50 protein-coding genes, 1 rRNA gene and 1 pseudogene (1 of these 52 running past the window's edge) are annotated in these 57,470 nt (G+C 73.6%); 36 read left to right on the forward strand and 16 right to left on the reverse strand.

The window, feature by feature from the left end; translation table 11 throughout:
* Window positions 1–92, forward strand: a 5S ribosomal RNA gene (gene rrf / locus ABZ659_RS30855); the annotation flags it as partial.
* Between the two features lie 1,002 nt (window positions 93–1,094).
* The gene (locus tag ABZ659_RS30860) at window positions 1,095–1,823 is read left to right on the forward strand and encodes a hypothetical protein (protein WP_360226589.1); all 729 of its coding nucleotides are present in this window, start codon (window positions 1,095–1,097) and stop codon (window positions 1,821–1,823) included.
* 78 nt (window positions 1,824–1,901) lie between these two features.
* On the opposite strand, the gene ABZ659_RS30865 is transcribed toward ABZ659_RS30860, so the two are convergent.
* Complete coding sequence (locus tag ABZ659_RS30865; protein ID WP_360226451.1) at window positions 1,902–3,194, reverse strand: DUF1015 domain-containing protein; 1,293 nt, start codon at window positions 3,192–3,194, stop codon at window positions 1,902–1,904.
* 85 nt (window positions 3,195–3,279) lie between these two features.
* Here ABZ659_RS30865 and ABZ659_RS30870 point away from each other — a divergent pair, with 85 nt between their 5' ends.
* The 4 genes from ABZ659_RS30870 to ABZ659_RS30885 are packed head-to-tail and all read left to right on the forward strand — an operon-like array spanning window position 3,280 to window position 7,416.
* A complete protein-coding gene (locus tag ABZ659_RS30870) occupies window positions 3,280–4,308 on the forward strand; it encodes an HAD hydrolase-like protein (RefSeq protein ID WP_360226454.1) in 1,029 nt (342 codons plus the stop codon).
* 59 nt (window positions 4,309–4,367) lie between these two features.
* The gene (locus tag ABZ659_RS30875) at window positions 4,368–5,414 is read left to right on the forward strand and encodes an iron chelate uptake ABC transporter family permease subunit (protein ID WP_360226457.1); all 1,047 of its coding nucleotides are present in this window, start codon (window positions 4,368–4,370) and stop codon (window positions 5,412–5,414) included.
* A complete protein-coding gene (locus ABZ659_RS30880; RefSeq protein WP_360226460.1) occupies window positions 5,411–6,493 on the forward strand; it encodes an iron chelate uptake ABC transporter family permease subunit in 1,083 nt (360 codons plus the stop codon). The genes ABZ659_RS30875 and ABZ659_RS30880 overlap by 4 nt, the downstream gene beginning before the upstream one ends.
* A complete protein-coding gene (locus ABZ659_RS30885; RefSeq protein WP_360226463.1) occupies window positions 6,454–7,416 on the forward strand; it encodes an ABC transporter ATP-binding protein in 963 nt (320 codons plus the stop codon). Before ABZ659_RS30880 ends, ABZ659_RS30885 begins: the two co-directional genes overlap by 40 nt.
* Here ABZ659_RS30885 and ABZ659_RS30890 read toward each other — a convergent pair.
* Window positions 7,400–7,747: a sterol-binding protein gene (locus tag ABZ659_RS30890; RefSeq protein ID WP_360226466.1), complete on the reverse strand. Its 348-nt coding sequence runs from the start codon at window positions 7,745–7,747 to the stop codon at window positions 7,400–7,402. The two genes, ABZ659_RS30885 and ABZ659_RS30890, sit on opposite strands and share 17 nt — an antisense overlap.
* A gap of 42 nt (window positions 7,748–7,789) precedes the next feature.
* Between ABZ659_RS30890 and ABZ659_RS30895 the strand changes: the two genes are divergently transcribed.
* The 5 genes from ABZ659_RS30895 to ABZ659_RS30915 all read left to right on the forward strand — a co-directional run bounded on the left by ABZ659_RS30895 (window position 7,790) and on the right by ABZ659_RS30915 (window position 13,052).
* Window positions 7,790–8,050: a hypothetical protein gene (locus tag ABZ659_RS30895; protein WP_360226469.1), complete on the forward strand. Its 261-nt coding sequence runs from the start codon at window positions 7,790–7,792 to the stop codon at window positions 8,048–8,050.
* Between the two features lie 36 nt (window positions 8,051–8,086).
* Window positions 8,087–8,902, forward strand: coding sequence for a TlyA family RNA methyltransferase (locus ABZ659_RS30900; protein ID WP_360226472.1), 816 nt, complete (start codon window positions 8,087–8,089; stop codon window positions 8,900–8,902).
* A complete protein-coding gene (locus ABZ659_RS30905; RefSeq protein ID WP_360226475.1) occupies window positions 8,899–9,804 on the forward strand; it encodes an NAD kinase in 906 nt (301 codons plus the stop codon). Before ABZ659_RS30900 ends, ABZ659_RS30905 begins: the two co-directional genes overlap by 4 nt.
* Window positions 9,805–9,966: 162 nt before the next feature.
* The gene (gene recN / locus ABZ659_RS30910; RefSeq protein WP_360226592.1) at window positions 9,967–11,691 is read left to right on the forward strand and encodes a DNA repair protein RecN; all 1,725 of its coding nucleotides are present in this window, start codon (window positions 9,967–9,969) and stop codon (window positions 11,689–11,691) included.
* Between the two features lie 227 nt (window positions 11,692–11,918).
* On the forward strand, window positions 11,919–13,052 hold the full coding sequence (locus tag ABZ659_RS30915) for a glycosyltransferase family 4 protein (protein WP_360226478.1): 1,134 nt from the start codon (window positions 11,919–11,921) through the stop codon (window positions 13,050–13,052).
* A 7-nt stretch (window positions 13,053–13,059) separates the two neighbouring features.
* On the opposite strand, the gene ABZ659_RS30920 is transcribed toward ABZ659_RS30915, so the two are convergent.
* The 3 genes from ABZ659_RS30920 to ABZ659_RS30930 form a co-directional block, all read right to left on the reverse strand.
* Window positions 13,060–14,718 carry a PucR family transcriptional regulator gene (locus ABZ659_RS30920; protein WP_360226481.1) on the reverse strand — a complete coding sequence of 553 codons (1,659 nt, stop codon included), beginning with the start codon at window positions 14,716–14,718 and terminating at the stop codon, window positions 13,060–13,062.
* Between the two features lie 46 nt (window positions 14,719–14,764).
* Complete coding sequence (locus tag ABZ659_RS30925) at window positions 14,765–16,147, reverse strand: FAD-binding oxidoreductase (RefSeq protein ID WP_360226484.1); 1,383 nt, start codon at window positions 16,145–16,147, stop codon at window positions 14,765–14,767.
* A gap of 74 nt (window positions 16,148–16,221) precedes the next feature.
* Window positions 16,222–18,024: a glycoside hydrolase family 15 protein gene (locus ABZ659_RS30930; protein ID WP_360226595.1), complete on the reverse strand. Its 1,803-nt coding sequence runs from the start codon at window positions 18,022–18,024 to the stop codon at window positions 16,222–16,224.
* 492 nt (window positions 18,025–18,516) lie between these two features.
* Here ABZ659_RS30930 and ABZ659_RS30935 point away from each other — a divergent pair, with 492 nt between their 5' ends.
* The 11 genes from ABZ659_RS30935 to ABZ659_RS30985 all read left to right on the forward strand — a co-directional run bounded on the left by ABZ659_RS30935 (window position 18,517) and on the right by ABZ659_RS30985 (window position 31,715).
* Window positions 18,517–20,166 (forward strand): CTP synthase, encoded by a 1,650-nt coding sequence (locus ABZ659_RS30935; RefSeq protein ID WP_360226487.1) that lies wholly within the window; start codon window positions 18,517–18,519, stop codon window positions 20,164–20,166.
* An 87-nt stretch (window positions 20,167–20,253) separates the two neighbouring features.
* Window positions 20,254–20,880, forward strand: a complete 627-nt coding sequence (locus tag ABZ659_RS30940) for an NUDIX hydrolase (protein WP_360226490.1) — start codon at window positions 20,254–20,256, stop codon at window positions 20,878–20,880.
* Window positions 20,881–21,754: 874 nt separating this feature from the next.
* Window positions 21,755–23,821 (forward strand): tetratricopeptide repeat protein, encoded by a 2,067-nt coding sequence (locus tag ABZ659_RS30945; RefSeq protein ID WP_360226493.1) that lies wholly within the window; start codon window positions 21,755–21,757, stop codon window positions 23,819–23,821.
* Window positions 23,822–23,959: 138 nt separating this feature from the next.
* On the forward strand, window positions 23,960–25,075 hold the full coding sequence (gene ald / locus ABZ659_RS30950; protein ID WP_360226598.1) for an alanine dehydrogenase: 1,116 nt from the start codon (window positions 23,960–23,962) through the stop codon (window positions 25,073–25,075).
* Between the two features lie 370 nt (window positions 25,076–25,445).
* On the forward strand, window positions 25,446–26,624 hold the full coding sequence (locus tag ABZ659_RS30955) for a ParA family protein (protein ID WP_360226496.1): 1,179 nt from the start codon (window positions 25,446–25,448) through the stop codon (window positions 26,622–26,624).
* On the forward strand, window positions 26,609–27,178 hold the full coding sequence (locus ABZ659_RS30960; protein ID WP_360226499.1) for a hypothetical protein: 570 nt from the start codon (window positions 26,609–26,611) through the stop codon (window positions 27,176–27,178). The genes ABZ659_RS30955 and ABZ659_RS30960 overlap by 16 nt, the downstream gene beginning before the upstream one ends.
* An 18-nt stretch (window positions 27,179–27,196) precedes the next feature.
* The gene (locus tag ABZ659_RS30965; RefSeq protein ID WP_360226502.1) at window positions 27,197–28,192 is read left to right on the forward strand and encodes a segregation/condensation protein A; all 996 of its coding nucleotides are present in this window, start codon (window positions 27,197–27,199) and stop codon (window positions 28,190–28,192) included.
* Complete coding sequence (gene scpB / locus ABZ659_RS30970) at window positions 28,189–28,821, forward strand: SMC-Scp complex subunit ScpB (RefSeq protein ID WP_360226506.1); 633 nt, start codon at window positions 28,189–28,191, stop codon at window positions 28,819–28,821. The genes ABZ659_RS30965 and scpB overlap by 4 nt, the downstream gene beginning before the upstream one ends.
* A complete protein-coding gene (locus tag ABZ659_RS30975; protein WP_360226509.1) occupies window positions 28,821–29,900 on the forward strand; it encodes a pseudouridine synthase in 1,080 nt (359 codons plus the stop codon). The genes scpB and ABZ659_RS30975 overlap by 1 nt, the downstream gene beginning before the upstream one ends.
* A gap of 76 nt (window positions 29,901–29,976) precedes the next feature.
* Window positions 29,977–30,696, forward strand: a complete 720-nt coding sequence (locus tag ABZ659_RS30980) for an NUDIX domain-containing protein (protein WP_360226512.1) — start codon at window positions 29,977–29,979, stop codon at window positions 30,694–30,696.
* Window positions 30,693–31,715 (forward strand): ADP-ribosylglycohydrolase family protein, encoded by a 1,023-nt coding sequence (locus tag ABZ659_RS30985; protein WP_360226515.1) that lies wholly within the window; start codon window positions 30,693–30,695, stop codon window positions 31,713–31,715. The genes ABZ659_RS30980 and ABZ659_RS30985 overlap by 4 nt, the downstream gene beginning before the upstream one ends.
* 2 nt (window positions 31,716–31,717) lie before the next feature.
* On the opposite strand, the pseudogene ABZ659_RS30990 reads toward ABZ659_RS30985, so the two are convergent.
* Window positions 31,718–31,906, reverse strand: a pseudogene (locus tag ABZ659_RS30990) (nucleotidyltransferase); the annotation flags it as partial.
* Window positions 31,907–32,022: 116 nt separating this feature from the next.
* A complete protein-coding gene (locus tag ABZ659_RS30995; RefSeq protein WP_360226518.1) occupies window positions 32,023–32,421 on the reverse strand; it encodes a Rieske (2Fe-2S) protein in 399 nt (132 codons plus the stop codon).
* Window positions 32,422–32,621: 200 nt separating this feature from the next.
* On the opposite strand from ABZ659_RS30995, the gene aroH reads away from it, so the two are divergent.
* From aroH to der, 5 genes are all read left to right on the forward strand, one after another.
* Entirely contained in the window at window positions 32,622–32,984 is a 363-nt protein-coding gene (gene aroH, locus ABZ659_RS31000) for a chorismate mutase (RefSeq protein WP_360226521.1), read from the forward strand.
* Window positions 32,981–34,066, forward strand: a complete 1,086-nt coding sequence (locus ABZ659_RS31005; protein WP_360226524.1) for a prephenate dehydrogenase — start codon at window positions 32,981–32,983, stop codon at window positions 34,064–34,066. Before aroH ends, ABZ659_RS31005 begins: the two co-directional genes overlap by 4 nt.
* A gap of 184 nt (window positions 34,067–34,250) precedes the next feature.
* Window positions 34,251–34,928 (forward strand): (d)CMP kinase, encoded by a 678-nt coding sequence (cmk, locus tag ABZ659_RS31010; RefSeq protein ID WP_360226528.1) that lies wholly within the window; start codon window positions 34,251–34,253, stop codon window positions 34,926–34,928.
* Window positions 34,925–35,572 carry a lysophospholipid acyltransferase family protein gene (locus ABZ659_RS31015; protein ID WP_360226531.1) on the forward strand — a complete coding sequence of 216 codons (648 nt, stop codon included), beginning with the start codon at window positions 34,925–34,927 and terminating at the stop codon, window positions 35,570–35,572. Before cmk ends, ABZ659_RS31015 begins: the two co-directional genes overlap by 4 nt.
* Before the next feature lie 84 nt (window positions 35,573–35,656).
* Complete coding sequence (gene der / locus ABZ659_RS31020; RefSeq protein WP_360226534.1) at window positions 35,657–37,138, forward strand: ribosome biogenesis GTPase Der; 1,482 nt, start codon at window positions 35,657–35,659, stop codon at window positions 37,136–37,138.
* Between the two features lie 49 nt (window positions 37,139–37,187).
* Here der and ABZ659_RS31025 read toward each other — a convergent pair whose 3' ends face one another.
* Complete coding sequence (locus ABZ659_RS31025) at window positions 37,188–37,556, reverse strand: hypothetical protein (RefSeq protein WP_360226537.1); 369 nt, start codon at window positions 37,554–37,556, stop codon at window positions 37,188–37,190.
* A gap of 76 nt (window positions 37,557–37,632) precedes the next feature.
* Entirely contained in the window at window positions 37,633–38,415 is a 783-nt protein-coding gene (locus ABZ659_RS31030) for a hypothetical protein (protein WP_360226540.1), read from the reverse strand.
* Window positions 38,416–38,962: 547 nt separating this feature from the next.
* On the opposite strand from ABZ659_RS31030, the gene ABZ659_RS31035 reads away from it, so the two are divergent.
* Window positions 38,963–39,616, forward strand: a complete 654-nt coding sequence (locus tag ABZ659_RS31035; RefSeq protein ID WP_360226543.1) for a transglycosylase family protein — start codon at window positions 38,963–38,965, stop codon at window positions 39,614–39,616.
* 107 nt (window positions 39,617–39,723) lie between these two features.
* Complete coding sequence (locus ABZ659_RS31040) at window positions 39,724–40,326, forward strand: transglycosylase family protein (RefSeq protein ID WP_360226546.1); 603 nt, start codon at window positions 39,724–39,726, stop codon at window positions 40,324–40,326.
* On the opposite strand, the gene ABZ659_RS31045 is transcribed toward ABZ659_RS31040, so the two are convergent.
* From ABZ659_RS31045 to ABZ659_RS31055, 3 genes are read right to left on the reverse strand one after another with little or no spacing between them, the layout of a single operon-like run.
* Entirely contained in the window at window positions 40,304–40,954 is a 651-nt protein-coding gene (locus ABZ659_RS31045; RefSeq protein WP_360226549.1) for an ATP-binding cassette domain-containing protein, read from the reverse strand. The genes ABZ659_RS31040 and ABZ659_RS31045 overlap by 23 nt on opposite strands.
* A complete protein-coding gene (locus ABZ659_RS31050) occupies window positions 40,951–43,656 on the reverse strand; it encodes an ATP-binding cassette domain-containing protein (RefSeq protein WP_360226552.1) in 2,706 nt (901 codons plus the stop codon). The genes ABZ659_RS31045 and ABZ659_RS31050 overlap by 4 nt, the downstream gene beginning before the upstream one ends.
* Complete coding sequence (locus ABZ659_RS31055) at window positions 43,656–44,135, reverse strand: hypothetical protein (RefSeq protein ID WP_360226555.1); 480 nt, start codon at window positions 44,133–44,135, stop codon at window positions 43,656–43,658. The genes ABZ659_RS31050 and ABZ659_RS31055 overlap by 1 nt, the downstream gene beginning before the upstream one ends.
* A gap of 127 nt (window positions 44,136–44,262) precedes the next feature.
* On the opposite strand from ABZ659_RS31055, the gene ABZ659_RS31060 reads away from it, so the two are divergent.
* Entirely contained in the window at window positions 44,263–44,811 is a 549-nt protein-coding gene (locus ABZ659_RS31060; protein ID WP_360226601.1) for a hypothetical protein, read from the forward strand.
* The gene (locus ABZ659_RS31065; RefSeq protein WP_360226558.1) at window positions 44,780–46,078 is read left to right on the forward strand and encodes an ABC transporter substrate-binding protein; all 1,299 of its coding nucleotides are present in this window, start codon (window positions 44,780–44,782) and stop codon (window positions 46,076–46,078) included. The genes ABZ659_RS31060 and ABZ659_RS31065 overlap by 32 nt, the downstream gene beginning before the upstream one ends.
* Here ABZ659_RS31065 and ctaD read toward each other — a convergent pair.
* Complete coding sequence (gene ctaD, locus ABZ659_RS31070; protein ID WP_360226561.1) at window positions 46,066–47,745, reverse strand: cytochrome c oxidase subunit I; 1,680 nt, start codon at window positions 47,743–47,745, stop codon at window positions 46,066–46,068. The two genes, ABZ659_RS31065 and ctaD, sit on opposite strands and share 13 nt — an antisense overlap.
* A 437-nt stretch (window positions 47,746–48,182) precedes the next feature.
* On the opposite strand from ctaD, the gene ABZ659_RS31075 reads away from it, so the two are divergent.
* Complete coding sequence (locus ABZ659_RS31075) at window positions 48,183–48,398, forward strand: I78 family peptidase inhibitor (protein WP_360226564.1); 216 nt, start codon at window positions 48,183–48,185, stop codon at window positions 48,396–48,398.
* A gap of 18 nt (window positions 48,399–48,416) precedes the next feature.
* On the opposite strand, the gene ABZ659_RS31080 is transcribed toward ABZ659_RS31075, so the two are convergent.
* Together ABZ659_RS31080 and ABZ659_RS31085 are read right to left on the reverse strand one after the other, a co-directional pair.
* Complete coding sequence (locus ABZ659_RS31080; protein ID WP_360226567.1) at window positions 48,417–49,556, reverse strand: phosphatase PAP2 family protein; 1,140 nt, start codon at window positions 49,554–49,556, stop codon at window positions 48,417–48,419.
* A gap of 240 nt (window positions 49,557–49,796) precedes the next feature.
* Window positions 49,797–51,056, reverse strand: a complete 1,260-nt coding sequence (locus ABZ659_RS31085; RefSeq protein ID WP_360226570.1) for a hypothetical protein — start codon at window positions 51,054–51,056, stop codon at window positions 49,797–49,799.
* A 261-nt stretch (window positions 51,057–51,317) separates the two neighbouring features.
* Between ABZ659_RS31085 and ABZ659_RS31090 the strand changes: the two genes are divergently transcribed.
* Window positions 51,318–52,922: an MFS transporter gene (locus ABZ659_RS31090; RefSeq protein WP_360226574.1), complete on the forward strand. Its 1,605-nt coding sequence runs from the start codon at window positions 51,318–51,320 to the stop codon at window positions 52,920–52,922.
* 134 nt (window positions 52,923–53,056) lie between these two features.
* Window positions 53,057–54,241, forward strand: coding sequence for an acyl-CoA dehydrogenase family protein (locus ABZ659_RS31095; RefSeq protein WP_360226577.1), 1,185 nt, complete (start codon window positions 53,057–53,059; stop codon window positions 54,239–54,241).
* Between the two features lie 40 nt (window positions 54,242–54,281).
* Here ABZ659_RS31095 and ABZ659_RS31100 read toward each other — a convergent pair whose 3' ends face one another.
* Window positions 54,282–54,719 (reverse strand): cell division protein SepF, encoded by a 438-nt coding sequence (locus ABZ659_RS31100; RefSeq protein WP_360226580.1) that lies wholly within the window; start codon window positions 54,717–54,719, stop codon window positions 54,282–54,284.
* 360 nt (window positions 54,720–55,079) lie between these two features.
* Between ABZ659_RS31100 and ABZ659_RS31105 the strand changes: the two genes are divergently transcribed.
* Together ABZ659_RS31105 and ABZ659_RS31110 are read left to right on the forward strand one after the other, a co-directional pair.
* Window positions 55,080–56,249 (forward strand): DUF5685 family protein, encoded by a 1,170-nt coding sequence (locus ABZ659_RS31105; RefSeq protein WP_360226583.1) that lies wholly within the window; start codon window positions 55,080–55,082, stop codon window positions 56,247–56,249.
* A 371-nt stretch (window positions 56,250–56,620) separates the two neighbouring features.
* On the forward strand, window positions 56,621–57,470 hold the 5' portion of the coding sequence (locus ABZ659_RS31110; protein ID WP_360226586.1) for a S1 family peptidase. Its footprint extends 56 nt past the window's final position; 850 of the gene's 906 nt are visible here — the first part of the coding sequence; its start codon is at window positions 56,621–56,623; its stop codon lies beyond the right edge, outside the window.

Genomic DNA, 57,470 nt, shown 5'->3' on the forward strand with positions numbered 1-57,470 from the left:
CGCCCGGTTACATTCCGAACCCGGAAGCTAAGCCTTACAGCGCCGATGGTACTGCAGGGGGGACCCTGTGGGAGAGTAGGACGCCGCCGAACAATCTTTGGGGAGGACCCCTGGTCACCAGCGTTCAGCTGGGGCCAGGGGTCCTTTCGTTGTTTAATGAATAGCGGTACCGAAGACAGGAGTCACCGATGTCCACCAACTCTCCCGACGACCGACCGGAGCGCGACCCGCGGCGACGGGACGGTGGGGACCGGGGCGGCTTCCGTGGCGGGCCTCGGCGCAGTGGCGGCAGTGGCGACCGGGACCGCGATCGGGGCGGTGACCGTGGTCAGCGTGGTGGGTTCCGGCGCGACGACCGGCCCAGCGCACCGCGGCGTGACGACCGTGACCGGGACCGCGATCGGGGCGGTGACCGCGGGTTCCGGCGTGACGGGGAGCGTCCCCCGTACCGTCGGGACGACCGTCGCGATGACCGCCGTGACGATCGCCGCGATGACCGGCGTGACGACCGCCGTGACGATCGGGGCGGCTTCCGTCGGGACGACCGCGGTGGCTTCCGTCGTGACGATCGAGGCCGGGACGATCGAAGCCGAGATGACCGAGGGCGTGACCGTGGTTTCCGGCGCGACGACCGGGGAGACCGGCCCGAGCGGTCCGACCGTGGCGGCTTCCGGCGTGACGGGGAGCGTCCCACGTACCGCCGAGATGACCGGCGTGACGACCGTCGCGATGATCGGGGCGGCTTCCGTCGGGACGACCGCGGTGGCTTCCGTCGGGACGACCGGCGCGACGACCGCCGTGACAGCGACCGCTCTGGGTTCCGGCGTGATGACGACCGTGGGCCCGCGCGTCGTCCCGAGCGGCGGGGTGACGAGCGTCCCGTGCGAGGCGGGGAGCGTGGCGGGGAACGCGGTGGGTTCCGGCGTGATGACCGCGGGCGTGGGCCTCGGCGCGACGACCGTCCCGGTCGGCCCGGTGGGTTCCGTGGACGGGACGACCGGCGTGACGACCGCCGCGACGACCGGCGTGACGACCGCCGTGGCGGTGGGCGGTTCCGGGACGAGCGGGACCGTGACCGGGAGCCGATCAAGCGGCTGCCGATCCCCGAGGACGTGACCGGGGACGAGATCGACAAGGACGTGCGGCAGGAGCTGCAGAGCCTGCCCAAGACCCTGGCCGAGGACGTCGCGAAGAACCTGGTGATGGTCGCCAGGCTCATCGACGACGACCCCGAGGGCGCCTACGGGTACTCCAGGGTGGCGCTGCGGCTGGCGTCGCGGGTCGCCGCCGTGCGGGAGGCGGCCGGGTTCGCGGCGTACGCCAACCAGAAGTACGCGGAGGCGCTGGCCGAGTTCCGGGCGGCGCGGCGGATGACCGGTGGTGTGGAGCTGTGGCCCCTCATGGCCGACTGCGAGCGTGGGCTCGGGCGGCCGGAGAAGGCGCTCGACATGGCCGGGGCGCCCGAGGTGCACAAGCTGGACAAGGCCGGCCAGGTCGAGATGCGGCTCGTCGCGGCCGGTGCCCGGCGTGACATGGGGCAGCTGGACGCGGCCATCGTGACGCTCCAGAGCCCCGAGCTGGCGTCGAACGCCGTCCAGCCGTGGACCGCGCGGCTGCGGTACGCGTACGCCGACGCGCTGCTTGCGGCCGGGCGGCGTGGTGAGGCGCGGGAGTGGTTCGCGAAGGCCGTGGAGGCCGACCGGGACGGCAGCACGGACGCCTCGGACCGGCTGGCCGAGCTGGACGGCGTGGAGTTCATGGACGCGCTGGACGAGGAGCGGGACGGCCCCTCGGAGGACGGCGGCGCGGCCGACCGGGACTGACCGAGGAGGAAGAAGAGGGGGCGGGGCTCCGGGTGACCGGAACTCCGCCCCCTCTTTAGTTGTGCGCGGTGGGTTCGTTCAACGATCCAACGTGCGCAGCACCAGCCCTGACGCCGGTTTCGGGCCGAACGAGGTCGACTTGCGGGGCATGGTGACGCCCTGGCGGGCGAGGTCGCGTACGACGTCCTCGTGGACGGGGTGCATCAGGACCGCCGTACCGCCGTCGTGTTCGGCCTTGGCGACCGTGGCGGCGGCGTCGTGGATGTAGGCGATGTGGGCGGGGGAGTCCTCGGGGACGTGCCAGACGTGGGCGAGGAGGGTGGCGTGCAGGACCGTGGCGTCCAGGGTGCGCCAGGCGAGGGGGTGGTCGGCGGGGACCGTGCGGGCCAGGAGGTCCGGGTCGGGGCGGTCCACGAGGTGGTAGGCGCCGTCCCCCGCGAGGAGGAAGGCGTTGCCCGCGCGGGTGGCCTCCTCCAGCGCCGTCAGGGCCTCGGGGAGAGAGGTCCGCAGGTGCCGTACGCGGAACAGGGCGTCCAGGGCGGTCAGGGCGTCCCTCACCGGGAGGCCGTGCAGGAGCCGGTGGATGGCGCGCACGCGCAACGGGTAGCGGGCGGTGTCGACGAGGAGGACCAGGCCGTAGTCCCAGGGGCTGGGAGAGGGGTGCTCCGCGCGGAGGCTGCGGTAGGTGGCCCAGCGGTGGTGGCCGTCGGCGATGAGGGCCTGGTGGCGGACGAGGTCGGACTGGACGTCCGTCAGGTCCGCGGCGTCGGTGAGGGCCCACAGGCGGTGGTGGACGCCGTCCTCGGTGGTGGTGGCGAGGAGCGGGGGTTTCTCGGCCGTGCGCTCGATGATCTCGGCGGTGGTGGCCGTCGTATCGTCGCCCCGGTAGGTCAGGAGCAGGGGCTCCAGGTTGGCGGAGGTGGCGCGCATCAGGTCGGCGCGTTCGGCGACGATGTGCGGCATGACGTCCTCGTGGGGGAGGACGAGGCCGTCGGCGGGGTCCGTGACGCGCAGGGCGCCGATGACGCCGCGCTGGAGGGTGCCGTCGGGGGCGCGCTGTTCGTAGACGTAGAGACCGGGTTCGGGGTCGGCGGTCAGGACTCCCTCGGCGACCCAGCGGCGCAGGGTGCTCGCGGCCTGTTCGTCGCGGGCGCCGGGCGTGGTGGCCTGGGGGAGGATCAGGCGGACGATGTTGTGCGGGTCGGCGGACTCCAGGTGGTGCAGACCGTCCGGGCGTACGACGACGTCGTACGGCGGGGACGTCACAGCGGCCAGGCTGCCGACCCGGTCGGGGTCGTAACGCAGACCTCGGAACGGGGTGAGTTCGAGGCCACGGCGCTCCGTTGCTTCCGGGTGACCTGCTGCGTTCATCCCGGCATCGTACGTGTGTCAGTGGGATGCGCGATGATCGGGGGAAAGCGCGAACGGACCGGGATCAGCGAGGAGCGATGTGGTGATGAGCCGGAGCGTCAGGACGAGGCCCGAGGGCAGTGGGCAGGCCCTGAGCGAGGCGTACGACACGGCGCTGCTCGATCTGGACGGGGTGGTGTACGCGGGCGGTCACGCGATTCGGCACGCCGTCGAGTCGCTCGGTGTGGCCCGTGAGGGTGGGATGCACCTGGCGTACGTCACGAACAACGCGCTGCGGACGCCGGACGCGGTGGCCACGCATCTGACCGCGCTCGGGATACCGACGGCGGCGGACGACGTGATCACCTCGGCGCAGGCGGTGGCGCGGCTGATCAGTGAGCAGGTGCCCGCGGGGGCGCGGGTACTGGTGATCGGCGGCGAAGGGCTGCGGGTGGCGCTGCGGGAGCGGGGGCTGGTGCCCGTCGAGTCGGCGGACGACGAACCGGTGGCCGTGGTGCAGGGCTTCGGCGGTCCGGAGCTGCCCTGGGGGCGGTTCGCCGAGGCCTGTTACGCGATCGCGCGCGGGGTGCCGTGGTTCGCGTCCAACACCGACCTGACGATCCCGGGGGCGCGCGGGATCGCGCCGGGGAACGGGGCGGCGGTGGAGGTGGTGCGGATCGCGACCGGCGCCGAGCCGCAGGTCGCGGGGAAGCCGCTGCCGCCGATGCACCGGGAGACGGTCCTGCGCACGGGCGCGGAGCGTCCGCTGGTGGTGGGGGACCGGCTGGACACGGACATCGAGGGGGCGTTCAACGGGGACGTCGACTCGCTGCTGGTGCTGACGGGGGTGACCGACGGGGCGCAGCTCCTCAGGGCAGCGCCGAAGTACCGGCCCACCTATGTCGACGCCGATCTGCGGGGGCTGCTGACCGGGCAGCCGGAGGTGGAACCGGTGGACGGGGGGTTCCGGTGCGGTGGGTGGACCGCCAGGGCGGGTGCCGAGCGGTTGGAGGTCGACGGGGACGGCGGCGCGCTGGACGGGCTGCGGGCGCTCTGCGCGGCGGCGTGGACGGCGGCCGGGGACGGGGTGTGCGAGCTGGACGGGGAGAAGGCGCTGGCGCGGCTGGGGTTCTAGGGCGGGTGCGTGGAGGCTCAGGATCTTGATCAAATGGGAGGGTAGGCTAACCTAACCGCGTGTTGGTTGACAGTCCTTCCGTACAGCGCGTGGAAACCGCCCCCGCGCCCCCGCGCCGCCGGGCGGCGATACGTTCCCTCGGGTTGCTCGTCTCCCTGGCGGTCGTGACGCTCGTCGCGGTGGCCAGCATCGCCATCGGCGCCAAGGAGCTGTCCCTGGAGCAGGTCTGGCACGGCCTGTTCGAGAACTCGGGGACGTACGGCGACGTCGTCGTCGACGAGCGGCTGTCGCGGACCGGGCTCGGGCTGCTCGCCGGTGCGGCGTTCGGGCTGGCGGGGGCGGTGCTCCAGGCGCTGACCCGCAATCCGCTGGCCGACCCGGGACTGCTCGGCATCAACGCGGGCGCGTCCGCCGCCGTCGTCACCGCCATCACCTTCTTCGGCGTCACCAGCCTCAGCGGCTATGTGTGGTTCGCCTTCGTCGGCGCGGCGGCGGTGGGGGCGCTGGTGTGGTTCCTCGGCGGCAGCCGGGGCGCGACGCCGGTACGGCTGGTGCTCGCGGGTACGGCGATCAGCGCCGCGCTCTACGGCTATCTCCAGGCCGTGATGATCATGGACTCGGCGGCGCTCGGCAAGATGCGCTTCTGGACGGTCGGTTCGCTCAGCTCGGCGACCGACCACACCATCCGGCAGGTGCTGCCGTTCCTGCTGGTGGGGGTGGTGCTGGCGCTGGCGCTGGCCCGGCCGCTGAACGCCATGGCCATGGGTGACGACACCGCGCGGGCCCTCGGCGCCAACCTCAACCGCACCCGGGCGCTGGCCATGCTGGCGGCCACCGTGCTGTGCGGGGCGGCCACCGCGGCCTGTGGTCCGATCGTCTTCGTCGGTCTGATGGTCCCGCACGTCGTCCGCTCCTTCACCGGGCCCGACCTGCGCTGGATCCTGCCGTACGCCACGATCCTGTCGCCCGTGCTGCTGCTCGGCGCCGATGTGCTCGGGCGGATCGTGGCGCGGCCCGCGGAGCTCCAGGTCGGCATCGTCACCGCGATCCTCGGCGGGCCGGTCTTCATTCTTCTCGTACGACGGCGGAGGACGGCCCAGCTGTGAAGATCCCACGCGACAGCCGGACCGCACGCGCCAGCCGGACCCCGCGTGCCACCCGTGCCCTGCGCACCCCCGGCGGGCTCTCCGTGCGGGTGGACGCGCGGGTCGTCACCGTCGTCCTCCTGCTGCTCGTCGCCGCGTTCGCCGCGAGTGTGGTGCTCATCGGGACCGGGGACTTCGAGATGTCCGCCGGGGACGTGGTCAGGACGCTGTTCGGCGGCGGCGACACGATGCAGGAGTTCGTCGTCCGGGAGCTGCGGCTGCCCCGGGTCCTGGTCGGGCTGCTGGTCGGGGCCGCGCTCGGGCTCGGCGGGGCGCTGTTCCAGGCCATCTCCCGCAACCCGCTGGGCAGTCCGGACGTACTCGGGCTCGGGCAGGGCGCCACGGCCGGCGCGCTCACCGTGATCGTGCTGATGTCCGGGGACGCCGCCGAGGTCACCGCCGGTGCGCTGATCGGCGGTCTGGTGACCGGTCTCGCCATCTACCTGCTCGCCTGGAAGCGGGGCGTGCACGGGTACCGGCTGGTCCTGGTCGGTATCGGGGTCTCCGCGATCGTCACGGCGGTCAACGGCTATCTCCTCACCAAGGCCGACCTCGTCGACGCCTCCCGCGCGGTGGTGTGGATGACCGGCTCCCTCAACGGCCGGGGCTGGGACCAGGTCCGGCCGTTGCTGGTCCTGTGCGCCGTCCTCGTGCCGCTGGTGCTCGCGGGCGGGCGCGGGCTGCGGATGACGGAGATGGGCGACGACGTCGCATACGCCCTCGGGGTGCGGGTGGAGCGGCTGCGGATGATGCTGCTGCTGGCCGCCGTGCTGCTCGTCGCGACCGCCACCGCCGCCGCCGGACCCGTCGCCTTCGTGGCGCTCACCGCGCCGCAGCTCGCCCGGCGGCTGACCCGCTCGCCGGGGCCCAACCTGGTGGCCTCCCTGTGCATGGGCGCCACCCTCCTGGTCACCGCCGACTGGGCCTCGCAGCGGCTGTTCGGCGCCGACCAGCTGCCCGTGGGCGTGGTCACCGGAGTGCTCGGCGGCGGCTACCTGCTGTGGCTCCTCGTCACCGAGCGCCGGGCGGGGCGGATATGAGCACCCGGCCGCAGACGAGCACCGGGCCGCAGACGAGCACCGGGCCGCGCCGCGGCGCCGACCGTGAGCCGAACAACCCCAGGAGCACCGTGAACCGCCTGTCCGCACAGAACGTCACCCTCGCCTACGACCAGCGGGTCATCGCCGAGCGGCTGTCGGTGGAGATACCCGACCACTCCTTCACGGTGATCGTCGGCCCGAACGCGTGCGGCAAGTCGACCCTGCTGCGGGCGCTGTCGCGGATGCTCAAGCCGAACGAGGGCCGGGTGCTGCTCGACGGGCAGGCCATCCAGTCGCTGCCCGCCAAGAAGGTCGCCCGCACCCTCGGCCTGCTGCCGCAGTCGTCCGTCGCGCCCGACGGCATCACCGTCGCCGACCTGGTGGGCCGCGGCCGGTACCCGCACCAGGGCATCCTGCGCCAGTGGTCCGCCGAGGACGAGCGGGTCGTCCAGGAGTCCATGCGGCAGACCGGCGTCGCGGAACTGGCGGACCGGTACGTCGACGAGCTGTCCGGCGGGCAGCGGCAGCGCGTGTGGATCGCCATGGCGCTCGCCCAGCAGACGCCGCTGCTGCTGCTCGACGAGCCGACGACGTACCTCGACATCCAGCACCAGATCGACGTACTGGACCTGTGCGCGGAGCTGCACGAGGAGCAGGGGCGCACCCTGGTCGCCGTACTGCACGACCTGAACCACGCGGCCCGCTACGCCACGCACCTGATCGCGCTGCGCGACGGGCAGGTCATCGCGCAGGGCGCGCCCGGCGACATCGTCACCGCGGAGCTGGTGGAGGAGGTCTTCGGGCTCGGCTGCCAGGTCATCGACTGCCCCGAGACGGGCACGCCGCTGGTGGTGCCCGCCGCGCGGAAGGTCAGGGCGACCCGGAAGACCGTCGGGAAGGCGGGGGCTACAGCAGCTTCCTGAGGTGGAACAGGTCCCGCAGGCCCGCCTCCAGCCTCACCCGGCCCGAGCCCCAGGCGCGGGCGAAGTGCAGCTCGCCGTCGACCAGCGCCAGCAGGTCGTCGCCGGTCAGCGCCAGCCGGATCTGCGCCTTCTCGCGGGGCGTGCCCGGCACGGTGTCGTGGACCTCGATCCCGCCGCCGGCCATCCGGCCCACGAAGGTGACGTCGAGGTCCTTGACGTGGCAGCTCACCGAGCGGTCCAGGAGAGCCGCCTCGCGGACGTGCCCCTCGGCGCCCCGCATGTTCTCCGAGAGCTTGTCGAGTGCCGCGCGGCACTCCTCGATCGTGGCCATCGCGACCGACGGTACCGCAGCGGTTCGAGGTAGCGTCTGGACATGCACGAACCCTCTCCCCAGGAGGCGGCGGCCGGGCCGGAGGCCCCCGTGGCCGACCCCGCCGCGCCCGCGCCCGTGGACGTCCCCCGCGACCCCACCGGCAACGCAGACGTCGACGCCCGGCTGGCGCGGCTGGCCGACGCCGACCACCTCGCCACGGACGGCCACGTCGAGGTGTACGAGGATGTGCACCGGGGGCTGCGCGACACGCTCACCGCGCTGGACGCCCGCCCCGGGCCCGCGGCGCCCCCGTCGACGTGACCCAGGCACACACAGGCACGAGGAGCTGAACCGAACGTGGCAGGAGTCGTACGCCGCCGTCTCGACGCGGAGCTGGTCCGCCGCAAGCTCGCGCGCTCGCGCGAGCACGCCAGCCAGCTGATCGCCGCCGGGCGGGTCAGCGTCGGCAGGACGGTGGCGACCAAGCCCGCCACCCAGGTGGAGACCGCCGCCGCGATCGTCGTCGCGGCCGACGACGGCGATCCCGAGTACGTCTCCCGGGGCGGCCACAAGCTCGCGGGCGCGCTCGCGGCGTTCGGGCCGCGCGGGCTGGTCGTCGCGGGGCGGCGGGCGCTGGACGCCGGTGCGTCCACCGGGGGCTTCACCGACGTGCTGCTGCGCGCCGGGGCCGCGCACGTCGTCGCCGTGGACGTCGGGTACGGCCAGCTCGCCTGGACGCTCCAGAGCGATGAACGCGTCACCGTCAAGGACCGTACGAACGTACGCGAGTTGACGCTTGAGGCGATCGATGGGGAGCCTGTGGATCTTGTCGTGGGGGATCTGTCCTTCATCCCGCTCGGGCTGGTACTGCCCGCCCTGGCGCGGTGCGTGACGCCGGACGCCGACCTGGTGATGATGGTCAAGCCGCAGTTCGAGGTGGGCAAGGAGCGCCTCGGCAGCGGCGGTGTGGTGCGCAGCCCGGAGCTGCGGGCCGAGGCCGTGCGCGGGGTCGCCGGGCGGGCCTGGGAGCTGGGGCTCGGGGTGCGGGGGGTCACGGCGAGCCCGCTGCCGGGGCCCTCGGGCAACGTCGAGTACTTTCTGTGGCTGCGGGCCGGAGCCGACCGACTGGACCCGGCCGACGTCGACCGTGCAGTTGCGGAGGGGCCACGTTGACATCGAACACCGCTCGTACAGTTTTCCTCCTCGCCCACACCGGCCGCCCGGCCGCCATCCGCAGCGCGGAGCTGGTGGTGAAGGGGCTGCTGCGGTCCGGGATCGGCGTCCGGGTGCTGGAGGCGGAGGCGGCGGACCTGCCGCTGCCGGACACCGTGCGGCTCGTCAGGGAGGCCACCCCGCAGTGCCTGGACGGCTGCGAGCTGCTGATCGTCCTCGGCGGTGACGGCACCCTGCTGCGCGGCGCGGAGTTCGCGCGGGCGTCCGGGGTGCCGATGCTCGGCGTCAACCTCGGGCGCGTCGGGTTCCTCGCCGAGGCCGAGCGGGACGACCTGGACAAGGTCGTCGACCGCGTCGTCAGCAGGGCGTACGAGGTCGAGGAGCGGATGACCGTCGACGTCGTCGTGCACCGCAACGGCGACATCGTGCACACCGACTGGGCGCTGAACGAGGCGGCCGTGCAGAAGGTGTCCGCCGAGCGGATGCTGGAGGTCGTCCTGGAGATCGACGGGCGGCCGGTGACCGGGTTCGGCTGCGACGGGATCGTCTGCGCGACGCCCACCGGGTCGACGGCGTACGCGTTCTCCGCGGGCGGTCCTGTGGTGTGGCCGGAGGTGGAGGCGCTGCTGATGGTGCCGATCAGCGCCCACGCGCTGTTCGCCAAGCCGCTGGTGACGTCGCCGGACTCGGTGCTGGCGGTGGAGGTGCTGCCGCACGTCCCGCCGGGGGTGCTGTGGTGTGACGGGCGGCGGACGGTGGAGCTGCCGCCCGGGGCGCGGGTGGAGGTGCGGCGGGGGGCGGTACCGGTCCGCTTGGCGCGGTTGCACCACGCGTCGTTCACCGACCGGCTGGTGGCCAAGTTCGCGTTGCCGGTTTCCGGGTGGCGAGGGGCTCCTCACTAGCGGTTCGCGGGGGGTGGTTCCGGTGCGTCGGCGGGTGCGGGTCGGTCGGGGCTTGTCGCGCGGTTCCCGGCGCCCCCGGAGGGCCGTCCACCCACGTGGGTGACAAGGGCCGGTCGCACTCGGAGGCTCCGACCTCGTAAGGTCGTGTCCGTGCTTGAGGAGATGCGGATACGGTCACTTGGTGTCATCGATGACGCGGTCGTCGAGCTGTCGCCCGGTTTCACGGCCGTCACGGGTGAGACCGGGGCGGGCAAGACCATGGTGGTCACCAGTCTGGGGCTGCTGCTGGGCGGCCGGGCGGACGCGGCGCTGGTGCGGATCGGGGCCAGGAACGCCGTCGTCGAGGGGCGGATCGCCGTACCCGAGGACGCGGCGGCGGCCGTACGCGCGGAGGAGGCCGGGGCCGAGCTGGACGACGGGACGCTGCTCATCAGCCGTACCGTTTCCGCGGAGGGGCGCTCACGGGCGCACCTGGGCGGGCGCAGCGTGCCCGTCGGCGTCCTCGCGGAGCTGGCCGACGAGCTGGTGGCCGTGCACGGGCAGACCGACCAGCAGGGGCTGCTGAAGCAGTCCCGGCAGCGGCAGGCGCTGGACCGGTACGCCGGGTACACGGTGGCCGTGCCGCTCGGCAAGTACACCGAGGCGTACCGGCGGCTGCGGGCGGTCTCCACGGAGCTGGCGGAGATCACCACGCGCGCGCGTGAGCGGGCCCAGGAGGCCGACCTGCTGCGCTACGGCCTCGACGAGATCGCCGCCGTGGAACCGCGCGCCGGTGAGGACGTCGAGCTGGCGGAGGAGGCCGAGCGGCTCGGGCACGCGGAGGCGCTGGCGTCCGCCGCGACGGCCGCGCACGCCGCTCTCGCGGGCAACCCGGAGGACCCCGAGGGTGTCGACGCCTCGACGCTCGTCGCGGGCGCCCACCGGGCGCTGGAGGCCGTACGGTCCCACGACCCGGCGCTGGCGGCGCTCGCCGACCGGATCGGGGAGGTCGGGATCCTGCTCGGCGACGTCGCCGGGGAACTGGCCGGGTACGCCGACGACCTGGACGCCGACCCGCTGCGGCTGGCGGCGGTGGAGGAGCGGCGGGCGGCGCTGACGGCGCTGACCCGGAAGTACGGCGAGAACGTCGACACCGCCGCCGTGCTGGCGTGGGCCGAGAACAGTGCCGCGCGGCTGACCGAACTCGACGGCGACGACGAGCGCATCGGTGAGCTGACCGCCGAGCGGGACGCGCTCCGTACCGAGCTGGGCGGTCTCGCGCAGACCCTGACCGACGCCCGTACGGAGGCCGCCGAGCGGTTCGCCGCCGCGGTGACCGCCGAGCTGGCGTCGCTGGCGATGCCCCACGCGCGCGTGTCCTTCGAGATCCGGCAGACCGAGGACCCCGAGGGCGTCGAGGTCGGCGGCCGTGCGGTGGCGTACGGGCCGTCGGGCGCCGACGAGGTCGAGCTGCTGCTCGCGCCGCATCCGGGGGCGCCGCCGCGGCCGATCGCCAAGGGCGCGTCCGGCGGTGAGCTGTCGCGCGTGATGCTCGCCGTAGAGGTGGTGTTCGCGGGCACGGACCCGGTGCCGACGTACCTCTTCGACGAGGTGGACGCGGGCGTCGGCGGCAAGGCCGCGGTGGAGATCGGTCGGCGTCTCGCCCGGCTGGCGAAGTCGGCGCAGGTCGTGGTGGTGACGCACCTGCCGCAGGTGGCGGCCTTCGCGGACCGGCAGTTGCTGGTGGAGAAGACCAACGACGGGTCCGTGACCCGGTCCGGCGTGAAGGTCCTGGAGGGCGAGGAGCGGATCCGGGAGCTGTCGCGGATGCTGGCCGGGCAGGAGGACTCCGAGACGGCCCGGGCGCACGCGGAGGAACTGCTGGCGACGGCACGGGCCGAGGTGTGACGGGGCGCGTCCGCTGGCGAGTCGTACACACGTGTCTCCCCCTCACTCGTGTGGGTGACGCGACTCGGATGAGGGCGAGAAGCAGGTGCCCCCGGCGTTGTGGCCGGGGGCGGTTGTCCTGGCATCCTTGGCGGGGTGCGCGCGCCTCGCGCGGTGCCGTTCCCCCGTCCGATCCTTCTGTACGTTTCCCCGTGACCGTCTGTCGCCGAACCAGGAGCCCCGGCCGCGTGAGCCTCGTGACCAGCCACTCACCGCACGGCCAGTCGTCGCTGCGCACCGTGCAGGTGCTGGGCGGGGGCAGCGTGGCCAGCAGCGCGCACGTGCGGTCGCTGGCGGCCGGACTGGTGGCAAGGGGCGTGCGGGTCACGGTGTGCGCCCCCGTCGAGGCCGAACGTGCCTACGACTTCACGGGCGTCGGCGCCGAACACGTGCACATCCCGCGCAGCAGCGACCCGGCGTCGGTGGCGGCGCTGCGGACGGTCTGCTCGGACGCCGACCTGGTGCACGCGCACGGGCTGCACGCCTCCTTCCGCACCGTGCTGGCGCTCGGCGGGCGCCACACCCCGTTCGTCGTCACCTGGCACAACCGGGCGCACGCCGAGGGCGCGCGGGCGCATCTGCTGCGGATGCTGGAGCGGCGGGTGGTGCGGGCGGCCACCCTGGTCCTCGGGACCACCTCCGACCTGGTGGACCGGGCCCGCCGCGGCGGGGCCCGGGACGCCCGGCTCGGCGCGGTCGCCCTGCCCGGCCGCCGCGCGGGCGAGCCGGAGGACCCCGACCGGCTGCCGCCCAAGATCCTCGCCGAACTCGGCGCGCTGGGCCGCCCGTTGCTCGTCACCGTCGGCTCCCTCGACCCGCACCGCGGGTACGACGTCCTGCTGGACGCCGCGCGGGTCTGGCGCGGCCTCGACCCCGTGCCGCTGGTGGTGATCGCGGGGGAGGGGCCGCTGCGGGCGGAGTTGCAGCGCCGGATCGACAACGAAGCGCTGCCGGTGCGGCTGGTCGGGCGCCGGGACGACGCGGGCGAGCTGCTCGCGGCGGCCGACGTGGCGCTGCTGACCAGCCGGTGGGAGTCGCGGTCCGTCCTCGCCCAAGAGGCCCTCCACGCGTGCGTGCCGCTCGTCGCGACCCGCGTGGGCGGGGTGCCCGACCTGGTCGGCGACGCCGCCGAACTGGTCCCGTACGGCGACTCCGCGGCCCTCGCCGACACCGTCGTCCGGCTCCTCGGCGATCCGGCGCGGCGCGAGCGGTTGGCGCGCCGGGGCGTCGAACAGGCGGCGACCTGGCCGACCGAGGAGGAGACGATCGCCCAGGTGCTCAGCGTGTACGACGAGTTGACGCAGCCGAGGCCGCTGACCTGAGAGGTGCTCAGGCGCCGCGGTCCACATGGCGACGGGCGCGCAGGGCCAGGCTCAGGGTCAGGACCGTCTGCGGGTCGTCGAGGTCGGTCCCCAGCAGTTCGCCGATGCGGGCGAGCCGGTTGTAGAGCGTCTGCCGGTTCAGGTGCAGTTCGCGGGCCGTCTCCGCCTTGCGGCCCGCGGTGCCGAGGTAGGTCTCCAGGGTCGGCAGCAGCGGCGGCCGGGAGCGGCGGTCGTGGTCGCGTAGCGGTCCGATGGCGCGCTCGACGAAGGCCGCCAGGTCGGGGTGGTCGCGCAGCCGCCACAGCAGCAGGTCGATGTCCAGGCGCCGGGCGTCGTACCAGGGCCGGTCGGGGAGCCCCTCGGCCGCCGTCGCCGTCTCCGCGGCGTGCCGCAGCCCCGCCGAGGCCGCAGCCCAGTCCCCGGCCGGTCCGACGACCACGACCGGCGGGCGGGCGCCGGGCCGCTGCGTCCCGGCCCGCTCCACACCCGCCCGCAGCGCCGCCGCCACCTTGTCGGCGACCGCCGTGCGCTCCGTCTCGGCGCGCAGCCCGAGCAGCACCGGCACCCGCCCCTCCACCGGCCGCACCCCCAGCAGCACCGGCGCCCCCACCGCCGCCAGCTCCTCGGCGACCGCACGCGCGAGCACGGCCCAGCCGCCGCCGGGTGACAGTGCCCCGCCGAGGCGCATCACCACCGGCAGCAGCGGGCCGTCGCCGGGCTTGAAGCCGAGGACGCGGGCCTGCGCGGGAGCGTCCGCCGCGGTGATCCGGCCTTCCGCGAGGTCGGTGAGGAAGTCCCCGCGCCCACGCGCGGCCAGCTCCTCCTCCTGGCGGGCCTGCATCAGCACCACCGCCAGGATGCCCGCGGCCCGCTCGGCGGCGATGCGGTGCACCGGCGCGAGCGGCGCGCGCACCGGCAGCAGCACCAGACGGGCCCGCACCGAGCCCGTCGTACCGGGACCGGGGCCGCCGCCCGGCACGTCCACCAGCACCGAACCGGCGGGCGGCGGGGTGTCCTTGTGCGGGCCCCGCAGCCCCTCCCACACCTGGAGCGGGTCGGCGCCCTCGGGCCCGGACCCGGCGGCGTACAGGAGCTGGCCGTCGGCGGTCTCCAGGAACACCGGGTTGGCGCAGAAGTCGGCCAGGATGCCGAGGACCTGGGGGATGCCGCCGCCGCCGAGCAGCGCGCCGGTGCAGCGCCGGTGCACCTCCTCCGCGCGTTGCAGCAGCGCGTAGTGGCCGTTGACGATCTCGGTGTGGATCTCCTCCGTGACGGTCACGAAGGGCACCTCGCGGTGCAGCTGGACCAGCGGCAGCCCGGCCGCGCGCGCCGTCTCCACGAGGGGGGCGGGCAGCCGGGCGAACCGCGGGCCCAGTTCGACGACGAGGGCCGCGATGCCGCGCTCGGCGAGGGTACGCACGAACGCGCGCTGCTCGGCGGGGCGGGTGCCGAGGCCGTAGCCGGTGGTCAGCAGCAGTTCGCCGCCCTTGAGCAGTGAGGCGATGTTCGGCACCTCGCCCGCGTGCACCCAGCGCACGGTCCGGTCGAGCCGCTCGGCGCCCGCGAGGACCTCCGGCAGCCCGCTGCGCAGTCCGGGCAGCTCCAGCGCCCGCCGCACGGTGATCCCGGCGTCGTGCGCGCCCTGACGGTCGTATCCCGGCTCCATACCGCGGACGCTACCCGCGCCCCGTCCCCGTCCTGACCACGGGCCCTCAGGCCGGGCGGATGTTGTGGTTGAAGCGGAAGACGTTGTCCGGGTCGTAGCGGCGTTTCACGGCGGCCAGCCGGGCGGTGTTCTCCGGGCCGAGGCCGGCCGTCACGCGGTCGGCGCCCTCGTCGCCGATGAAGTTGAGGTACACCGCGCCGGTGGCCCAGGGACCCGTGTGGGCGCGGACGCCGCGGACCCAGCGCACACAGCGCTCGTCGTCGGCGGGGTCCGACCAGATGCCGAACGGGTGGACCGCCCAGGGGGCGTCCCGGTAGGGGACGGGGTACTCGGCGGGGCCGTCGGCGATCGCGCCGCCCTGCGGCAGCAGGATCTGCTGGCTGCCGGTGGGCACGGGCAGGGTCTCGGCGTCGGCGCAGAAGACGTCCACCAGCTCGTCGGGCAGGCCGGTGACGTACTCCGCCGACCAGTAGTTCCGCTGGCCGGGCGGATCGTCGATCATGCACTGCACGTCCGCGTACGGCATCGCGCCCACGACCTCCGCCTCGTGCGGCAGCGCCAGCAGCGGTTCGGCGACCTTGCGCAGGTCCCGCTCCCCGCCGACGTACGTGACCAGCGCGAGGCAGGCCAGCCTCCCCACCAGGGACGGCGGTACGAACTCCTCCGGCGGGCCGGTGACGTACAGGACCGCGCCGCTCGCCTCGGTGGGGGCGTGCGCGATCAGCTCGCGGTACGCGCGGACCACCTCGGGGCCGCGCTCCGGCAGGTACAGCAGCAGGGCGATGGCGAACTCGGGCAGTTCGTGCAGTTTCAGGGTGAGCGCGGTGGCGACGCCGAAGTTGCCGCCGCCGCCGTGCAGCGCCCAGAACAGCTCCGGGTTCTCGTCGGCGCTGGCGTGGGTGCGGGTGCCGTCGGCGGTGACCAGTTCGACGCCGAGCAGGTTGTCGACGGCGAAGCCGCACCAGCGGTCGAGCCAGCCCGTGCCGCCGCCCAGGACGAAGCCGCCGACGCCGGTGGTCGACGCCCGCCCGCCGGTGGTGGCCAGGGCGTACGGCTGGGTGGCGCGGTCCAGGTGGCTCATCGTGGCGCCGCCCTCGACGCGCACCGCCTCCGCGCCGGGGTGGACGGTCACCCCGTGCATCCGGCGCAGGTCGACCACCAGCCCGGCGTCGTTCACCGCCGTGCCCGCCACGCTGTGCCCGCCGCCGCGCACGGCGATGTTCAGGTCCAGCTCCCGCCCGAACCGCACCGCCCGCACCACGTCGTCCTCGTCGGCGCACTGGGCGATGACGGCGGGCCGCCGGTCGATCATGGCGTTGAAGACGGTCCGGGCGTCGTCGTAGCCCGCGTCCCCCGGGGCGAACACCTCGCCGGAGAGTTCCTCGCGCAGCGCGGCGAGAGCCGCGCCCGCCTTCGAAGGGGAAGCCATGGCCGCCGCCCCCTTCCCGGGGGAGAAGAGAAGGTCCTCCTCCAGGCTAGGCAGCGGCGGCCCGCCCCGCGCGGTCAGCCGCCGTAGGCGCCGGAGGCCGTCAGACGCAGGGCCGTGTCGATGAGCGGCACGTGACTGAACGCCTGCGGGAAGTTGCCGACCTGGCGTTGCAGGCGCGGGTCCCACTCCTCGGCGAGCAGGCCCAGGTCGTTGCGGAGGGCGAGCAGCTTCTCGAAGAGCCTGCGGGCCTCGTCGACGCGGCCGATCATCGCCAGGTCGTCGGCCATCCAGAACGAGCAGGCGAGGAACGCGCCCTCGTCGCCGGGAAGGCCGTCGACGCCCGCGTTCTCGCCGTCGGTGGGGTAGCGCAGGATGAAGCCGTCCGAGGTGGACAGTTCGCGCTGGATGGCCTCGATGGTGCCGATGACCCGCTTGTCGTCCGGCGGCAGGAAGCCCATCTGCGGGATCAGCAGCAGCGAGGCGTCCAGCTCCCGGGAGCCGTAGGACTGCGTGAAGGTGTTGCGTTCCTTGTCGTAGCCCTTCTCGCAGACGTCGTGGTGGATGTCGTCGCGCAGTTCCTTCCAGCGCTCCAGCGGGCCGTCCGCGTCGCCGGACTCGATCAGCTTGATGGTGCGGTCCACCGCGACCCAGGCCATCACCTTGGAGTGCACGAAGTGGCGGCGCGGGCCGCGCACCTCCCAGATGCCCTCGTCCGGCTCCTGCCAGTGGTCCTCCAGGTAGCGGATCAGCTTCAGCTGGAGCAGGGCGGCGTAGTCGTTGCGGGCCAGACCGGTCATGTGGGCCAGGTGCAGGGCCTCGGTGACCTCGCCGTAGACGTCGAGCTGGAGCTGGTGCGCGGCGCCGTTGCCGACCCGGACGGGGGCGGAGTTCTCGTAGCCGGGCAGCCAGTCCAGCTCGGCCTCGCCCAGCTCGCGCTCGCCCGCGATGCCGTACATGATCTGGAGGTTCTCCGGGTCGCCCGCGACGGACCGCAGCAGCCACTCGCGCCAGGCGCGGGCCTCCTCGCGGTAGCCGGTGCGCAGCAGCGAGGAGAGGGTGATCGCGGCGTCGCGCAGCCAGGTGTAGCGGTAGTCCCAGTTGCGCACCCCGCCGAGCTCCTCCGGCAGGGAGGTGGTGGGAGCCGCGACGATGCCGCCGGTGGGGGCGTACGTCAGCGCCTTCAGCGTGATCAGGGAGCGGATCACGGCCTCCCGGTAGGGGCCGTGGTACGTGCAGTGCTCGACCCACTCGCGCCAGAAGTCCTCGGTCGCCTCCAGCGACTGCTCCGGCTCCGGCAGCGGCGGCGGCTCCCGGTGCGACGACTGCCAGGAGATGGTGAACGCGATCCGGTCGCCCGGGGCGACGGTGAAGTCCGCGTACGTCGTCAGGGACTTGCCGTAGGTCTCGGCGGTGGTGTCGAACCAGACCGAGTCCGGGCCCGCCACCGCGACCGTACGGCCCTCGTGCTTGTGCACCCAGGGCACGACCCGCCCGTAGGAGAACCGCATCCGCAGCGCGGAGCGCATCGGCACCCGGCCGGAGACGCCCTCGACGATCCGGACCAGCTGCGGGGCGCCGTCACGCGGGGGCATGAAGTCGGTCACCCGGACCGTGCCGCGCGGGGTGTCCCACTCGGACTCCAGGATCAGCGAGTCACCGCGGTAGCCGCGCCGGGCGGCTCTGGGCGGCGCCGCGTCCGACGGGTGCGCCGGGCCGATCCGCCAGAAGCCGTGCTCCTCGGTGCCCAACAGACCGGCGAAGATGGCATGGGAGTCGAAACGGGGCAGGCACAGCCAGTCCACTGTGCCGTCCCGGCAGACCAGCGCGGCGGTCTGCATGTCTCCGATGAGTGCGTAATCTTCGATGCGCCCGGCCACGTGCAACTCCAGTCGAACGGCCACGTCGCCCCAGTCGGGGGCTGTCGCTGATGCGGTCAAGGGGTCGTTGTAATGCGTCGTTGAGATTTACTGCACAACAGTCGAGTCGCCCTACAGCGAAAGGACAATTGTCGCTCAACGGACTGACGAGCTCTCGTTGTTCCGGGGCTAACGGACGGGGGTGGTGCCGTTCGGCCGGCGGGCTCGGCAGCGAGTGTCCGAGCAGGATACGACGCAGGTTGATGATCCGCGTGCCGCTCCGGGCAACGTGACTGCGCCGAACGGGTGATCGCCGGGTGAGAATCGGGTGAGTGGTACGTGTCCGTGCCCGCGCGTGCGCACAGCGTGGCCGGGAGCCATCCCCTCCGGGCGCTGATACGCTGGTAGCCCGTGGACCGGTGGACGCCCCCGACGGTGCTGCGACCGACGCAGCAGCTGGGGTCCCCCGACGCCGCACCCTCAGATCGCGACCACGGGAGCCCCGTCTTGGCCATGCCGCCCAAATCCACGACGACCAAGCACATCTTCGTCACCGGGGGTGTCGCCTCCTCGCTCGGCAAGGGTCTCACCGCCTCCAGCCTCGGCATGTTGCTCAAGGCGCGCGGACTGCGCGTCGTCATGCAGAAGCTCGACCCGTACATCAACGTCGACCCGGGCACGATGAACCCCTTCCAGCACGGTGAGGTGTTCGTCACCAACGACGGCTGTGAGACCGATCTCGACATCGGCCACTACGAGCGGTTCCTCGACCGCGATCTGGACGGCTCCGCCAACGTCACCACCGGCCAGGTGTACTCCACTGTCATCGCCAAGGAGCGGCGCGGCGAGTACCTGGGCGACACCGTGCAGGTCATCCCGCACATCACCAACGAGATCAAGCACCGCATCCGCCGCATGGCGACGGACGAGGTGGACGTCGTGATCACCGAGGTCGGCGGCACGGTCGGCGACATCGAGTCGCTGCCGTTCCTGGAGACGGTCCGCCAGGTGCGGCACGAGGTCGGCCGGGACAACGTCTTCGTGGTGCACATCTCGCTGCTGCCCTACATCGGCCCCTCCGGCGAGCTGAAGACCAAGCCGACCCAGCACTCGGTGGCCGCGCTGCGCAACATCGGCATCCAGCCGGACGCGATCGTGCTGCGCTGCGACCGCGAGGTGCCGACCGCGATCAAGCGGAAGATCTCCCTGATGTGCGACGTCGACGAGGCGGCCGTGGTGGCCTGCCCGGACGCCCCGTCCATCTACGACATCCCGAAGACCGTCCACTCCGAGGGCCTGGACGCCTACGCCGTCCGCAAGCTGGACCTGCCGTTCCGCGACGTGGACTGGACGACCTGGGACGACCTGCTGGACCGCGTGCACCGGCCCGAGCACGAGATCACCATGGCGCTGGTCGGCAAGTACATCGACCTGCCCGACGCCTATCTGTCGGTGACCGAGGCGCTGCGCGCGGGCGGCTTCGCCAACCGGACCCGCGTCAAGATCAAGTGGGTCACCTCCGACGACTGCCGCACCCCCGCCGGTGCTCAGGCGCAGCTCGCGGACGTGGACGCCATCTGCATCCCCGGCGGCTTCGGCGACCGCGGTGTCTCGGGCAAGGTCGGCGCCATCCAGTACGCCCGCGAGCACCGCATCCCGCTGCTCGGCCTCTGCCTGGGACTGCAGTGCATCGTGATCGAGGCCGCGCGCAACCTCGCCGGGATCGCCGACGCCAACTCCACCGAGTTCGACCCGGCCACCTCCCACCCGGTCATCTCCACCATGGCCGAGCAACTGGACATCGTTGCCGGGGAGGGCGACATGGGCGGCACCATGCGGCTCGGCATGTACCCGGCGAAGCTGGCCGAGGGCTCCATCGTGCGCGAGGTGTACGACGGCAAGGAGTACGTCGAGGAGCGGCACCGGCACCGGTACGAGGTGAACAACACCTACCGCGCGGAGCTGGAGAAGAAGGCGGGCATCCTGTTCTCCGGCACCTCCCCGGACGGCAAGCTCGTCGAGTACGTGGAGTACCCGCGCGACGTCCACCCCTACCTGGTCGCCACGCAGGCCCACCCGGAGCTGCGCTCCCGCCCGACCCGCCCGCACCCGCTGTTCGCGGGGCTGGTCAAGGCGGCGGTCGAGCGGAAGACGGCGAACTAGCACGACGGTTGTACGGTGGCCGGGGCGCCCGCTGAACAGCGACTGCGCCCCGGCTTTTCTCGTCCATGTGGTGTGGGAGGACAGGGCATGACGATCAAGGACACCCCCGAGGAGTGGGAGGTCCGGGCCACGGAGACCCCCTTCGTGGGCAACAAGACCTCCGTCCGCACGGACGAGGTGGTCATGCCGGACGGCAGCGTGGTGCGCCGCGACTACCAGGTCCACCCCGGCTCGGTGGCCGTCCTCGCCCTCGACGACGCCGACCGGGTGCTGGTGCTGCGGCAGTACCGGCACCCCGTGCGCCAGAAGCTGTGGGAGATCCCGGCCGGGCTGCTCGACGTCCCCGGCGAGAACCCGCTGCACGCCGCCCAGCGCGAGCTGTACGAGGAGGCGCACGTCAAGGCCGAGGACTGGCGGGTGCTGACCGACGTCTACACCACGCCCGGCGGCTGCGACGAGGCCATCCGGATCTTCCTCGCCCGCGGTCTGTCCGACGCCGAGGGCGTGCGCTTCGAGGCCGAGCACGAGGAGCTGGACCTGGAGCTCGCGCGGGTGCCCCTCACGGAACTGGTCCGCGGGGCGCTGGCGGGGGAGTTGCACAACAACTGCCTCGTGGTCGGCGCGATGGCGCTGGTCGCGGCCCGCGCGGACGCCGGGCTGGACGCGCTGCGGCCGGCGGAGGCGCCGTGGCCTGCGCGTCCGTTCGACGCCTGAGGGAGCCTGACGGTTGTGGGATCCGGCCCCGAGGCCCGAGGGCTGTGGGGCCTGCGCGGGCTTCGGCGGGTGTGGGCCTGGGTGTGCCCGTGGGTGCGGGTGTGAGCGGCCTCGGCGGTCCCGGGCCTGGGGGTGCGCGCCGAGAGTCGTGGGTCAGGGCGGGCTGTGACAGCCGCGGGCTTGAGTGGGCCTGGACAGCCGCGCGGGCTGCGGCGGGTGTGGGCCCGCGTGTGCCCGTGGGTGCGGGTGTGAGCGGCCTCGGCGGTCCCGGGCCTGGGGGTGCGCGCCGAGAGTCGCGGGTCAGGGCGGGCTGTGACAGCCGCGGGCTTGAGTGGGCCTGGACAGCCGCGCGGGCTGCGGCGGGTGTGGGTCCGCGTGTGCCCGTGGGTGCGGGTGTGAGCGGCCTCGGCGGTCCCGGGCCTGGGGGTGCGCGCCGAGAGTCGTGGGTCAGGGCGGGCTGTGACAGCCGCGGGCTTGAGTGGGCCTGGACAGCCGCGCGGGCTGCGGCGGGTGTGGGTCCGCGTGTGCCCCTGGGCGCGGGTGTGAGCGGCCTCGGCGGTCCCGGGTGTGGGGTGTGCCGAGAGTCGTGGGTCACGGCGGGCCCGGCCAGCCGCGTGCCCGGCCAGCCGCGGGCCTGAGCGCACGCCGACAGCGCAGTCCCGCCGGGTTCCGACAGCCGTGGCTCCGACCGGCCCCCGACAGCCGTGGTCCCGAGTGGGTCACCGCACCCCCGGTGTGACGATCGCCTGATCCGATCGGGGGACGTCCCCGCCCCGCTCTCCGCGGATCGTCACAGGGCCTGAACTAGGCTCTGAGCACGCCCGAACCGGAGTCCCGGCGGGCTTTGCGCGTGCGTGGAACGGGAGCGTGGCCCGTGACGGATCAGGCGGTGGACACAGGCGGCGTCGAGCTGTCGGAACCCGCGTCGGCTCGGAGCCGGTTCCTGGGCCGCACACGGGAGTTGAAGGAACTGCGCGCCGACATCGAGCGCGCCGGACTGGACACCCTCGCCGGACGGAAGGCCCCCCGCGCGCGCGTGCTGCTCATCGCGGGCCGCCCCGGATCCGGCCGTACGGCGCTCGCCCGCGAGCTGGTGCGGCAGGTCGCCGACCGCTACCCGGACGGGGTGCTGCGCGCCCGGCTCAGCGAGCCCGACGGCACCCCGGTGCCGACCGAGACCGCCGCCCGGGAACTGCTCACCGCCCTGGACCTGCCCGCTCCCGCCGGTGCCGCCGCGGACGATCTCAGCGGCGCCCTGCGTGAGGCGCTCGCGGACCGCCGGGTGATCCTGCTGCTGGACGACGCGGCCACCGCCCAGCAGGTCGACGACCTGCTCCCGGACACCGCCGACTGCCTCGCCGTCGTCGTCGCCCAGGGCCCGCTCACCGGCATCTCCGACGTCCGCCCGTGCACCCTGGGCGGCCTCGACACCAAGTCGGCGGTGGAGCTGCTGTCCCGCTACACCGGCTCGGTCCGCGTCACCGTCGACCCGCGCGCGGCCGAGGGCCTGGTGGAGGTCTGCCAGGGCCAGCCCGCCGCGCTGACGCTGGCCGGGGGCTGGCTGGCCGCCCGCCCCCAGGCCGCCGTCGCCGACCTCGCCAAGCAGCTGCGCGCCGAGGGCGGCGACACGACGCCGCTGAGCCGGGTCTTCGGGCTCGTCCACCGCACCCTGCCGGGCGCCGCCGCGCGGACCCTGCGGCTGCTCGCCCTCGCCCCCGCCGGGCTCGTCGACCCGCAGACCGCCTCCGCGCTCGCCGGGTGCTCCGTCGACGGCGCCCGCACCACCCTCGACGACCTCACCGCCATGGGGCTGCTGCGGACGGTGGACTCGCCGCTGCCGCAGTACGAGGTGCCCGGCTGCCTGCACCCCCTGCTGCGCGCCCTGACCGAGACCCGGGACCGCCCGGCCGAGCTGACCCTGGCCCGCGCCCGGATGCTGGAGCGCACGGTACGGCTGCTCCAGTCCTGCCGGGCCATCACCGAGACCGACAGCCCGCAGGCCCGCGAGAAGCTGCTCGGGATGCCGCGCGCGCTGCGGTTCCCCAGCCCTCGGGCCGCCGCCGACTGGCTGGCCCTGCGGCGGCCCGCCCTGCTGGCCTCCGCCCGGCTCGCGGTCGCCGACGGCGAGCTGGACACCCTTGCCCGGCGGCTGCTGTCCCAGCTGGTGCGGGCGATGGTCGCGCACTACGGCACCCAGGCCGCGGCGGCCGACCTGTACGGCGTCCACGGCCTGGTCCTGGACGTGGCCGAGCGCCGGAACCTGCCCCGGGAGCGGGCGGCGGCGCTGCTGAACCTGGGCGACCTGGACGCCCGTACCGGCCGTACCGCCGACGCGCTGGCCCGCTACCGGGCCGCGCTGGCCGCCGGGCGCGAGGCGAACGACCCGTATGCGACCGGCCGCGCGATGGAATCCGTAGGCGGCGCGTACCTGGAGCTGGCGGACTACGACCGGGCCGCCGACTGGTTCGGCCGGGCCCTCGCCGAACGGCTGGCTCGCGACGAGCGCGCCGACGCCGCGCGGCTGTACGGCCGTACCGCCGCCGCCCACACCTACGCGGGCCGGTACGGCGACGCGCAGCGTGACTGGCGGGCCGCCGCGGTCTTCCTGCGCAGGCTGGGCGACGTGGCCGGACACGCCCGCGCGCTCAGCGAGTTGGCGCGGGTGCAGGAGTACGCGGGGCGGCCCGAGGAGTCGCTGCACACCTGCCAGGAGGCCCTGGACTGGGCCCGCCGCGCCGACGACGCGCGGCTCCAGGCGGCGCTGCACCTGCGCGTCGCGGACACCCTCGACCACCTCGGCGACCCCACGGCCGCCGGGCTGCACCGCGGCGCCGCGGAGCGGATGCTGAAGGAGGAGCCCGCGGAGGGTGATACCTCGGACCCAGCCCCGGAACAAGGCGCTAACGCCTGCGAAATCCGCAGTGCACCCGCTGAAGATTGATGCAATGAAAGGCTAGACAGCGAGAACGCCTTCATTAAACTGGCTCTGCCGCACGTTCTCCTGCGGTGTCTCCCGGTGTGCCCTGAACATCCGGGTATGTCGTGCATAACACCCTCTGAGCCAAGGACCGTGATCCACGTGAAGGTCGGCATCCCCCGCGAGGTCAAGAACAACGAGTTCCGGGTGGCCATCACCCCCGCCGGCGTGCACGAGCTGGTGCGCCACGGCCACCAGGTCGTCGTCGAGCGCGGCGCCGGCGTCGGCTCCTCGATCACGGACGGCGAGTACGTCGCCGCCGGTGCCGCGATCCTCGACACCGCCGACGAGGTGTGGGCCGCCGCCGACCTGCTGCTGAAGGTCAAGGAGCCGATCGCGGAGGAGTACCACCGGCTCCGCAAGGACCAGACGCTCTTCACCTACCTGCACCTGGCCGCCTCCCGGGAGTGCACCGACGCCCTCGTGGAGTCCGGCACCACCGCGATCGCCTACGAGACCGTCGAGCTGCCCAGCCGCGCGCTGCCGCTGCTCGCCCCGATGTCCGAGGTCGCGGGCCGCCTCGCCCCGCAGGTCGGCGCCTACCACCTGATGCGCGCGGCGGGCGGACGCGGCGTGCTGCCCGGCGGCGTGCCCGGCGTCACCCCGGCCAAGGCCGTCGTCATCGGCGGCGGCGTCTCCGGCTGGAACGCCACCCAGATCGCCGTCGGCATGGGCTTCGACGTCACCCTGCTCGACCGCGACATCAACAAGCTGCGCGAGGCCGACAGGATCTTCGGCACCCGGGTCAAGGCGATCATGTCCAACTCCTTCGAGCTGGAGAAGGCCGTCCTGGAGGCCGACCTCGTCATCGGCGCGGTGCTCATCCCCGGCGCCAAGGCGCCGAAGCTGGTCACCAACGAGCTGGTCTCCCGGATGAAGCCGGGAAGTGTCCTTGTCGACATCGCGATCGACCAGGGCGGCTGCTTCGAGGACTCCCGCCCCACCACCCACGCGGAGCCGACCTTCCCGGTCCACGAGTCGGTCTTCTACTGCGTCGCCAACATGCCCGGCGCGGTGCCCAACACCTCCACCAACGCCCTCACCAACGCCACGCTGCCGTACATCGTCTCGCTGGCGGACAACGGCTGGGTGGAGGCGCTGCGCCGCGACCCGGCGCTGGCCAAGGGCCTCAACACCCATGACGGGCAGGTCGTTTACAAGGAGGTCGCCGAGGCGCACGGCCTCGACCACGTGGAGCTGGAGTCGCTCCTGGGCTGACCGTGCTCGCGACGCCGTACGGTTAAGTCACCTTTTCGTAAAGGCGATACGTCAACACGGTTCGTCAACCTCGCAGACCCGGCCGGACCTTGTCGACAAGGTCCGGCCGGGTGTGTGTATGGTCACTTTGCGTCGCTCGGTCAACTCGCCTCGAACGTAACCCTTGCACCGATTCGCACACCCGTGAAACCTGCCGTGCGACGGCCGTACGCCCTTGACAGAGGGATGTTTCATTGCCGACACATCCGGCCGGGTCCGGCGGATTGTGTTGCTGCGGACGCCCGACACGCCATAGAGTCGCCAACCGTCGGCATGGTGCCACGCTGACCTGTCTAGAAGTTTCCTGGTCACCAAGGAGGTAAGACGACTTGTGAATGAGTCGACATTTTCTCCCGGGGGTGGTCATCCAGGAACGCCTGCGCGGAGCCAGGGCTCCGCGGGGTTCGAGGCTGTCGGCTCCGTCGCGGTGCGCACCTTCGCAGCCCACCAGAGTCACCAGACCTCAGGGGTGACTCGCCCAGCACACCAGAGCATGGATGGCCATCACGTGAACGCCATGGCCGGCGACGGAAGTGGCGCGCCCCACAACCACTTCGCCGACTACGACGAACTGCCCGACGGGCACTTCTACGACCCTGACGCCGAGTACGAGCCCGATCCGGAGTACGCGGCCACGCTCGCGCCCGACGCGGCCCGCCAGCGCCGTGAGCGCATCGGCCCGACCGGGCGCCCGCTGCCGTACTTCCCGATCCCGGGCCCGCTGACCGACCACGGCCCCGCGACGATCATCGCGATGTGCAACCAGAAGGGCGGCGTGGGCAAGACCACGTCCACCATCAACCTGGGTGCCGCGCTCGCGGAGTACGGACGCCGGGTGCTGCTCGTCGACTTCGACCCGCAGGGCGCGCTGTCGGTCGGGCTCGGCGTCAACCCCATGGAGCTGGACCTCACCGTCTACAACCTGCTCATGGAGCGGGGCCTGTCGGCCGACGAGGTGCTGCTGAAGACGGCGGTCCCCAACATGGACCTGCTGCCCAGCAACATCGACCTGTCCGCCGCCGAGGTGCAGCTCGTCTCCGAGGTCGCCCGCGAGTCGTCGCTCCAGCGCGCGCTGAAGCCGCTGCTGGCCGACTACGACTACATCGTGATCGACTGCCAGCCCTCGCTGGGCCTGCTCACGGTCAACGCGCTGACGGCCGCCCACAAGGTGATCGTCCCGCTGGAGTGCGAGTTCTTCGCGCTGCGCGGGGTGGCGCTGCTGACCGAGACCATCGAGAAGGTCCAGGAGCGGCTCAACCCCGAACTGGAGCTGGACGGCATCCTCGCCACGATGTACGACTCCCGGACCGTGCACAGCCGTGAGGTGCTCGCGCGGGTCGTCGAGGCGTTCGACGACCACGTCTACCACACGGTCATCGGGCGCACGGTCCGCTTCCCGGAGACCACGGTCGCCGGTGAGCCGATCACGACCTACGCCTCCAACTCCGTCGGTGCCGCCGCCTACCGCCAGCTCGCCAGGGAGGTGCTCGCCCGGTGTCACGCCGAGTGAGTCTGCCGGGGGCCGACGAACTCTTCCGTACGACAGGGGGGATGGCGCTCCAGGCGTCCACCCCGAGACGACCGGCCAACGGCGAGGCCCGGGTACCCGCGCCCGCCGGGGAGAGCGACCAGACGGCCGCCGCCGAGGACGCGCCCCAGTCCGTGCCCGCGCAGGGCGGCGACGGCGACGGGGCCGAGCATGTCGCGGCCGACGCCGAGCCCGCGGAGGGCGGCGGTGAGACCCGGAGCCGGTCCGCGGACCGGGCCGCGCGGCGCCAGCCCGCGCAGGAAGGTTCTGCCTCGGCGCCGTCCCAGCCGCGCAAGCGCGGACGGGCCTCCGCGCGCCGCCCGAGCGGGCGCGAGCGGCACGACGAGAAGATCACCGTGTACGTCTCGGCGGAGGAGCTGATGGACCTGGAGCACGCGCGCCTGGTCCTCCGCGGCGAACACGGCCTCGCCGTCGACCGCGGCCGGATCGTGCGGGAGGCCGTCGCGGTCGTCCTCGCCGACCTGGAGAGCCGCGGGGACGCGAGCATCCTCGTACGGCGGCTGCGGGGGCGGTAGGGGTAGCCTGCGGGGGTTATGACCTCCCGTGACGCCTCTGTCCCCGCTCCCGGCCGTGCCGGGCGGCGGCGTGCGTTGGGGCGGGGGCCGGGGGCCGAACCGGTTGCGCAGGCCGAGGCGCAGACGCCGGTCGAGACACGGGCGCCGGTCGAGCCGGAGGAGCGGGACGAGCCCCCCGCCGGCGAACCGGCTGAAGCCGACGACGGGGTCTTCCGGGTGCGGCTCGCCAACTTCGAGGGGCCCTTCGACCTGCTGCTCCAGTTGATCTCCAAGCACAAGATGGACGTCACCGAGGTCGCGCTGTCGAAGGTGACCGACGAGTTCATGGCGTACCTCAGGGCGCTGGGGCCGGACCGGGACCTGGACCAGACGACCGAGTTCCTGGTCGTCGCCGCCACACTGCTCGACCTGAAGGCGGCCCGGCTGCTGCCCGCCGCCGAGGTGGAGGACGAGGCCGACCTGGCGCTCCTGGAGGCGCGGGACCTGCTGTTCGCGCGGCTGCTCCAGTACCGGGCGTACAAGCAGATCGCCGACATCCTCAGCGGCCGGCTGGAGGCCGAGGGCCGCCGCTACCCCCGTACCGTCGGACTCGAACCGCACCACGCCGAGCTGCTGCCGGACGTCGTCATCAAGATCGGCCCGGAGGGGTTCGCCCGGCTCGCCGTCAAGGCGATGCAGCCCAGGCCCAAGCCGCAGGTGTACGTCGAGCACATCCACGCGCCGCTGGTCAGCGTGCGCGAGCAGGCCGGGATCGTGGTCGCGCGGCTGCGGGAGCTGGGCGAGGCCAGTTTCCTCGCGCTGGTCGAGGACACCGACGACACGCTGACCGTCGTAGCCCGGTTCCTGGCGTTGCTCGAGCTGTACCGGGAGAAGGCCGTGGCGCTGGAGCAGGAGACGGCGCTGGGGGAGCTGCTGGTGCGCTGGACCGGCGGGGACGGCGGGGCCGCCCCGACGGTGACCGACGAGTTCGACCGGCCGCCGGAGGTGCCGGGGGAGGGGAAGGAGCCGTCATGAGCGAGGAGTCGACCGTCGCCGACCTCGATCTGAAGCCCGCCCTGGAAGCCGTCCTCATGGTCGTGGACGAGCCCGCGACCGAGGAGCACCTCGCGAGGGTCCTCCAGCGGCCCCGGCGGCGGATCGCGGACGCGCTGCGGGAGCTGGCCGACGAGTACGCCGCGCAGGGCCGCGGCTTCGAGCTGCGGCTGGTCGCGGGCGGCTGGCGGTTCTACACCCGGCCCGAGTACGCGGCGGCCGTCGAGGGGTTCGTGCTGGACGGGCAGGTGGCGCGGCTCACGCAGGCCGCGCTGGAGACGCTCGCGGTGGTCGCGTACCGCCAGCCGGTCAGCCGTAGCAGGGTCTCCGCGGTGCGCGGGGTGAACTGTGACGGCGTGATGCGCACCCTCCTCCAGCGGGGGCTGATCGAGGAGGCGGGCGCGGAACCCGAAACAGGTGCGATCCTGTACGGGACGACGAACTACTTCCTGGAGCGGATGGGCCTGCGCGGCCTGGACGAGCTTCCGGAACTCGCGCCCTTCCTCCCCGAGGCGGAGGCGATCGAGGCGGAGACGCAGGAAGGCGTGCCGTCGTTCGATCCGGACGCTCCGGATTCCGAGGACGCAGACGACAAGACGACGGAACTTTGATGCGAAGCAGCGGCAGCGGCAAGAGCGGCGGGCGCGGTAACCACCGCGGTGCCGGTAACGACAGGGACCAGAAGCAGGGGCAGCAGGGCCGCCCCCGCAAGCCCCGCCCCGAGGAGCGCCGCTACGACGTGGGCCCCGGCGCCACCAAGGACGGTCCGAAGGCAGGGCGCGGCGCCTCCGCGCGGGGCGCCGCCAAGGGCGGACCCAAGCAGGGCGGCCAGGGCGGCCAGGGCGGTCGCGGGCGTACGGCGCCCGCGCGCTCCCGGGAGTACGACGCCCGGGTCGAGGAGCGCAACCGGGAGCGGTACGCGGGCAGGGAGGAGGTCAAGCTGCCCAAGACCTTCCCTGGCGCCGAGCAGGAGGGCGAGCGTCTCCAGAAGGTGCTCGCGCGCGCGGGCTACGGCTCCCGGCGGGCCTGCGAGGAACTGATCGAGCAGGCGCGCGTCGAGGTCAACGGCGAGATCGTCCTGGAGCAGGGCAAGCGGGTCGACCCGGAGAAGGACGAGATCAAGGTCGACGGGCTGACGGTCGCGACGCAGACGTACCAGTTCTTCTCGCTGAACAAGCCCGCCGGGGTCGTCTCCACCATGGAGGACCCGGAGGGCCGCCAGTGCCTGGGCGACTACGTCACCAACCGCGAGACCCGGCTGTTCCACGTCGGCCGCCTGGACACCGAGACCGAGGGCGTCATCCTGCTCACCAACCACGGTGAGCTGGCACACCGCCTCACCCACCCGCGGTACGGCGTGAAGAAGACCTACCTCGCGCACATCGTCGGCCCGATCCCGCGGGACCTGGGCAAGCGCCTGAAGGACGGCATCCAGCTGGAGGACGGCTACGCGCGCGCGGACCACTTCCGCGTCGTCGAGCAGACCGGCAAGAACTACCTCGTCGAGGTCACCCTCCACGAGGGCCGCAAGCACATCGTGCGCCGGATGCTGGCGGAGGCGGGCTTCCCCGTCGACAAGCTGGTGCGCACCGCGTTCGGCCCGATCACGCTGGGCGACCAGAAGTCGGGCTGGCTGCGCAGGCTGTCCAACACCGAGGTCGGGATGCTGATGAGGGAAGTCGACCTGTAGGCGGTCGCCTGAGGGTTGTCTCCTCCGGCCACCCCCTTTTATAGTCTCAGTGACCATAAAAGGGGGTGGCCTCGTCATGCACGGCTACGACAAGCACGCCTACGAGCCGTTCGCCGTCACCGTCGACCTCGCCGTCTTCACCGTCCGCGCGGGCGCGCTGCGGGTGCTGCTCGTCGAACGCGGGCAGGAGCCGTACGCCGGTCGCTGGGCGCTGCCCGGCGGGTTCGTGCTGCCGGAGGAGTCCGCGGAGACGGCGGCCCGGCGCGAACTCGCCGAGGAGACCGGCCTGTCCGACGTCTCCGGGCTCCACCTGGAGCAGTTGCGGACCTACAGCGAACCCGGGCGCGACCCGCGGATGCGGGTGGTCTCCGTCGCCTTCACCGCCCTGCTGCCCGACGCCCCCGAGGCGCACGGCGGCAGCGACGCGGCCCAGGCCCGCTGGGTGGCGTACGACACCGCGGGGCCGCTCGCCTTCGACCACGACCGGATCCTCGCCGACGCCCACGACCGCGTCGGCGCCAAGCTGGAGTACAGCTGCCTCGCCACCGCCTTCTGCCCGCCCGAGTTCACCCTCGGCGAGCTGCGCGAGGTCTACGAGACCGTGTGGGGCACCGCCCTCGACCGGCCCAACTTCCGGCGCAAGGTACTCGCCACGCCCGGCTTCGTCGCCCCGGTCCCCGGCGCCGCCCGACTGACCGGCGGCCGGGGCAAACCCGCCGCGCTGTACCGCGCGGGCCCGGCCACCGCCCTGCACCCGCCCCTCCTCCGCCCGTCCCGGGAAGGACGCCCCGCATGACCGCCACGACCGTCACCAAGAGAGCCGCCACCGGGGCGCTCACCGGCCTCGCCCTCGGCGACGCGCTGGGCTTCCCCACCGAGTTCAGCGATGTGCCGTCGATCCTCGCCACGTGCGGGCCCTGGCGGGAGATGGAACTGCCGACGCCCGCGCTCGTCACCGACGACACCCAGATGACGCTGGCGCTGGGGCGCGGGCTGCGGGCGGCGACGGACCGCGGGGTGCTGGCACCCGAGGGGATGGCCGAGGCGGTGCGCCGGGAGTACGTGGCGTGGAACCGCTCGCCGGAGAACGACCGTGCCCCCGGCAACACCTGCATCCGCGCCTGCGAGCTGCTGGAACGCCCGGACCTGCGCTGGCAGGACGCCAGCCAGACCGGCTCGAAGGGCTGCGGCGCCAACATGCGCGTCGCGCCGGTCGGGCTCGTCCCCGGCCTCAGCGACGAGCAGCGCGCGGGCGCCGCCCAGCTCCAGGCCGCGCTCACCCATGGCCACCCCACGGCCCTCGCCGCCTCCGACCTCACCGCGCACGCCGTACGGCTGCTCGCGCAGGGGGCCGAGCCGACCGGACTCGTCGGCCTGCTGCGGTCGTACGCCTACGACAACCGCTCCCGCTACCACGAGCGCTGGCTCGGCGACCTGTGGACGCGCGCCCAGGACCCCAGCCCCGAGCACTTCATCACGCGCGGCTGGGACGAGTGCCTGGAGATACTGGAGCGGCTCCAGCGGGCCGTGCGGACGGTGTCGCCCGAGACCGACCCCTGTCTGGCCACCGGCGCGGGCTGGATCGCCGAGGAGGCGCTGGCGACCGGGCTGCTGTGCTTCCTGCTCTTCGTCGACGAACCGCTGACCGCCCTGCGCCGGGCCGCCTGCACCTCCGGCGACTCCGACTCCCTGGCCTGCCTGACCGGCGCCTTCGCGGGCGCCTACCTCGGCGCCGACGCCTGGCCGACCGCGTGGGCCGACCGGATCGAGTACCGGGGGGAACTGGTGACGCTCGGGGCGCTCTGGGACGCCTGAGGTCAGTGCGCCGAGGCGCGGCGGACGCGGACCAGGAAGTCCTCCACGCGGCGCCCGTCCGGCTCGGGCGGCAGCGGCGTGCGCCGGGCGGCCCGCTCCGCCTCCGCCTCCAGCCGGGCCATCCAGGACTCCGCCTCCCGCCAGGACACCTCACCGCGCTTCACGGCGAGCAGCGGCTCGCGCTGGTCACCTCGCCAGACCGAAGGCGCGGGAGCCCATGACGCAGGCGTAGACGGTGTGGTCGCGGACCAGGTCCGGAGGCGAGGCCGAGGGGGTGGGGCTCATGGACCGGAGCGTACGGGCCGGATCACGCCAGGCGGATCGAGTTTCCGTCCACGGTGATCCGCTTCTCCGGCAGCGGCTTCGTCGCCGGGGGGTGCGCCACCGAGCCGTCCTCGATGTGGAACCTGCTGCCGTGGCAGGGGCAGTTGATGGTGCCGTCCGCGACCTCGGCCACCGTGCAGCCCTGGTGGGTGCAGGTGCTGGAGAAGGCCCTGAACTCACCCTCGGCGGGCTGGGTCACCACCACCCGCTCCGCCTTGAAGACCCGGCCGCCGCTGACGGGGATGTCGGACGTCTTCGCCAGCTCGCGCCCGGCGGAGGCGTCACCGCCGGAGCCGTCGCCGTCACCGCCGCCGCAGCCCGCGGTGAGCGCTGTCGCGCCGGTGGCCAGCAGGACCGTGCGGCGGGTGGGTACGTGGGGCATGTCGTCACTCCGAGTCAGCGGGGGAGAACCGGGATGTTCCGGGCCGTGAGCAGGAGCATCCTGGCACCGAAGCGCCCCAGGACGAAGCAAGCCGGGACGGAGCGTCAGGAAACGGTCGTCTCAGCGGGCGGGCGCCGCGCGCCCGGCCCCGGCGCGCTGACTACGCTGGACGGACGGAGAACCGAGCTGAGGAGCGGGTTGTGGCGGTACGAGCGGTCCGGGGGGCCGTCCAGTTGGAGCGGGACGAGGCCGGGCACATGGACCAGCGGGTCGGCGCCCTGCTCACCGCCGTCCTGGAGCGCAACGGGCTCGCCACGGACGACCTCATCAGCATCTGGTTCACCGCCACGCCCGACCTGCACAGCGAGTTCCCGGCCGCCGCCGCGCGGGGGCTCGGGATCGTCGACGTCCCGCTGATCTGCGCCCAGGAACTGGACGTCGCCGGGGCCATGCCGCGCGTGGTGCGGATCCTCGCGCACGTCGAGTCCGACCGGCCCCGCGCCGACATCAACCACGTCTACCTCGGCGCCGCCGCCGCCCTGCGCAAGGACATCGCCCAGTGAGGACCGCACTCGTCATCGGCACCGGCCTCATCGGCACCTCCGCCGCCCTGGCCCTGGCCCAGCGCGGCGTCGTCGTCCACCTCGCCGACCACGACCCCGAGCAGGCCCGTACGGCCGCCGCGCTCGGCGCCGGGACCGACGAGGCGCCCGCGGGGCCGGTGGACCTGGCGGTCGTCGCCGCCCCGCCCGCCCACGTCGCCGGGGTGCTCGCCGACGCGATGCGGCGCGGGGTCGCCCGCGGCTACCTCGACGTGGCCAGCGTCAAGGGCGGACCGCGCCGGGAACTCCAGGCGCTGGGGCTCGACCTCACGTCGTACATCGGCAGCCACCCCATGTCCGGGCGGGAGCGGTCCGGGCCGCTGGCCGCGACCGGTGACCTCTTCGAGGGCCGCCCCTGGGTGCTCACCCCGACCCGGGACACCGACACCGAGGTGCTCAACCTCGCCCTGGAGCTGGTCTCGCACTGCCGGGCCGTGCCGGTCGTCATGGACGCCGACGCCCACGACCGGGCCGTGGCCCTCGTCTCCCACATGCCCCACCTGGTCTCCAGCCTGGTCGCCGCCCGGCTGGAGAACGCCGAGGAGGCCGCCGTACGGCTGTGCGGGCAGGGCATCCGGGACGTGACCCGGATCGCCGCGTCCGAGCCGGGGATGTGGATCGACATCCTCTCCGCGAACCCGGGGCCGGTCGCCGACCTGCTCACGGACGTCGCCGCCGACCTCGACGAGACGGTGCGCGCGCTGCGGTCGCTGCAGTCCTCCGACGAGGCCAAGCGGCGGGAGGGCACCGCCGGGATCACGGACGTGCTGCGACGCGGCAACGCGGGCCAGGTCCGGGTCCCCGGCAAGCACGGGTCCGCGCCGCGGGTGTACGAGGTCGTCGCCGTGCTGATCGACGACCAGCCGGGGCAGCTGGCCCGGATCTTCGCGGACGCCGGGCGGGCCGGGGTCAACATCGAGGACGTGCGCATCGAACACGCGACGGGGCAGCAGGCGGGGCTGGTGCAGTTGATGGTGGAGCCGAAGGCGGCGGGGGTGCTCGGCGCCGCGCTGGCGGAGCGCGGGTGGTCCGTCCGGCAGTAGGGCCCGGTGCCGTCGGGTGGGGGCCGCCGCCCCCACGCCCCCGCCCCGGACGGGCCTCGCCCTCAAGCGCCGGAGGGGCTTCTTCGACCTGGCGTCGGCCGGATGGGTGAGCCGTACCCAGTAACCTTGTCCCGGGCGTACCGCGCCCTCCCCGCCTCCCAGGACCAGGAAAGGTGTCCCCACAGTGGAACGCGCCGCAGTGATTGTCGCCATCGACGGGCCCTCCGGCACGGGCAAGTCGAGCACCTCGAAGGCCGTGGCGGCGCAGCTCGGGCTGAGCTACCTGGACACCGGCGCCCAGTACCGGGCGATCACCTGGTGGATGGTGACCAACGGCATCGACGTCGGCGACCCGGCCGCGATCGCCGCCGCCGCGGGCAAGCCGGACATCGTCTCCGGCACCGACCCGGCCCACCCGACGATCACCGTGGACGGCACGGACGTCGCCGGGCCGATCCGCACCCAGGAGGTCACCTCCAAGGTCAGCGCGGTCAGCGCGGTGCCCGAGGTGCGGACCCGGATCACCGAGTTGCAGCGGTCCATCGCCGCCGCGGCGGAGCGGGGCATCGTCGTCGAGGGGCGGGACATCGGTACGACCGTGCTGCCCGACGCCGACCTGAAGATCTTCCTGACCGCCTCGCCGGAGGCACGGGCCGCGCGCCGCAGCGGTGAGCTGAAGGGCGCCGACGTCCACAGCACCCGCGAGGCCCTGCTGAAGCGGGACGCGGCCGACTCCAGCCGCAAGGTCGCGCCGCTGGCCAAGGCGGACGACGCCGTCGAGGTCGACACCACCGAGCTGACGCTGACGCAGGTCATCGAGTGCGTCGTCACCCTCGTCGAGGAGAAGCGGGCCGGAAAGTGACCGAGGTGCCGTCGGCGCGGGGCGCCGAGGTCGGCCGCCGGATCGGCGTCGGCCTGATGTACGGGCTGTGGAAGCCGCGGGTCCTGGGCGCCTGGCGGGTGCCCGCGACCGGCCCGGTGATCTTCGCCGTCAACCACTCCCACAACATCGACGGCCCGATGGTGATGGGCGTGGCGCCCCGGCCGACGCACTTCCTGGTCAAGAAGGAGGCCTTCGTCGGCCCGCTCGACCCCTTCCTGACCCGGATCGGCCAGTTGAAGGTGGACCGCGCGAGCACCGACCGCACGGCGATCACCCGGGCGCTCGGCGTCCTGGAGGCGGGCGGCGTCCTCGGCATATTCCCCGAGGGCACCCGGGGCGAGGGCGACTTCGCCGCCCTGCGCGCCGGGCTCGCCTACTTCGCCGTCCGCGGCGGGGCGCCGGTCGTCCCGGTGGCGGTGCTGGGAAGTTCCGACCGCCCGGGACGGTTGGTGAAGGCGCTGCCCCCGCTGCGCAGCCGGGTCGACGTGGTCTTCGGAGACCCCTTCGACGCGGGCGACGGCACCGGCCGCCGCACCCGCAGGGCCCTTGACGAGGCCACCGCACGCATCCAGAAGCAGCTCACCACCCACCTGGAAAACGCCAGGCGTCTCACCGGACGCTAGGCGACACTGAGTAGTGGGTCGTGCCGGGGCGAAACCGGGCACTCCCCACCGATCACCACGAATGAACTACGAGGTACGGACTTCATGAACGACCAGATCCAGCCCGACGGCTCGGCCCCCTCCGAGCACGAGCACGGGGCGCTCGGCGACGCCGAGTACGCGGAGTTCATGGAGCTCGCCGCGGAAGAGGGCTTCGACCTCGAGGACGTCGAGGGCGCCATCGAGGCGGCCGGGCACGGGCCGCTGCCCGTCGTCGCCGTCGTGGGCCGCCCGAACGTGGGCAAGTCGACCCTGGTGAACCGGGTCATCGGCCGCCGTGAGGCCGTCGTCGAGGACCGGCCGGGCGTCACCCGGGACCGGGTCACCTACGAGGCCGAGTGGGCGGGCCGCCGCTTCAAGGTCGTCGACACCGGCGGCTGGGAGCAGGACGTCTTCGGCATCGACGCCTCCGTGGCCGCGCAGGCCGAGTTCGCCATCGACGCCGCCGACGCCGTCGTCTTCGTCGTCGACGCCAAGGTGGGCGCCACCGACACCGACGAGGCGGTCGTACGGCTGCTGCGCAAGGCCGGGAAGCCCGTGGTGCTGTGCGCCAACAAGGTCGACGGCCCGAGCGGCGAGGCCGACGCCTCGTACCTGTGGTCCCTCGGCCTCGGCGAGCCGCACCCCGTCTCCGCGCTGCACGGCCGGGGCACCGGCGACATGCTGGACGCCGTACTCGAAGCGCTGCCGGACGCGCCGCGCGAGATGTTCGGCGGTACGGGGATCGGCGGGCCGCGCCGGGTCGCGCTGATCGGGCGGCCGAACGTCGGCAAGTCCTCGCTGCTGAACAAGGTCGCGGGCGAGGAGCGCGTCGTCGTCAACGAACTCGCGGGCACCACCCGCGACCCGGTCGACGAGCTGATCGACCTGGGCGGCAAGACCTGGAAGTTCGTCGACACCGCCGGCATCCGCAAGCGGGTCCACCTCCAGCAGGGCGCCGACTACTACGCCTCGCTGCGCACCGCCGCCGCCGTGGAGAAGGCCGAGGTCGCCGTCGTCCTGATCGACGCCGCCGAGTCCATCTCGGTGCAGGACCAGCGGATCGTCACCATGGCGGTGGAGGCGGGCCGCGCGCTCGTCCTCGCCCTCAACAAGTGGGACACCCTCGACGAGGAGCGCCGCTACTACCTGGAGCGGGAGATCGAGACCGAGCTGGGCCAGGTGGCGTGGGCGCCCCGCGTCAACGTCTCGGCGCGCACCGGGCGGCACATGGAGAAGCTGGTCCCGGCGATCGAGACCGCCCTCGACGGCTGGGAGACCCGGGTGCCGACCGGTCGTCTGAACGCCTTCCTCGGTGAGCTGGTCTCCGCCCACCCGCACCCGGTGCGCGGCGGCAAGCAGCCCCGCATCCTCTTCGGCACCCAGGCGGGCACCAAGCCGCCCCGGTTCGTGCTCTTCGCCAGCGGCTTCATCGAGGCGGGCTACCGGCGCTTCATCGAGCGCAGGCTGCGGGAGGAGTTCGGCTTCGCGGGCACCCCGATCCACATCTCGGTGCGGGTGCGGGAGAAGCGCTCGAAGAAGAGGTGACGGAGGGCGACAGCGGACGGAGGGAGGGGCCGCGGCCCCTCCCTCTTCGTCAGAGGCCCCGGCGCGGGGCCGGGGGCAGCGCGGGCAGGTGACGCGTCCCGGTGTAGTGCTGCTGCCCCAGCTGGCTGAGCTGTCCGACGCGGTGCCACTGCTGTCCCGGGCCGTGGAAGCCGCCGTACGACGCCGGGGCGGGGACGTGGAACCCGCCCGTGCTGTGCGGAGTGGTCCCGAACGCGGTGAAGGCCAGCTCCTCCTCGCCGCTGCGGTCGCCCGGCAGCGCGCGGAACGTCTTGACGTACTCGGCGTAGAGCGTGTCGTAGATCGGCGTGGCCGATGGGCCGCCCCGGAAGTCGTGGTCCGGTCGTGCGGGGGTGGGTGACGGGTGGGACGGGCGGCGGGAAACGTCGTATGCGTGCACGTATGTCCAAACGACCCCGCGCGTCAGGGGATGCGGGCGGTCCCGAGGGGCGCGGGGCGGTGGGCCTCCCGGCGGCTCAGGTGCCGGTGAGCGGCAGGGCGGCGGCGACCAGCTTGCCGTTGGCGGCGGCCTTGTCGAGGGCGTCGCGGAGCAGGTCCTCGCGGGGCTGGCGGCCGATCGAGCCGACCGGCGCGGCGAACATCAGCACCTGCTGGTGCTTGTTGGCCGCCGCGCGCCAGCTCTCGGTGACCTGGAGCGGCTGGTGCGCCTGCCACCAGGCCACCGGCTGGCCGCCGCCCGTGCCCGGCTGGAGCACGGCGTGCAGCTGGCCCATGGCGAGCAGCACCGACCAGCCGTGCAGCACCGACGGGACGCCGGTCAGCTCGGTCAGCGGCATGAAGCCCTGCTCGATCAGGAGCGGCAGGAAGTCGTCGCCCGCGCCGGTGGCGCCGGGGCGCACGATGGGCCCGGTGGGCTCGACGACCAGCGCCGGGTGCAGCTCACCGGCGAGCAGCACGAGCCCGCTGGTGACGCCGAGGACGGCCTGCTCGGGCACGACCTTCTCCGGCTCCAGGTCGACGGTGTCGCCGCTGATGGACTTCACGGCACCTCTGAGCTGCTCCTCGGTGACCTGGACGACCTGGGAGGGCAGACAGGTGGAGTGGGCGAAGGCGAGCACGGCGGTCTCGTCGCCGATGAACAGGATGGTGCTCGTCCGCTCGCGTTCGCAGTCGCCCGGCGTGCGGCAGGACGTGCAGTCGTAACTGCCCGGGGTGTTGTCTCCGGCGAGCAGCCGGTCGGCTTCTTCGTCGCCGATCTCGGCGCGTACCTCGTCGCTGACGTCGACCATGCGCGGCACGGGTGGCTCCCTCGGGATGCGGTGCGTGGCAGGGGCCGGGTGGCTCCCGGCCCGTGGTCCGGGTCGGTCCCGGGCCCATGCAGAAGACAACGGGTGATCTGTGGCGGGAGTCACGCTGTACGGCGAACGGAATCGCCTCATCCACCGCACAGCGTCACCGAGCCGGCGGAACCGGGCACTCAGGGTCAACTCCGTGTCGTGTCAGGCAACTTGACGCGGTGAAGTGGGTCACAGCCGGGTCTCGACGTTGGTCGACAAATCGGGAAATCGGCGAACGAAATGGGTGTCCGGAAAGGGCCGCTACCCCGGGTAACGGCTAACTGGCCTGCTCGGACGGGGAGTTGGTTGATGCGGGCTCGCCGGGCTCCGTACATTCCTCGGCCGTGTGCAGAGAGCACCGCTCGGGGACGTCCACCGGACGCGTCGGCCGCACCACGGCCGACGCGCGGCACCACTCACGGCGGACGGGGCGGAGCGCGACCACCGTGCCCCCGCACGGCGGACGCGTCCCGTCCGGGGGACCCCGGGTCCGTGGAGAGGGAGTTCCATGTCCGAATGTGCCGATACCACCCGTGACGCCCGCACGTCGGGCCGTACCCGTACGACCGTGGTCCTCGCCGGGGCGGCGCTGCTCGCTCCGCTCGGGCTGCTGGCCGCCAGCGGTGACGCCGCGGCGGCGGACGGCGGAGTGTGGGACCGCATCGCCCAGTGCGAGAGCGGCGGCAACTGGCACATCAACACCGGAAACGGCTACTACGGCGGCCTGCAGTTCTCCGCGTCCACCTGGCGCGCCTACGGCGGCACCGCCTACGCGCCGACCGCCGACGGGGCCACCAGGGAACAGCAGATCGCCGTCGCCACCAAGGTGCAGCAGGCCCAGGGCTGGGGTGCGTGGCCGACCTGCTCGGCACGGGCCGGGGCCTACGGCGGCGCACCGGCGGCGGCGCCCCCCGGGTCCGGGGAGTCCGGCCCGGGCACCAACCCGGCGCCGACACGGCAGTCCACGCAGGCCCCGGCACGTACCTCGGGCCACACCGACCGCGGTGCCTACCGCGGCGACTACACCGTCCGCGCGGGTGACACCCTCAGCGGGATCGCCGCCCGGCACGGCACCAGCTGGCAGCGGCTGTACGCCGCCAACCGGGCCGTCATCGGCGACGACCCGGACGTGATCGCGCCCGGCCAGCGGCTCGAACTCTGACGACCTCTCGGTTACCCGCCCCGCCCGGTCCGCCGACCGGGTGGGGCGCCGGACGCCGTGGGGCGCGGCTCGCCGGGCGGGCGCGGGGCGCCGCTTAGCGTGGGCCGATGCCCCAGCCCACGTGGATCCCGCGCGTCCTCGCGGCGGCGTCGCTCGCCGCCCTCGCCGTCCCCGCCGCTGTCTCCCTCGCGCCCGCCGCCGTCGCGGCCCCCCGGCCCTGCCCTGGGGACAAGTGGCCCTGGGACTGCGTCGCCGATTGCGAGAGCGGTGGACGCTGGGACGTCAACACCGGGAACGGCTTCTACGGCGGGCTCCAGTTCTGGCAGCCCACCTGGCGGGAGTTCGGCGGCCTGAAGTACGCCCCGCGCGCCGACCTCGCCACCCGCGAGCAGCAGATCGCGGTCGCCTCCGAGGTGCTCGCGGTCCAGGGGTGGGAGGCCTGGCCCGTCTGCTCCAAGCGGTACGGGCTCAGCGGCCGGATGCACACCGTGAAACCCGGCGACACGCTCTCCTCGCTCGCCCGCAAGTACGGCGTCAAGGGCGGCTGGCGGACCCTCTACGAGGCCAACGAGAAGACCATCGGCGCCAGCCCCGACCTGCTGAGGGTCGGCACCCTGCTCGTCCTGCCGAAGGGCACGCTCCGCGCCCAGGACCCCGGGCGGGCACCCGCCGTGTTCGGGCCGCCGCTCACCGGGGCCGCGGACGCCTGAGTTCGGCCGCCTCCCCGGCGAAGACGACGGCGCCCCGGCGCAGTTCGTACACGAGTGCCGCCCGGCCGTGCAGCGCGGGCGGCACGCGTTGCTCGGCGACGACCACGCACGCGTGGAGCGCCGCCAGCAGTCCGTAGGTATGAGCCGCGACGGCGGGGGACATGCCCTGCGCGGGTTCGTCGACGAGTACCACGCGAGCCCGGGACAGCAGCGCGCGCGAGAGGGCCAGCATCCGCTGCTCGCCGCCGGAGAGGGTGCCCGCGCGGCGCGGGAGCAGCGGGGCGAGCTGCGGGTACGCGTCGAGGGCGGGGGCGTAGGCCGGGGCGGTGAGTTCGAGGTTCTCGCGGACGGTGAGGGAGCCGAAGACCGCCTGCCGTTCCGGGACCAGGCACAGGCCCCGGCGGGCCCGTTCGTGGGCGGGCACCCGGGTGACGTCGGCGCCGTCCCACACCACCGCCCCGCCGGACAGCGGCACGGTTCCGGCGAGCGCGCGCAGGGCCGTCGTACGCCCGGAGCCGTTGCGGCCGAGCAGGATCGTCAGGCCGGGGGAGGGGGCGGCGAGGGTGACGCCGTGCAGGGCCTCCAGGGGGCCGTAGCGTACGCGCGCGTGGCGCAGGGCGATGGTCACGCGGTGACCTCCCGGCCGTCGAGGACCCGGTCGGGCGGGCCGGAGGCGACGATCCGGCCCGCCGCCATGACGTGCACGACGTCGGCGAGGTCGGCCACGAGGTCGAGGTCGTGCTCGACGACGAGCAGCGCCGTGCCGTCCGCCGCGAGGGCCTTCAGCACGCGCGCCAGGGCGGCCACCTCGGCGGTGTCCAGGCCCGCCGCGGGCTCGTCCAGGAGCAGCACGCGCGGGCCGCCCGCGAGGGCCCTGGCCAGCTCCACGCGGCGCAGGGTGCCGGTGGGCAGACCGGCGGCGGGCAGCACCCGCACCGGCCCGTCCAGGCCCAGCAGCCGCAGTGCCCGCTCCACCGCGCCCGGGTCGACGACCCGCCCCTGCTCGGCGCCGACCCGTACGTTCTCGGCGACCGTCAGCGTCGGGAAGACGGCCAGCCGCTGGAACGTCCGTGCGATCCCGAGCCGGGTCCGCGCCTGCGCCGACAGCCGCGTGATGTCCCGCCCGCCGTACCCGACCCGCCCGCGCCCCGGCCGCACGGTCCCGGCGAGACAGTGGAACAGCGTGCTCTTCCCGGCCCCGTTCGGCCCGACGACGGCGGTGATCCGGCCGGGCGGCAGATCGAGCCCGACGCCGTCGAGAGCGGTGAGACCGCCGTAGGCGACCTGGAGTTGGCGGGCGGTGAGGAGGGGAGTCGTAGGGGGTTCGGGAGGGCGTGGGACGGCCGTCGCCCCCCGCCGCCGGCGCAGGCCCCCCGACGGCGTCCGCACCACCGCGACGCCGACGGCGCCTCCCCCCGGGACGGCGCCCGTCAGCGCCGTAGCCCCCGTCAGGGCGGAGCCGCGCCGACCCCGTTCCACCGGCCGCAGCCGTGCGCGCAGGCGTCGTCCCAGGGGCGTCAGCCGGGCCCGGTGCCGGGGGCGCAGGCGTTCCCCCGCCGTCCGCAGGGCCTCGTACGGCCCGCCGGGGAAGCGGCCGACGAGGGCGGCGAGCAGCCCGACCACCGCGGCGGCCACGCCGCCCCGGGCCCCCGCGTCCAGGCCGACGAGGAGCGCCGCGGCGGCCAGCGCGCCGAGGGTGCTGTCGGCGCCCAGGACGACCACCGCCGCGAACCACAGCAGGCCCCGGACGGGGTCGTAGGCGCCGGGGTCGAAGGCGCGCAGGCCCATGCCGAGCATCCCGCCGCCGAGGGCGGCCAGCGCGGCACCGGAGACGAAGGCCAGCAGCTTCAGGGACGGCACCCGCACCCCGGCCGCCCGCGCGCCCGCCTCGTGGTCCCGCATCGCCGCCAGGGCGCGCCCGGTCCGGCCCCGGCGCAGGGCGTGCGCCGTCAGCAGGGCCACGCAGAGCAGGCACAGCTCCAGGACGTAGTACGCGCGGTCCCCGTCGAAACCGGCGGGGCGCCCCAGCGCCAGCCCGGCCGTGGCGTACGGCTGGGCGAGGACGAACCGGCTGACGCCCACCCCCACCGCGAACGTGGCCAGCGCGAGGGCCAGCCCCTGCCTGCTGATCGCGGGCCAGCCGGTCAGCACCCCCAGCGGGGCGACCAGCACCACCGCGACCGCCAGCGCGAGGAGTTCCGGCAGCCGGGGCAGGCCCGGGAAGCGGCCCGCGGCGAGGAGGGCGGTGAACAGGGCGCCCAGACCCGCGTACGCCGCCTGCCCCAGCGAGATCTGGCCGCCGCGCCCGGTCACCACCACCAGCGACAGCAGCACCACGCCCAGCGCCGGGACCTGCACGGACGTGTGCAGGTCAGGACCGGCGAACCCCAGCGGCAGCAGGAACAGCACCCCGGCGACGATCCACGCGCCCGGCGGCGTCGGCACGCGCGCGCTCGCCGTGCGCGGCAGCGCGTCGCGCGTGCCGACCCCGGGCAGCACGAGCGCCGCGACCAGCAGCGCCACCACGAACAGGTTGGCGCCCACCGCCTGGAGCAGCGGCTCGGTCCACCCCGACGGGTGCAGCCGGGTCAGCTGGCTCTGCGCGATCCCCAGGCCCAGCGCCACCACCACCGCGACCGCCAGCCCGCGCATCCGCGCCGCCACGGCGACCGCGACCACCTCCATCACCAGCAGCGGCAGCCCGTACGGGTCCAGGCGCACGTACGGCGCCAGCAGCACCCCCGTCAGCCCCGCCGTGAACGCCCCGAACGCCCACCCCGCCGCCGCCACCCGGTCGGCGTCCACGCCCGCGAGCACCGCCAGCCGCCGGTCGTCCACCACCGCCCGCAGCTCACGCCCGAACCGCGTCCAGCGGACCGTCGCCGCGACCCCCGCCGCCAGCGTGACCGCCACCGCCAGCTGTCCCCACGGCTCGGCCGACACCACCTCCGGCGCGTCGTCCCGCGCGCCCTGCCCCCACAGCACCGCCGCGCCGCCGACCAGCAGCACGAACACCCCGATGGACGCCACCAGCGTCTGCGCCGGATCGCCGCCCAGCACGGACAGCGGACGGAACACGAACCGCTCCAGCACCACCCCGAGGCCCGGCGCCACCCCCAGCAGCGTCACCGTCGCCGCCGCCCACACCGGCCACCCCCCGTCGACGACGAGACCGCGCAGCACGTACGCGCACACCATCGCGATCGCCCCGTGCGCGAAGTTCAGCACGCCCGTCGCCCGGTAGGTGACGATCAGCCCGACGCCGGTCAGCGCGGCGGCGGAGCCGACCGAGAGACCGGCCAGCGTGAGGTCCCAGGTCAGCGACGCCATCAGTCCCCGGCCGCTTCACCGGGCTCGCAGATGGGGCACGGCTCCAGGTCGCCGTCCGCGAGCAGCCGCCCGTCGACGGGCACCGCCTCCGCCTTCCCGGCGACCAGCGGGCAGTCCGCGCGGTGCAGCAGCGTGCCGCCGGGCACCCTCCGCAGCTCCCCGCTGACCGCGACCGGCGCGAGGGCCGCCCGGCCGGGCTCCCCGGCGTCGGCCGCCGCCGCGCTCACCAGCAGGCCGTACAGCTCCTCCACCCGGGTCGCGGCGGCGGTGGCCCGGCCGTGGGTGAGCAGCACCGCCCCGGCGACGATCAGCGCGGCGCCGGGGACCGTGCAGGACGCGAGGTAGGGCAGCTGCCGTTCGGCGTAGCGCTCGCCGGAGACGCCGTACCAGCCGAGCACGCACAGCACCGCGCCCGCGGCCAGCGCGGCCCACCCCACCCACAGAACGGGACGCACGGTCCGCAGTGGGACTGTCCGCATCGCTGGCTCCCAGGCGTCGGATGGCGGCGCACGTGCCGATGCCGATGGCTTGCACTATGCCTTCTGGGAGCTGACCCTGAAAGAACCGGGCGCCCACCGCCCGGACCGACACCCGGTGGTGAGCCAGATGGTTCTCGGCAGCGACCCCAGGCGGGGGACGAGGGCACGGGGGACGGCGTTGGCGGCGGCGCTCCTGCTCTTCCTCGGTCCGGCACTCGCCGCGTGCGGCGACGACGAGGGCGGCGGCAGCGGGAGCACGCCCCCGACGCCGACCGCGGAACGGACCACGACCGGCGCGGCCACCGCGCCCGCCGACGCGGCAGAGGCCGAGCAGGAGATCAAGGACAACTGGCGGACGTTCTTCGACCCGGGCACCTCCCTGGAGGAGAAGCAGGCCGTCCTGGAGAACGGCGACCAGATGGCCCCGGTGCTGCGCGCCTTCGGCGGCGACGAGCGCGGCGGCCAGGTCCAGGCCGAGGTCACCGAGGTGGAGTTCACCTCCGCGACCGACGCGGACGTGACCTACACCCTCACCCTCAAGGGCGCCACCGTCCTGCCGGACGCCTCCGGTACGGCGGTCGAGCAGGACGGCACCTGGAAGGTCTCCGCGAAGACGCTGTGCGCGCTGGTCCAACTGAGCGGCGATGGGTCGGCGGCGCCGGTCCCGGGCTGCTGAGGCCGCCGCGGCGGCGCTGCTGCTCGCCCTCTGCGCCGCCTGCGGCAGCCGCCTCCCGGAGAGCGACTTCGAGCGTGACGACCGCACCCCCACGCGCGTGCCCGCCGCCGAGCCACTGCGCGTCGGCATCGTCACCAGCGCCACCAGCCCGGTCGGCGGCGACGCCTTCACCGGCCCGCGCGACGGCGCTCGGGCCTACTTCGACCGGCTCAACGCGCGCGGTGGCGTCGACGGCCGCCGCGTCGAGGTGCGGGAGTGCGACGACGGCGGCAGCGGCGTCGGCAACAACGAGTGCGTGCGCAAGCTGATCGACGACGACGTGGTCGCGCTGGTCGCCACCACCGTCCTCGACTACGCGGGCGCCCCGCTGGTGTCCCGCGCGCGCGTGCCGGACGTCGGCGGCCAGCCCGTCGGCGCCGCCTACGACACCTACCCGCACCTCTACAGCGTCTACGGCACCTCCGCGCCACGGAACGGGACACCTGGCTGGGACGGCAGACTGTACGGCGGCACCGCGGTCTACCGGTACTTCAGACGCGCGCACGGCGCCCGCACCGCCGCCGTCGTCTCCTACAACCAGGCCGCGTCCGCCGCCTACGCCCGGCTCGTCGAACGGGGACTCAGGGCCGAGGGCTACCGGGTCGTCACCGAGCAGGTCGACTTCGCGCTGCCCAACTTCCGCGCCGTCGCCGCCGACCTGAAGGAGCAGGGTGCCGACCTCGTCTTCGACGCCATCGACGGCCACGGCAACGCCCGGCTGTGCCAGGCCATGGACGACGTCGGCGCCCGCGTCACCGCCAAGGTGACCAACGTGCAGAACTGGACGTCCACCGTCGAGGACGACTACCGGGACGCGCCGCGTTGCCGCAACGCCCTGTGGGCGACCGGCTCCAGCCGCAACTTCGAGGACACCGGGCACCCGGCCGTACGGGAGTTCCGGGACGCCACCGAGGGGCTGGAGACGCACGCGCAGTGGCAGTTGGAGGGGTGGGCGGCGGCGAGGTGGTTCACGGACGCGGCCACGGCGTGCGCGAAGGAGGCGACGGGCGTCACGCGCGCGTGCGTCGACGCCCGCGTCAACCGCGCGGACGGCTACACCGCGGGCGGTCTGCTCCTGCCGGTGAGCTTCAAGCCGAGCCCCGAGCCGCCCGCCCACCGCCGCGACTGCCTCTCGGTCGCCCGCTGGCAGGACGGCGGGGGATGGGTCACGCAGGGCGAGATGACCGAGACCTGCTTCGACGTCCCGCAGCTGGCCTACGAGCCCTGAGCCGGGTCGGGCCGCTGGACGGGGTGGCGGACGCCGTACTCCGGGTGGCGCAGGTCGAACGCCGGGGAGTCGGAGCGGACGCGCGGCAGCGCGTGGAAGTTGTGGCGCGGCGGCGGGCAGGACGTCGCCCACTCCAGGGAACGTCCGAAGCCCCACGGGTCGTCGGCGTCGACCTTCTCGCCGTACTTCGCGGTCTTCCACACGTTGTAGAGGAACGGCAGGGTCGACATGCCCAGCAGGAAGGAGCCGATGGACGAGACGGTGTTCAGGGCGGTGAAGCCGTCCGCCGCGAGGTAGTCGGCGTACCGGCGGGGCATCCCCTCGGCGCCCAGCCAGTGCTGCACCAGGAACGTGGTGTGGAAGCCGGTGAACAGCGTCCAGAAGTGGATCTTGCCGAGCCGTTCGTCGAGCATCTTCCCGGTGAACTTGGGCCACCAGAAGGAGAACCCCGCGAAGATCGCGAAGACCACGGTGCCGAAGACGACGTAGTGGAAGTGGGCCACCACGAAGTAGGTGTCGGTGACGTGGAAGTCCATCGGCGGCGAGGCCAGGATCACCCCGGTCAGCCCGCCGAAGAGGAAGGTCACCAGGAACCCCACCGACCACAGCATGGGCGTCTCGAAGGAGAGCGAGCCCTTGATCATCGTGCCGGTCCAGTTGAAGAACTTCACCCCCGTCGGCACCGCGATCAGGAAGCTCATGAAGGAGAAGAACGGCAGCAGCACCGCACCGGTCGCGAACATGTGGTGCGCCCACACCACCACCGACAGACCGGTGATCGCCATCGTCGCGCCGACCATGCCCAGGTAGCCGAAGAGCGGCTTGCGGCTGAAGACCGGGATGATCTCCGTGATGATGCCGAAGAACGGCAGCGCGATGATGTAGACCTCGGGATGGCCGAAGAACCAGAACAGGTGCTGCCACAGCAGCGCGCCGCCGCTGGCCGCGTCGAAGACGTGCGAGCCGAACCGCCGGTCGGCCTCCAGGCAGAGCAGCGCCGCCGCCAGCACCGGGAACGCCATCAGCACCAGGATCGACGTGAACAGCGTGTTCCAGGTGAAGATCGGCATCCGGAACATCGTCATCCCGGGGGCGCGCATCCCGACGACGGTGGTGATGAAGTTGACCGCGCCGAGGATCGTGCCGAACCCGGCCAGCGCCAGCCCCATGATCCACAGGTCGCCGCCGATGCCGGGCGAGCGTTCCGCGCTGTTGAGCGGCGCGTAGGCGAACCAGCCGAAGTCGGCCGGACCGCTGGGCACGAGGAGCGAGCTGAGCACGATCAGCCCGCCGAACAGGAACAGCCAGTACGAGAACATGTTCAGCCGGGGGAAGGCCACGTCGGGCGCGCCGATCTGCAACGGCATCAGCTCGTTGGCGAAGCCCGCGAAGCTCGGGGTCGCGAAGAGCAGCAGCATGATCGTGCCGTGCAGCGTGAACAGCTGGTTGAACTCCTGGTTGCTCACCAGCTGGAGCCCCGGCCGGGCCAGCTCGGCCCGCATCAGCAGGGCCATCACCCCGCCGACCAGGAAGAAGCCGAAGGAGGTGATCAGGTACAGGTGGCCGATCTTCTTGTGGTCGGTGGTGGTCAGCCAGTCCACGACCACCCGGCCGTGCCGCCTGGCCCCCGCGGGTCGTACCGGCGCCGGTACCGTCTCCGTCCCCATGGCTCGCTCGCCCCTTCGCTCGTCGCGCCCGGGCCCGTGGAAGCCCGCGCCGTGGCCACGGGCCCTCGCCCTGATGCTCGCGCTCGGGCGCGCCGCGACAGGGGGCGAACGGAGGTGCTGTGGGGGAGCCGGGTATTTCCTGTGCGGCACCGGGCCGCAGTGGCCCGGCCCGGAATCGGAAGGAAAAGGGCTCAGGCCGCGGTTCTCGGACAGTCCTCCGGGAACTTTCCGCTGCTTTATTCGAGAGGTCGCGGCGACACGCGGGAATTGCGGTCGAAAGCCCGCTGAAGACGTACCGGTCCACTCATCCGGCCGGGTGAGGCCGACCGAAACGCGTGTCGTGATCCTGTGACAGAAGCGTGACCGGAGGGGGATCAGTGACCCTCGGTGCACGGCCCGGGCTTCCCCGGTCGGCGCGCAGCGCCTAGCGTGGCCGTATGGCACCCATTCCGACACCTCCAGCGGAACCCCAGGACAGCCCGGACGCCTACGTGGGCCTGGACGCGGCCACCGCCGAACGGCGCGCGCGTGAGCGGGGCTGGTCCACGGTGCGGTCGCTGCCGCCGGGCGCGATCATCACGATGGAGTACCGCGTGGGGCGACTGAACTTCGAGGTCAGGGACGACCGGGTGGTGCGGTCCTGGAAGGGCTGAGCGGGCGGCGCCGCCCGCTCAGCCGCCCGTCGTGGGCCGGGCCGCCGAGGGCGCGTTGCGCGGCGCCCGGTCGGAGTGCGGCGGCCTGCGGCTGCCGACCGGGGTGACCGGGGTGCGCTCGGAGCGGACCGTGTGCGGGCCCGGGGCGAGGTGCGGCGGCGGCCGGTTGGCCCGCACCGCCGACGGCAGGATGGTCTCGCGCACCGGCGCGGCCGGGTCGGGCTCCGGTTCGGCTTCGTCCTGCGGGGCCGCCGAGGCGACCAGCGCGGGAGCGGCGTCGCCGCCGTGCCCCGAGGCCGCGGGACCCGCCGTGGTCCCCGCCGTGCGGCCGACGGCCGCGCCGACGGGAGCCGGTGCGGGCGCGGGTCGCGGTGTCGTACGGGAGCCGGGGAGGCGCTCCGTCCAGCGGTCGCGCTGGGTGAGGATCCCGGCCTCGGCGCGGGCGATCAGCGGTTCGCACCAGGGCAGCGCGAGCAGGATCAGCAGACCGGCGGCCCAGCCGAGCAACACGTCGCTCAGCCAGTGCGTACCGAGGTAGACCGTGGTCAGCCCCACGCTCAGCGACAGCACCGCCGACAGGGCCGACAGCCAGCGCCGGGCCCGTGGCGTGGAGGCCAGGTAGGCGAGGATGCCCCAGGTCACCACCGCGTTCGCGGTGTGTCCCGAGGGAAATATGTCGCTTCCGGCCTGGAACCAGTGCCACATCTCGTTGGAGCCGACGTCGGTCGCGTAGTGCGGGCCCGAGCGGCCGAGGCCGTACTTCACGGCGCCCACGGTGATGTTCAGCAGCAGCAGGGCCGCGCCGAAGGCCAGCAGCGGACGCAGGGTGTGCTGCCGCCAGGACCGCCAGCCGAGCCAGGCGGCGACCATCACGGCGGTCGGCCCGCGCTGGCCGAGGACCACCCAGTAGTCCAGGAAGGCGTGGATCTCCGGCCACTGCTGGTACGGCCGGAAGAGCATCGCCTGCCAGTCGAAGCGGACCAGCCACGAGGTGACCGCGACGGCCAGCACGATGGCGAGGTAGAAGGCGAGCGTCGCGCCGAAGAGCACCACCCGGTGCCGTGTCATCCGCGGCACGTCGAGGACGGGCCGCACCGGTTCACGGTCCAGTCGGGCGAAGATCCGGTCGAGCCGGGTCGGCATTGGTTCGGTACGCACCCAATCGACGTTACAGGGAGTGAGGTCAGTTCCCCCGCGAATCACCGGGGTTGTAATGACGATGTGATGTGGGATTGATCTCAGAGCGGGGTTTATTTCCATGGATTCCGTAATCCCTGGACCTCCTTCCCCGCAATTCCTTTGATCATTCCTCAGGTAATGTTTTGGCTTGCTTTTATATGTGTTCACCGGATGGTGGGACGGTATTTCCCGGACGATCACCGCGGGGCCGTCGCGGGTTCACGGCGGACCCGAGCCGTTCAGCCAGAAGGCCCCGTACACCGCCGAGACCGCGACCGTCGCGGCCACCGCCAGGGCCGACGTGCGCGGACGCGCCCCCGCCAGGGCGCGGGCGAGCGGCAGCAGCAGCGGGAAGGCGGGCAGCAGCAGCCGGGGCTTGGAGCCGAAGTAGCTCGACGCGCACAGCGCGAGGGCGGTGACGGCGCCCGCGTACACCAGGAGCGGGAGCGGCTGGCGCTGCCGTACGCAGACGACATACAGCCACCCCAGCAGCCCCACCCCGACCACCAGCGCGACGCCCGCCAGGGCCGAGGGGAACGACGTGAACTTCTCGCCGACGAAGCGGGCGAAGGCGTAGCCGCCGTCGAAGCCGTTGCGCCACCCCGCCTGGACGTCGAGGTAGCCGAGCGGGCCGGCGCCGGTGCGGTGGCCGACCCACAGGACGTACCCGGCGGCGCCCAGCGGCGCGAGCGCCATACCGAGGGCGCGCCGCCAGACGGGTGCGCCCTCCGGGGACGGGCCGGGGGAGGGCAGGGGGGCGCGTTCGTCACCGTGGGCGCCGGACGGCGGGGCCGTGCTCCGGGCTCGCCCGGACGGCGCAACCCGCCGGGCCCGCCGGTCGCGTACGAACGTCACCACGGCGGCCGTCCACACCGCCGCCACCACGGCCAGCCCCACCGGACGGGTCAGCCCCGCCAGCAGCGCCAGGGCGCCCGCGGCCACCCAGCGGCCGGTCAGCACGGCGTACAGCGCCCAGGCGGCCAGCGCGGTGAACAGCGACTCGCTGTACGCCATCGACTGCACGATCCCGACCGGCAGCGCCGCCCACAGCAGTACCGCGCAGACCCCGGCCCGCCGCCCGTACACATGGTCCGCCACCGCGAAGACCCCCCAGGCCGCGGCGAGCGAGGCGAGCAGGCTCACGACGAAACCGGAATCGGCGTACGACAGCGGGGTCGCCGCATGCCCCAGCCGCTCCAGCCACGGCAGCAGGGGGAAGAAGGCCAGGTTGGAGTGGACGTCGCCGTTCGGCAGCCGCACCTCGTAGCCGTAGCCCAGCTCCGCGACCCCGGTGTACCAGAGCGCGTCCCAGCGGGCGGTGAGCAGCGGGTACGCGCTCGTGCCGCGCGCGGCGCTCCAGCCGGCCAGGACGAGCAGGCCCAGGGCGCGCACGGCGGCGTACCCGAGGAGGGCCGGGGCTGCCCGGCGCCAGGTGGGCGCGGCACCGGGGGGCGCCACGCGCGTCGCTAGATCGATCACGGGCTCGATTATCGGGTGGGCGCCGTACCGCCCGTGCCGGACGGCCGGGCGGCGCGGAAGCGGAGTGGTGTACGCCACATCGATCCGGTGGCGGTGTGAGAGGTCCGCCACGTGACCCTGTCCGGAACTCGCGTACGCTGACGTGTCACTCGCCGTTCGTCTGCGTGGGCCGGAGGAACCGCTCCTCTCCGGCCGAGTCGCGGGGAGTCCCCACCCCGTGAGCCCGCCGGACGCGAGGGAACATCTGGGAGGTACGTGTACATGTCCGGGACGACCTCGGCCGCCGCTGGGCTGCGCCGTCGGGCGGCCGGGGCCGGTGCCAACCGCTGGGTGGTTCTCGTCGTCCTCTGTACCAGCCTGCTGCTGGTCGCCGTCGACGCGACCGTGCTGCACGTGGCGATCCCCGCCGTCACCGAGGACCTCAGGCCCGGCGCGATAGAGCTGCTCTGGATCGTCGACGTCTACCCACTGGTCTGCGCCTCGCTGCTGATCCTCTTCGGCACCCTCGGCGACCGGGTGGGCCGCAGACGGATCCTGCTCCTCGGCTACGCCCTGTTCGGCGTGGCCTCCCTGCTCGCGGCCCTCGCCCCGGGCCCGCAGCTGCTGATCCTCGCGCGGGCGCTGCTCGGCGTCGGCGGCGCGATGATCATGCCCGCGACCCTCTCCATCCTGCGGCAGGTCTTCCCCGACCGGCGGGAGCGGGCGCTCGCGATCGGTGTGTGGAGCGCGGTGGCCGCGGTCGGCGCGGCGGTCGGACCGCTGCTCGGCGGCTTCCTGCTGGAGCACTTCTGGTGGGGGTCCGTCTTCCTCGTCAACATCCCGCTGATGCTGGTCAGCCTGCCGGTGGGGCGGCTGCTGCTGCCCGAGTCGACCGGCGACGGCCACGGCCCCTGGGACGTGGTCGGCGCGCTGACCGCGGCGGCCGGACTCTTCGCGACCGTCCTCGGGGTGAAGCGGCTGGGCGGCGGCGAGTCGGTGGCCAGCCCCTTCACGGTGCTGCCGCTGCTGGCCGGTGCCGCCCTGCTGACGCTCTTCGTACGACGGCAGCGGCGCCGCCCGTATCCCCTGGTCGACCTGCGGTTGTTCGCCCGTCCGGCGTTCAGCACCGCCGTCGGGTGCATCGTGCTGGCGATGCTCGCCCTGGTGGGGCTGGAGCTGATCGCCGCGCAGTACCTGCAACTGGTGCTCGGGCTCTCCCCCCTGCAGACCGGCCTGCGGCTGCTGCCGCTGACCGTCGCGGCGATGGCGGCGGGGCTGGCCGGTGCCCGGATGCTGCGGCGGTTCGGACCACGGCGGATGGTGTGCCTCGGGTTCTGTCTGACCGCGGGTGCGGTGGTGCTGCTGACCGCGCTGGGACGGCACGACGAGCCCGCGCTGATGCTCTCCGGGTTCGTGCTGCTCGGCTTCGGCCTGGAGGCGACGCTGTTCGGGGCGTACGAGTCGATGCTGAGCGAGGCTCCGCCGGAGCGGGCGGGCGGCGCGGCGGCGATCGGCGAGACGTCGTACCAGCTGGGCGCCGGGATCGGCATCGCGCTGCTCGGCAGCGTGATGAACGCGGCGTACGCGCCCGGGGTGCGGGCCGTTCCGGGGGTGCCGGAGTCGGCGTCCGCGGACGCCGGGCACTCACTGGGCGAGGCGTACGAGGTCGCCGCGCGGCTCGGCGGGTCGGCGGGGGAGAGCCTGCGACAGGTGGCTCGCGACTGCTTCGTGCACGGGCTGCACGTGACGTTGCTGGTGAGTGCGGGGTTGTTGTTGCTGGGGGCGTTGATGGCGTTGCGGTTGCCGCGGGTGATGCAGTGCGAGTCGGCGGCTCCGGCTGAGGTGCCCGCGCAGCGGGGGGCCGAGAAGTCCCGCGTCTCCGCGTGAGCGGTGGGGAGTCTTCCACCACACCCACCCGTCCGCTGTCCGTTGACGGGTGGACGCACCGCCACCGCGCCCCCTACCGTCGGCCTGAAAGCTGCTGTTAGCAGCGCTAGTTTTGAGTCGGAGGGTGTTGCCTCGTGTCCGCCAAGTTGCCCCCCTTTGATCCCCGCGACCCCCTGGGCCTCGACGACCTGCTCAGCCCCGAGGACCTCGCCGTCCGGGACACCGTGCGGCGGTGGGCCGCGGAGCGGGTGCTGCCGTACGTCGCCGAGTGGTACGAGACCGGCGAGCTGCCCGTCATCCGGGAGCTGGCGAAGGAGCTGGGCGGGATCGGCGCGCTCGGGATGTCGCTCAGCGGGTACGGCTGCGCGGGTGCCAGCGCCGTGCAGTACGGGCTGGCCTGTCTGGAGCTGGAGGCCGCCGACTCCGGCATCCGCTCGCTGGTGTCGGTGCAGGGCTCCCTCGCCATGTACGCCGTCCACCGCTTCGGCAGCGAGGAGCAGAAGCGGCGCTGGCTGCCCGGCATGGCCGCCGGTGAGCTGATCGGCTGCTTCGGGCTCACCGAGCCCGACCACGGCTCGGACCCCGCCTCGATGCGCACCCACGCCCGGCGCGACGGCGCCGACTGGGTCCTCAGCGGCCGCAAGATGTGGATCACCAACGGCTCCGTCGCCTCCGTCGCGGTCGTCTGGGCGCAGACGGAGGACGGGGTGCGCGGCTTCGTCGTCCCCACCGACAGCCCCGGGTTCTCCGCGCCCGAGATCAGGCACAAGTGGTCGCTGCGGGCCAGCGTCACCAGCGAGCTGGTCCTGGACGACGTACGACTGCCCGCCGACGCCGTGCTGCCGGAGGTGACCGGGCTGCGCGGGCCGCTGAGCTGTCTGTCGCATGCCCGGTACGGGATCGTGTGGGGCGCGATGGGCGCGGCGCGCAGCTCCTTCGAGGCGGCGGTCGACTACGCGACGTCGCGGGAGCAGTTCGGGCGGCCCATCGGCGGCTTCCAGCTCACCCAGGCCAAGCTCGCCGACATGGCGGTGGAACTGCACAAGGGGATCCTGCTCGCCCACCATCTGGGGCGGCGGATGGACGCCGGCCGCCTGCGTCCCGAGCAGGTCAGCTTCGGCAAGCTCAACAACGTGCGCGAGGCCATCGACATCTGCCGTACGGCCCGGACGATCCTGGGTGCCAACGGGATCTCGCTGGAGTACCCCGTCATGCGGCACGCGACGAACCTGGAGTCGGTGCTCACCTACGAGGGCACCGTCGAGATGCACCAGCTGGTGCTGGGCAAGGCGCTCACCGGACTGGACGCCTTCCGGTAAGGCCGGGGGTGGGGCGGGGCCGGTGGTGCTCGGCCCCGCCTCAGCTCTGGTTGAAGAAGCCGTCCGCCCGGTGGGCGGCCGGTTCCCCGCTGATGATCTCCGTGTTGGCGGGGGACAGCAGGAACACCCTGTTCGACACCCGGTCGATCGAACCGCGCAGGCCGAAGATCAGCCCGGCCGCGAAGTCCACCACGCGCTTGGCGTCGGCGGGCTCCATGGCCGTGAGGTTCATGATGACCGGGACCCCCTCCCGGAACAGCTCGCCGATGGCGCGCGCGTCCCGGAAGCTGTCCGGGGTCACCGTGCCGATCCGGCGGCCCTTCTCCTCGGCCGTGTCCGTGGCCACCTTCACCCGAGGGTCGGTGACCCAGGCGTCCCCGTTGTCGGTTCCCTCGGAGTAGTCGTCGTCGTAGTAGCGCTCGTCATCGTTGTCGTCGACGAGGCCGAGCCACGCACTCGCCTTGCGTACCGATCCCATGGACGCCTCCTCTCACAGCGGTCACTCGTACCTTCCGCATCCCTATGGTCATCCATGATGCGGACGTCGCGCCAAGTGGTTAGACGCCGCGCGGGGGGTTTGTGACGGTACTGGTGCACAGCGAATACGTCGAGAGTCCGTGTTTCCCAAGGGTCGTTCCGCAAACGGCTGCTGACTGTGAGTGAAATATGACTCTTGCCCGCGTCCGGGTGACGAGCGGTGCGTAAGGGTGAACGGGACTGTGCCAGGAGCGGGACACAGGAGATGACCATCCGTCGATAGGATGCCGTCGCTCGAAGGTGGGACACGTTCCCGCCGCACCACGGGGGAGCACGGGGAACGGAAGCACGGGGGAACGTCATGTTCGGCATCGTCAGGCCCTGCCGCCATCGGCTCGGTGAGCGGCTCCAGACGGAGTGGATGGCGCATCTGTGCGGGCTCTGTCTCGCACTGCGCCGCGACCACGGACAGTTCGCGCGGCTGGTCACCAACTACGACGGGCTGCTCGTCTCCGTACTGACGGAGGCTCAGGCGGGGCGGTCGGAGGACGGGCGGCGTACGGCGGGGCCGTGCCCGTTGCGGGGGATGCGGACCGCGTCCGTCGCCCGGGGGGAGGGTGCCCGGCTCGCGGCGGCCGTCTCGCTGGTGCTCGCCTCGGCCAAGATGCGCGACCACGTCACCGACGGGGACGGGCTGCTCGCCCGGCGCCCGGTGGCGCTCGCCGCGCGCAAGGTCGCCGACGGGTGGGGGCGCGCGGGCGCCCGCAGCGGGACCGCGGTCGGGTTCGACACGGGACTGCTGGTCGACGCCGTGGACCGGCAGGCCGGGGTCGAGGCGCTGGCCGGGCCCGGCACGCCGGTCCTCGCGGTCACCGAGCCGACCGAGACGGCCACCGCGGCGGCCTTCGCGCACACCGCCGTCCTCGCCGGACGGCCGGGGAACGCCGAGCCGCTCGGGGAGGCCGGGCGGCTGTTCGGGCGGTTGGCGCACCTGCTGGACGCCGTGGAGGACCGGGACGCCGACGCCGCCGCGGGTGCCTGGAACCCGCTCACCGCCACCGGGACGCCGCTCACCGAGGCGCGGCGGCTCGCCGACGACGCCGTGCACGGCATCCGGCTGGCGCTCGGCGAGGTGGAGTTCACGGACGGGCGGCTGGCGCACCGGCTGCTCGTGCACGAACTGCCCGCCTCCGTGGACCGCGCCTTCGGCACGTCCGCCACCTGCGCGCACGGCGCGGGACCGTACGCGCCGCCCGGTGGTCCCGGTGGTCCCGGCGGTCCGCCGCCGCCCGAGCCGCCGCGCGGGAACCGGCGGGGGCTGCTCGCGGGGTGCGCGGTGTGGGCGGGGCTGGCCTGCACGTGCCAGCTGTGCTGCGGGGAGTACACCAGTCCGTGGTCGGGGGAGCGCAAGGACGGCCTGTGCCGCCGGTGCGGCGAGAACTGCTCCGACTGCTGCGACTGTTGTGACTGCTGCTCCAACTGTTCCGGCTGCTGTGACGGCTGCGGCTGCGACTGCGGCTGTGACTGCTGACGGAAGCTGAGCGCGCCCCCGGGCGCCCGGTCGCCGCGGCATCCGGAACAACTAATTCCGGACAACCCCGGGTGCCGGGCGGCCGACGGGGGCGCGGGCCCGTCCCGCGGCCGACGCGGTGAGACACGGCCCGGTCTGACGGGGTGACGGGGGGCCGCCGCGGGCGGGCGCCCGGCGGGCGGTCGTACGGCCGCCGCACAGGCCAGCGGCCGAAAGGTGCCCTTGCGCCGACCGTACGTTCGGCCGAATACTCCCCCTCAGCGCTTGTCAGGGGCACGTCGTGTTCGGAATCCGAACCCCGGGCCGCTGGCTGCGCCTCACGGGCCCCGACCCCACGCGGGCCCCCGACTTCCCATGTGGAGGAACGACAAGTGAGGATCGAGCGCACCACCCCCCGCGGCGGCATTTCGAGACGGTTCCGGCTGATCGCCGTATCCACCGGACTCGTGGCCGCGGCTGCGATCGCGGTCCCCAGCGCGAACGCCAGCGACGCCGCCACCTTCAGCACCACCCAGCTCAGCAGGGCGAGCGACGCGGTGCTCCAGGCCGATGTGCCCGGCACCGCCTGGGCCGTCGACGAGAAGACCGACCGCGTCGTCGTCACCGTCGACAGCACGGTCTCCCAGGCCGAGATCGCCGAGATCAAGGAGAAGGCCGGGGCCAACTCCGGAGCGATCACCATCAAGCGCACCCCGGGCAAGTTCAACAAGCTCATCCAGGGTGGCGACGCCATCTACGCGAGCAGCTGGCGCTGCTCCCTCGGCTTCAACGTGCGCACCAGCAGCGGCGCCCAGTACTTCCTGACCGCCGGTCACTGCACCGACGGCGCGGGCACCTGGTACGCCAACTCCGGGCGCAGCACCGTCCTCGGGTCGACCGCCGGGTCCAGCTTCCCGGGCAACGACTACGGCATCGTCCGGTACACCAACTCGTCCATCAGCAAGCCCGGCACCGCGGGTGGCGTGGACATCACCCGCGCGGCCACGCCGAGCGTGGGCACCACCGTCATCCGTGACGGTTCCACCACCGGTACGCACAGCGGTCGGGTCACCGCCCTCAACGCCACCGTCAACTACGGCGGCGGCGACATCGTCTACGGCCTGATCCAGACCACGGTCTGCGCCGAGCCCGGCGACTCCGGCGGCCCGCTGTACGGCAGCAACGGCACCGCCTACGGTCTGACCTCCGGCGGCAGTGGCAACTGCCGCTCCGGCGGTACGA

Source organism: Streptomyces sp. NPDC006997, assembly GCF_040635175.1.
Lineage (GTDB): Bacteria > Actinomycetota > Actinomycetes > Streptomycetales > Streptomycetaceae > Streptomyces.

Bases quoted from the DNA above. Each gene is read 5' to 3' on its own strand.
- ABZ659_RS30865 (WP_360226451.1), bottom strand. From the start codon at position 3,194: ATGAACGCAGCAGGTCACCCGGAAGCAACGGAGCGCCGTGGCCTCGAA.
- ABZ659_RS30870 (WP_360226454.1), top strand. From the start codon at position 3,280: ATGAGCCGGAGCGTCAGGACGAGGCCCGAGGGCAGTGGGCAGGCCCTG.
- ABZ659_RS30890 (WP_360226466.1), bottom strand. From the start codon at position 7,747: ATGGCCACGATCGAGGAGTGCCGCGCGGCACTCGACAAGCTCTCGGAG.
- ABZ659_RS30895 (WP_360226469.1), top strand. From the start codon at position 7,790: ATGCACGAACCCTCTCCCCAGGAGGCGGCGGCCGGGCCGGAGGCCCCC.
- recN (WP_360226592.1), top strand. From the start codon at position 9,967: ATGCGGATACGGTCACTTGGTGTCATCGATGACGCGGTCGTCGAGCTG.
- ABZ659_RS30920 (WP_360226481.1), bottom strand. From the start codon at position 14,718: ATGGAGCCGGGATACGACCGTCAGGGCGCGCACGACGCCGGGATCACC.
- ABZ659_RS30925 (WP_360226484.1), bottom strand. From the start codon at position 16,147: ATGGCTTCCCCTTCGAAGGCGGGCGCGGCTCTCGCCGCGCTGCGCGAG.
- ABZ659_RS30935 (WP_360226487.1), top strand. From the start codon at position 18,517: ATGCCGCCCAAATCCACGACGACCAAGCACATCTTCGTCACCGGGGGT.
- ABZ659_RS30940 (WP_360226490.1), top strand. From the start codon at position 20,254: ATGACGATCAAGGACACCCCCGAGGAGTGGGAGGTCCGGGCCACGGAG.
- ABZ659_RS30965 (WP_360226502.1), top strand. From the start codon at position 27,197: ATGACCTCCCGTGACGCCTCTGTCCCCGCTCCCGGCCGTGCCGGGCGG.
- scpB (WP_360226506.1), top strand. From the start codon at position 28,189: ATGAGCGAGGAGTCGACCGTCGCCGACCTCGATCTGAAGCCCGCCCTG.
- ABZ659_RS30975 (WP_360226509.1), top strand. From the start codon at position 28,821: ATGCGAAGCAGCGGCAGCGGCAAGAGCGGCGGGCGCGGTAACCACCGC.
- ABZ659_RS30980 (WP_360226512.1), top strand. From the start codon at position 29,977: ATGCACGGCTACGACAAGCACGCCTACGAGCCGTTCGCCGTCACCGTC.
- ABZ659_RS30985 (WP_360226515.1), top strand. From the start codon at position 30,693: ATGACCGCCACGACCGTCACCAAGAGAGCCGCCACCGGGGCGCTCACC.
- ABZ659_RS30995 (WP_360226518.1), bottom strand. From the start codon at position 32,421: ATGCCCCACGTACCCACCCGCCGCACGGTCCTGCTGGCCACCGGCGCG.
- der (WP_360226534.1), top strand. From the start codon at position 35,657: ATGAACGACCAGATCCAGCCCGACGGCTCGGCCCCCTCCGAGCACGAG.
- ABZ659_RS31035 (WP_360226543.1), top strand. From the start codon at position 38,963: ATGTCCGAATGTGCCGATACCACCCGTGACGCCCGCACGTCGGGCCGT.
- ABZ659_RS31040 (WP_360226546.1), top strand. From the start codon at position 39,724: ATGCCCCAGCCCACGTGGATCCCGCGCGTCCTCGCGGCGGCGTCGCTC.
- ABZ659_RS31050 (WP_360226552.1), bottom strand. From the start codon at position 43,656: ATGGCGTCGCTGACCTGGGACCTCACGCTGGCCGGTCTCTCGGTCGGC.
- ABZ659_RS31055 (WP_360226555.1), bottom strand. From the start codon at position 44,135: ATGCGGACAGTCCCACTGCGGACCGTGCGTCCCGTTCTGTGGGTGGGG.
- ABZ659_RS31060 (WP_360226601.1), top strand. From the start codon at position 44,263: ATGGTTCTCGGCAGCGACCCCAGGCGGGGGACGAGGGCACGGGGGACG.
- ABZ659_RS31065 (WP_360226558.1), top strand. From the start codon at position 44,780: ATGGGTCGGCGGCGCCGGTCCCGGGCTGCTGAGGCCGCCGCGGCGGCG.
- ctaD (WP_360226561.1), bottom strand. From the start codon at position 47,745: ATGGGGACGGAGACGGTACCGGCGCCGGTACGACCCGCGGGGGCCAGG.
- ABZ659_RS31075 (WP_360226564.1), top strand. From the start codon at position 48,183: ATGGCACCCATTCCGACACCTCCAGCGGAACCCCAGGACAGCCCGGAC.
- ABZ659_RS31090 (WP_360226574.1), top strand. From the start codon at position 51,318: ATGTCCGGGACGACCTCGGCCGCCGCTGGGCTGCGCCGTCGGGCGGCC.
- ABZ659_RS31100 (WP_360226580.1), bottom strand. From the start codon at position 54,719: ATGGGATCGGTACGCAAGGCGAGTGCGTGGCTCGGCCTCGTCGACGAC.
- ABZ659_RS31105 (WP_360226583.1), top strand. From the start codon at position 55,080: ATGTTCGGCATCGTCAGGCCCTGCCGCCATCGGCTCGGTGAGCGGCTC.